Below are 57,047 nucleotides of genomic sequence, written 5' to 3'. Positions count from 1 at the left end.
CCGGCCTTTCGTTCAAGGACTGCACTGGCTCAATCGCAACACCCGCAAGGGCTCGCAGAAAAACATCGCCGCCCATTACGACCTGGGCAATGACCTGTTCGAGCAGTTTCTCGATCCGACCATGATGTATTCCGCTGCGCAATTCCTTAGCCCCGAAGACAGCCTCGAACAGGCGCAGTTGAACAAACTCGAAAGGATCTGCCAGAAACTGGCCTTGCAACCCAACGATCACCTGCTGGAAATCGGCACCGGCTGGGGCAGCATGGCGCTTTACGCCGCGCAGCATTACGGCTGCAAGGTCACCACCACCACGCTCTCGAAAGAGCAGTTCGCGTTTACCGCCCAACGAATCGAAACCCTCGGCCTGCAAGGCCAGGTCACACTGTTGCTCAAGGATTACCGCGACCTCACCGGTCAGTACGACAAACTGGTGTCGATCGAGATGATCGAAGCAGTCGGTCACCGCTTTCTGCCGACTTACTTCAAGCAATGCGCGCACTTGCTCAAAAGCAACGGCTTGATGCTGCTGCAGGCCATCACCATTCGCGAGCAACGCTACGAACAGGCCAAGGGCAACGTCGACTTCATCCAACGCTACATCTTCCCCGGCGGTGCCCTTCCGTGCGTGCAGAAAATGCTCGAGATCGTCAGTCGCGACACCGACATGAACCTGCTGCACATGGAGGATTTCGGTTTGCACTACGCGCGAACCCTGCGCCTGTGGCATGACAATTTTCGACGTGCCCAGGGCCGTTTGAGCGAGTTGGGCTACGACGATTATTTCCTGCGGCTTTGGGAGTTTTACCTGTGCTACTGCGAAGGCGGCTTTTTGGAGCGCACCATCGGCACGGCACAATTGCTGTTGGCCAAACCGTCTGCGATCACCGCGCCGCTGCTGGGCCGTTTCGATGCCTGAACGCGTGGCTAATGCAGTATTGTTTCAGCTTGGCTGGTTTGCCTGCGTGGTCGGCGGCAGCAGCCTGTGGTTGCTGGTGCCACTGGCAGTGCTGGTGATTCATCTGCTGTGGATAAGTCGCTGGACCGATGAAGGTCGATTGATTCTCAGCGTTGTGCTGCTGGGCACCACTGTCGACAGTTCATTGCGCTGGCTGGGCGTATTCGATTTCAACGACGTCGCGCCATTGATTCCGTTGTGGTTGATGCTGTTGTGGGCACTGCTGGCAACGACGTTGCGTCATAGCCTGGCGTGGACCGCCAACCCCTGGTGGCTCGGTAGCATGCTCGGCGCCGTCGGCGGGCCATTGTCGTATTACGCAGGCGGACAATTGGCGGACGTGCAGTTTCCTTATGGACAATGGCCGACCTTGATTGGCATCGGGCTGCTTTGGGCAGCCCTGTTTCCTGCACTTCACTTCATGGCGCAGCGACTCACGTCAGACACCCGCCACTGAGCGTCCGTCTGGCCTTTCACACAGCAGCGGCCCACTGCCTTACACTGCGCACCATGAAAACCATTCCCCACACGCAAATCGCCGAGCCGGCTGTCACGTGCTCGACCTGCGCGGCTTGCTGCTGTCAGCTCGAAGTGATGCTGATCACCGACACGGGCGTGCCTGAACGTTTTATCGATACGGATGATTGGGGCGGGGAAGTCATGCTGCGTCTGGACGACGGCTGGTGTGCGGCGCTGGATCGCAACAGCATGATGTGCACCATCTACGAAAAGCGCCCGCTGATCTGCCGGGAATTCGAGATGGGCGCACCGGAATGCATCGAAGAACGCCAGGGGATCAGCACGGCGTATCGGTAACCTGAAAAGGCGTTGCACCTTCTGACGCCATCGCGGGCAAGCCATGCTTCCACAGGAGATTGCGTCACCTGTGGGAGCGTGGCTTGCTCGCGATGCTTTTGAAGTTACAACGGCATTGTGTAGTGCAGCGAGTAGCTTTCTACGCCGTCGTTGTGACTGGCCATGCCCGCATTGGAATAATGCGTCGCTCGAATCCCGACTTCGTGCCCGCCGGTGAAACGCAGGCCAGCGCCGAAACGGTCTTCGAACTGGAAAGCCTGGCCAATGTTGTTGTCTTCGACTTCAGTGTGGGAGAACACCGCCACACCAATCCCCGCCTCGAGGTAAGGTTTGATCGACTGCCCGGCAAATTCGTAAACGAACACCGGCGAGAACGACAGGCTGTTGTTGCTGGAGCTCTTGTCACCTTCCCAATAGGTATAGGCGCCACTCCAGTAACCGGTCAGGCGACCCACGTCGCTTTGCCACCAGCTCTGATCCCAGTCGAATTGCATGCCCAGTCGATAGGTCATGGTTGATTCGGTGGTCTGACCGACCCCGAACTCCACGCCTGCCGCCTGTGCGGTAAAACTTTGCCCCATCAAAGCGGCCGCAATCGCGGCCAAGCAGAATAGTCGCTTCACTAGAAACATCCTTTTCCGAACGATTTCGTATGGTTTTTTTGTTACTCAACGCTATAGAAGTCGACGCTTAATCAGAAGTTCACCCCAATTACCCGCACTGCCCCAACTTTTTAGTTAACGCTCGAAGCTTCTCACAACGCCGGCCGTATTCCACAGTATCGGCAAGATATTTCTGAAATGAACCGGATCGGCACTCGTCCAGAACTCGGCAGCACGCGCCGGCCCGTCAGCGAGCAGTTCACGCTCGGCCAACAGACGCTGAAGTTGTCGCGCAACAGCCGCCCCCGTGTCGATCAGGCTGATGTCATCGGGGATCATCTGCTTTAGCAAAGGCTTCAGGAAGGGATAATGCGTGCAGCCCAAAATCAAGGTGTCGCACCCGGCGCCGAGCAACGGCTCGACATACCTGGCCAACAACTGGCGCAATGCCTCGCTGTGCAGATCACCGTTTTCAATCAGTTCTACCAGGCCGGGACACGGTTGAGTGATGACGCGCACATCGGTGGCGAAACGGTCGAGCAACGCGGCGAATTTGGCACTCTGCAAGGTGCCGGTGGTGGCGAGCACGCCAACCACGCCACTGCGGGTCGCGGCGGCGGCGGGCTTGACCGCCGGCTCCATGCCGACAATCGGCCACTGCGGATAATCGCGACGCAAGTCAGCGACGCCAGCGACGGTCGCGGTGTTGCACGCCAGCACCAGGGCTTTGGCGCCCTGCTGCTGGAAAAAATCGGCCATGACGCTGCAGCGCTGGCGGATGAATTCCGGGGTTTTCTCGCCGTAGGGAATGTTCCCGCAGTCGGCGACGTACAGCAGTGACTCGTTAGGCAGCAACCGCTGGATCTCGGCCAGCACCGAGAGCCCACCGACGCCGGAGTCGAACACGCCAATCGGCGCTTCACGCATGTGTCGAACCACAGACGCTGCAACCCGGATCACGCTTGACCCGTAATTCACGGAAGCGCGAGCCCAGCGCATCGATCAGCAACAGACGCCCCACCAGCGGCTCCCCGAAACCGACCAACAGTTTCAGGGCTTCCAGTGCCTGAAGGCTTCCGACCAGCCCCACCAACGGACCGACGACGCCGGCTTCACTGCACGTCAGTTCGGCTTCGCTGCCATGCCCGTATAAGCAGTGGTAGCACGGACTTTCCGGACGGCGCGGGTCGAACACCGACAACTGCCCTTCGAGACGAATCGCCGCGCCGCTGACCAGCGGTTTGCAGGCAGCGACGCAGGCAGCATTGACCGCTTCGCGGGTGGAGAAATTGTCGGAGCAGTCCAGCACCAGATCCACCGCGGCTACCGCTGCCGCGAGGGAATCTTCGTCCAGCGCGGTGCGGTGGGCGATCAATTGAATCTCGGGATTGATGGCGGTCAAACGGCGAATCGCCGAGTCAACCTTGCTCAGGCCGACGCTATCGGTGTCGTGAATAATCTGGCGCTGCAGGTTGGTCAGGTCGACCGTGTCGAAGTCGGCGAGGTGCAACTCACCCACACCCGCCGCGGCCAGGTACAGCGCAACCGGTGAGCCGAGACCACCGAGGCCGACAATCAACACGCGGCTTTCTTTCAGTCGCAACTGACCGTCGATGTCGACGTGTTGCAGCAGAATCTGCCGACTGTAGCGCAACAATTCCTGATCATTCAGCACGGCAGGCGTCCCAGGCTGATACGTTCGTGCCCACCCAGATCTATTCGGCTGTGGACGTTTTCAAAGCCGCGGGTCAGCAGCAAGTCGCGCACGGCACTGGCTTGATCGTAGCCGTGTTCGAGCATCAGCCAGCCACCCGCGTCCAGATAATCCGGCGCCTGGGCGACGATCAAGCGCAGATCGTCGAGCCCGTCGACACCGGCCACCAAGGCACTGGCCGGCTCGAAGCGCACATCGCCTTCCACCAGATGCGGATCGGAAGACGGGATGTAAGGCGGGTTGCTGATGATCAGTTGGAAACGCTGGCCAGCCAGGGCGCTGAACCAATGACTGCTCAGCACCGTGGCGTTATTGAGGTGCAGGCGTTGACGGTTGCGCTCGGCCAGGGCCACAGCTTCCAGCACGCGATCCACCGCCGTGACCTTCCAGCCCGGACGTTCGCTGGCCAAGGCCAGGGCGATGGCGCCGCTGCCGGTGCCGAGATCGAGGACCTTGGCCGGGGTCGCCGGCAACAGCTCAAGCGCGGCTTCCACCAGCAATTCCGTGTCAGGACGCGGGATCAGCGTGTGCGGTGCCACTTCCAGGTCCAGCTTCCAGAACCCTTGCTGCCCCAGAATGTAAGCCACCGGCTCACCGCCACGACGACGCTGCAGGTAACTGGCAAACGTCAGCGCCGCTTCACTGGGAACAATGCGCTCCGGCCAGGTGTGGAGAAAACTGCGCGGCTTGCCCAACGCGGCAGCCAGCAACAACTCGGCATCCAGACGCGCAGTCGGCGAGTCGGGCAAGTCGGCGGCGCGCAACAAACTGGCAATGATCGTCATTTACTCACCTATCGCCGCCAATTGATCAGCCTGGTACTCGGCCAGCAACGGCTCGATCACCGCATCGACCCCGCCGGCGAGAATTTCGTCGAGCGAGTACAGCGTCAGGTTGACCCGGTGGTCGGTGACCCGGCCCTGGGCGAAGTTGTAGGTACGAATCCGCTCCGAACGATCACCGGAACCGACCAGTAACTTACGCTCGCTGGCGATGGCATTGGCCGCGGCGCTGGTCTGCTGATCGTTGAGTTTGGCCGACAGCCAGGACATCGCCCGGGCGCGGTTCTTGTGCTGGGAACGTTCTTCCTGGCACTCCACGACAATGCCGGATGGCAAGTGCGTGATGCGGATGGCCGAGTCGGTCTTGTTGACGTGCTGACCACCGGCACCGGAGGAGCGATAGGTATCGACCCGCAGGTCCGCCGGGTTGATTTCGATCGCTTCCTGCTCGTCCGGCTCAGGCAACACCGCCACGGTGCAGGCCGAGGTGTGGATTCGGCCCTGGGACTCGGTGGCCGGCACCCGTTGCACGCGATGCGCGCCGGATTCGAATTTCAGTTTGCCGTAAACGTTGTCGCCTTCGACCCGGGCAATGACTTCTTTATAGCCACCGTGTTCGCCCTCGTTCTCGGAGAGGATTTCCACCCGCCAGCCGCGACGCTCGGCGTAACGCGAATACATGCGGAACAGGTCGCCGGAGAAAATTGCGGCCTCGTCGCCGCCGGTGCCGGCACGAATTTCGAGGAACACGTTGCGCCCGTCGTTCGGGTCTTTGGGCAGCAGCATGCGTTGCAGGCTGGCTTCGAGTTCGATCAGTTGCTCCTTGGCTTCGCGGACTTCTTCCACGGCCATTTCACGCATGTCCGGGTCGCTGTCCTTGAGCAGTGCCTGGGCGCCTTCGAGGTCGCCTTGCACTTTGAGCAACTGCTTATAGGTGCCGACGATGGGCTCGACCTCTGCGTATTCCTTGGAGTAGGTGCGGAATTTGTTCTGATCGGAAATGACTTCGCCATCGCCAAGCAAGGCGGTCAATTCCTCGAAACGGTCCTGGAGGATGTCCAGCTTATTGAGCAGTGACGCTTTCATTGCGGTTTTTTATCCGAAAAGCTATCCGATGAGCCCTCATTCAGGGCAAAGAGCTCTTGAGCCATGGCCAGCGCATCGAGGCGGCCTTCGGCAGAGAGCTTTTTCAATTGCACGCTGGGTGCATGCAACAGTTTGTTGGTCAGGCCGCGCGCCAGTTGCACCAGCACGTCTTCGGCGCTGGTGCCGTTGGCCAGCTGACGCTGGGCCTTCTGTAATTCTTCGTCACGCATGCGCTCGCTTTGCTGACGATAGGCCTTGAGCACATCCACCGCCGCCAGTTCGCGCAGGCGCACCATGAAATCTTCGGCGCCGACCGAGACCATCTCTTCCGCCGCCTGGGCTGCGCCCTGACGACTTTTGAGGTTCTCGGCGACCACTTCGTGCAGATCGTCGACGCTGTACAGGTAAACGTCGTCGAGTTCGCCGACTTCCGGCTCAATATCGCGCGGGACGGCAATGTCCACCATGAAGATCGGCTTGTGCTTGCGCAGCTTCAGCGCACTTTCCACCGCGCCTTTGCCAAGGATCGGCAACTGGCTGGCAGTGGAGCTGATGACGATGTCGCTGCGCACCAGTTCGGCCGGGATGTCCGAGAGCAACACAGCGTGAGCCCCGAACTGCTCGGCCAGAATACTCGCCCGTTCCAGGGTGCGGTTGGCGACGACGATGCGCTTCACACCCAATTCATGCAAATGACGGGCGACCAGGGTGATGGTTTCACCGGCCCCAATCAACAAGGCCTGGCTGCGTTGCAGGTCGCTGAAAATCTGTTTGGCCAGGCTGACCGCGGCAAACGCCACGGACACCGGGTTTTCGCCGATGGCGGTGTCGGTGCGCACCTGCTTGGCCGCGTTGAACGTCGCCTGAAACAAACGCCCGAGCAATGGACCGATGGTGCCGGCCTCACGCGCCACGGCGTAAGCGGATTTCATCTGGCCGAGGATCTGCGGTTCGCCCAACACCAGCGAATCGAGCCCGGAGGCGACCCGCATCATGTGACGAACTGCCGCATCATCTTCGTGCACATAACTGCTCGCACGCAGCTCTTCGAGGCTCAAATGGTGATAATCGGCCAGCCAGCGCAACACGATGTCCGCCGAAAGGTGATCCTGTTCTATATAGAGCTCACTGCGATTGCAGGTGGAGAGGATCGCAGCTTCGCGGCTGTCGGTGAGGCGGCAGAGCTGCTGCAAGGCCTCCACCAGCTGCTCAGGGGTAAAGGCCACGCGCTCGCGGACGTCTACTGACGCAGTCTTGTGGTTGATACCGAGTGCAAGGAAGGCCATTCAAGGTCGCTGATGGTGACGTGAAGCCGGCAATTGTCCTACTTCGCCACAGACAGAACAACTACCGCTGACTATTGTCCCAATGTCCTGCCTCTATAAAGGCCTCGATTGAGACTCGGTTATGTTTGGCCGAAGGCTTGTGTCATGATGATCCGACCGCAGGTTAGTCGTCCTCTTCCTATATGAATAGATCTTCCGCGTTGCTCCTCGCTTTTGTCTTCCTCAGCGGCTGCCAGGCCTTGGCACCCTCGTCGCCGGACGGTACGTCGCCGGTTGAAGACAGCACTCCGGCCCCTGAAAAGCCCAAGGTTTACAGCTCATTCAGCGAAGAAACCATCTTCAGCCTGTTGAGTGCCGAACTGGCTGGCCAACGCAATCGTTTCGACATTGCGCTGGACAACTACGTGACCCAGGCCATCAACACCCAGGATCCGGGCATCTCCGAGCGGGCATTTCGCATTGCCGAGTACCTGGGCGCCGATCAGGCCGCCCTGGACACCGCGCTGATCTGGGCAAAAAACGCCCCGAACGACCTCGAAGCGCAACGCGCAGCGGCCGTGCAACTGGCTCGCGCCGGTCGTTATGACGACTCCATGGTCTACATGGAAAAAGTCCTGCAAGGCAAAGGCGACACGCATTTCGACTTCCTTGCCCTGTCCGCCGCCGATACCGATCAGGACACGCGCAACGGTTTGATGAAAAGTTTCGACCGCTTGTTGCAGCGCCATCCGAAAAACAGCCAGCTGATTTTTGGCAAGGCCCTGTTGATGCAACAGGACGGCGACGCCAAAGGTGCGCTGACCCTGCTGGAAGACAATCCGCCAGACGAAGGCGAAATCGCCCCGATCCTGTTGCGCGCGCGCCTGCTGCAAGTGCTCAACCGTGGCGACGAAGCCTTGCCGCTGCTGCAAAAAAGCATCAAGAAGTACCCGGACGACAAGCGCCTGCGCCTGACTTACGCGCGGATGCTGGTTGAGCAGGACCGCATAACAGACGCCAAAGCCGAGTTTGCCAGCCTGGTTCAGCAATACCCGGAAGACGACGAGCTGCGCTACTCGCTGGCACTGGTCTGCCTGGAAGCCAAGGACTGGGACGAGGCCAAGAGCCTGCTTGAAGACCTGATCGCCCGTGAAAGCCACGTTGACTCGGCTCACCTGAACCTCGGCCGCATCGCCGAAGAGCGCAACGATCCTCAAGGTGCGCTGATCGAGTACGCCAAAGTCGGGCCGGGTAACGACTACCTGCCGGCCCAACTGCGTCAGACCGACATTCTGATCAACAACGGCAAGACCGCCGAAGCCCAACGCCGCTTGGCCGCCGAGCGCGACGAGCAGCCGGATTACGCGATTCAGCTGTACCTGATCGAAGCCGAAACCCTGTCCGCCAACAATCAGGGCGACAAGGCCTGGGCTGTCTTGGACAAAGCCTTGCAGCAGTACCCGGACGATCTGAACCTGCTGTACACCCGCGCCATGCAAGCGGAAAAACGCAACGACCTGGCGCAGATGGAAAAAGACCTGCGCCTGATCATCAAGCGCGACCCGGACAACGCCATGGCACTCAACGCGCTTGGCTACACGCTATCTGACCGCACCACGCGCTATGTCGAAGCCAAGGCTTTGATCGAACAGGCTCACCAGATCAATCCGGAAGACCCGGCGGTACTCGACAGCCTCGGCTGGGTGAACTTCCGCCTGGGTAACCTCGATGAAGCCGAGCGCTATCTGCGCCAGGCACTGGAGCGCTTCCCCGACCAGGAAGTGGCCGCCCACTTGGGTGAAGTGCTGTGGGCCAATGGCAAACAGCGCGAAGCCAAACAAGTCTGGGGCAAATTCCTCAAGGAACAACCTGACAGCCCTACCCTGCGCGGCACCATCAAGCGCCTGACCGGATCAGAGACTCTTTAAGATTATGTTTTTGCGCCACTTCATTGTTTTCAGTTTTATCGCCCTGCTCGCCGGTTGCGCGGGCTTCGGCGCTCGCGAATCCGTCGAAGGCCACGGCAACCCGGCCCAATGGCGTGAACACAAGCAGCAATTGACCGCCCTCGACGGCTGGCAGATCAACGGCAAGATCGGCATCCGCGCGCCCAAGGATTCGGGCAGCGGTACGTTGTTCTGGCTGCAACGTCAGGATTACTACGATATCCGCCTGTCCGGCCCGCTGGGTCGCGGCGCCGCACGCCTGACCGGCCGACCTGGCAAGGTTTCGCTGGAAGTGGCCAATCAGGGACGCTTTGACGCACCGAACCCGGAAATCCTGCTCGAAGAGCAACTGGGCTGGAAATTGCCAGTATCGAATCTGGCCTGGTGGGTCCGCGGGCTCCCGGCGCCAGACAGCAAAAGCAAGCTGAACCTGGATGCCGACAGCCGCCTGGCCAGCCTCGAACAAGACGGCTGGCAGGTCGAATACACCAGTTACACGCAACAAAACGGTTTCTGGCTGCCTGAAAAGATCAAGCTGCACGGCACCGACCTTGATGTCACGCTGGTGATCAAGGAATGGCAACCACGCAAGCTGGGGCAGTGAACATGACCGCTCCCCGCTTGACGCTGCCCTCGCCGGCCAAACTCAATCTGATGCTGCACATCCTCGGTCGCCGTGAAGACGGCTACCACGAGTTGCAGACGATTTTTCAGTTCCTCGATTACGGCGATGAAATCACCTTCGCCGTGCGTGACGACGGCGTGATCCAGTTGCACACCGAATTCGACGGCGTTCCGCACGACAGCAATCTGATCGTCAAGGCTGCGAAGCAACTGCAGGCGCAATCCGGTTGCGCACTCGGCATTGATATCTGGATCGAAAAAATCCTGCCCATGGGCGGCGGCATCGGCGGCGGCAGCTCCAATGCCGCGACCACATTGCTGGGTCTGAATCATCTCTGGCAATTGGGCTGGGACGAGGATCGACTGGCCGCGCTGGGCCTGAAGCTGGGCGCTGACGTTCCGGTTTTCGTGCGTGGCCACGCCGCTTTTGCCGAAGGCGTAGGGGAGAAACTGACCCCCGTAACCCCCGAAGAACCGTGGTATGTCGTGCTGGTACCGCAAGTATCTGTAAGTACAGCAGAAATTTTTTCCGATCCGCTGTTGACACGTAACTCTCCTCCCATTAAAGTGCGCCCCGTTCCCAAGGGAAACAGTCGTAATGACTGCTTGCCAGTAGTAGCAAGGCGTTATCCAGAGGTACGTAACGCATTGAATTTGTTAGGTAAATTTACCGAAGCAAAACTCACTGGCACTGGAAGTTGTGTGTTTGGGGGCTTCCCAAGCAAAGCTGAAGCTGATAAAGTCTCGGCCCTTCTTACAGAGACCCTTACAGGGTTTGTAGCAAAAGGAAGCAACGTTTCGATGTTGCATCGCAAGCTGCAAAGTCTGCTCTAAAGGAACCGATTACTGGGTAATCGTTGCAACAGATACAGGGGCGTCGCCAAGCGGTAAGGCAGCAGGTTTTGATCCTGCCATGCGTTGGTTCGAATCCAGCCGCCCCTGCCATTTTCCTATACTCATCCAGGTTACCCTCAGCCTTCAGGTACTGCGCGTGTCCAAGATGATGGTCTTTACGGGGAACGCCAACCCCGATCTGGCTCGACGTGTCGTACGTCAGCTGCATATCCCTCTCGGTGACATCTCTGTCGGTAAATTTTCCGACGGCGAAATTACAGCCGAGATCAATGAAAACGTCCGCGGTAAAGATGTCTTCATTATTCAGCCGACTTGCGCTCCGACCAACGATAACCTGATGGAACTGGTAGTGATGGCTGATGCCTTCCGCCGCTCCTCAGCTACTCGTATCACTGCTGTTATTCCTTACTTTGGTTATGCCCGTCAGGATCGCCGTCCGCGTTCCGCACGTGTGGCTATCAGCGCGAAAGTCGTTGCTGACATGCTTACCGTAGTCGGCATCGACCGTGTTCTCACGGTTGATCTGCATGCTGACCAAATCCAGGGTTTCTTCGATATTCCGGTAGATAACATCTACGGCTCCCCTGTATTGGTGGATGACATTGAAGATCAGCGCTTCGAAAACCTGATGATCGTGTCCCCGGACATTGGTGGCGTCGTGCGTGCACGTGCTGTCGCCAAATCCCTGGGCGTGGATCTCGGGATCATCGACAAACGCCGTGAGAAAGCCAATCACTCTGAAGTGATGCATATCATCGGTGATGTCGAAGGGCGTACCTGTATTCTGGTCGATGACATGGTCGATACCGCCGGCACTCTGTGCCACGCGGCAAAGGCTTTGAAAGAGCATGGCGCTGCCAAGGTTTTCGCCTACTGCACACACCCTGTGCTGTCCGGTCGGGCGATCGAAAACATCGAAAATTCCATGCTGGATGAACTGGTGGTGACTAACACCATCCCGTTGTCCGCAGCTGCACAAGCCTGCTCGCGTATCCGTCAACTGGATATCGCGCCGGTAGTTGCCGAGGCGGTCCGCCGCATCAGCAATGAAGAATCGATCAGCGCGATGTTCCGCTAAGGGCCCTGCCCTTCTCGAATGTCTCGTTGACGAAAAGCGCCCCGCCCCGGCATTCCTGTCGGGGCGGGGCTTTTTTGCCCATATCGCCTTTAGCGCTGGTCGCAAACGCTGGGGCGAATGTGGTTATTTTGGAGATACAACATGAACGATTTTACTCTGAATGCTGAAGTGCGTTCCGACCTGGGGAAAGGTGCGAGCCGCCGCCTGCGTCGTCTCGCAAGCCTGGTACCAGCTGTAGTTTACGGTGGCGAAAAAGCCCCTGAATCCATCAGCATGCTGGCTAAAGAAGTTGCCAAACTGCTCGAAAACGAAGCGGCTTACAGCCACATCATCGAGCTGAACGTTGGCGGCACCAAGCAAAATGTAATCATCAAAGCACTGCAGCGTCACCCGGCTAAAGGCCACGTGCTGCACGCTGACTTCGTACGCGTAGTCGCTGGCCAGAAACTGACCGCTATCGTGCCTGTACACTTTGTTGGTGAAGAAGCTCCGATCAAGAAAGGCGGCGAAGTTTCGCACGTTGTTTCCGAAATCGAAGTGACCTGCCTGCCAAAAGACCTGCCTGAATTCATCGAAGTTGACCTGGCTAACGCCGAAGTCGGCTCGATCATTCACTTGTCCGACCTCAAAGCCCCTAAAGGCGTTGAGTTTGTTGCTCTGGCACACGGTGATGACAAGGCTGTTGCCAACGTCCACGCCCCACGTGTTGCTCCAGAAGCTACTGAAGAAGGCGCAGCAGAGTAATTCACTCTGTGAAGCCGGAGTGATCTAGTAACATCGCGGACTGGAACGTAGCGAGAGAGCGGGCGAGAACGCGAAGTTTACTGAATGGTAAATGAGCAATTTTCGTCCACTTTCGCCGCACACACTGATTGCGGCGATGTTATCCACCACTCCAAGGAAGGGCCCCTATCGTGACTGCCATTAAACTGATCGTTGGCCTGGGAAATCCAGGCGCTGAATACGAACAGACCCGGCATAACGCAGGGGCCCTTTTTGTTGAGCGTATCGCGAACGCACAAGGGGTCAACCTTGTCGCCGATCGCAAATATTTTGGCCTGACCGGGCGCTTTTCGCATCTGGATCAGGATGTTCGTCTGCTGATTCCCACCACGTACATGAACCGTAGCGGCCAGGCCGTAGCAGCTCTGGCAGGCTTCTTCCGCATCAAGCCTGAAGAAATCCTCGTGGCGCACGACGAACTCGATCTGCCTCCGGGCGTTGCCAAGCTCAAGCAGGGCGGCGGCCATGGCGGCCACAACGGGTTGCGCGACATCATTGCGCAACTGGGCAACCAGAATACCTTTCACCGCTTGCGGCTTGGCATTGGCCACCCGGGCGTTGCCAGTATGGTTTCAAATTTCGTCCTGGGTCGTGCGCCACGCGCCGAACAGGAAAAACTCGATGCCAGCATCGACTTTGCCCTCGGCGTGCTGCCGGATATCCTCGCCGGTGAATGGAACCGCGCGATGAAAAACCTGCACAGCCAGAAGGCCTGACTCACTCCTCGGGGAAAACACCATGGGATTCAATTGCGGCATCGTCGGCCTGCCTAACGTCGGTAAGTCCACCCTATTCAACGCCCTGACCAAATCCGGGATCGCGGCCGAGAACTTCCCCTTCTGCACCATCGAGCCGAACACCGGTATCGTGCCGATGCCGGATCCACGTCTGGAAGCCCTGGCGGCCATCGTCAATCCAAAGCGCATCCTGCCGACCACCATGGAATTCGTCGACATCGCAGGCCTCGTTGCCGGCGCGTCGAAAGGTGAAGGCCTGGGCAACAAGTTCCTCGCCAACATCCGTGAAACCGATGCCATCGCCCACGTGGTCCGCTGCTTCGAAGACGAGAACGTGATTCACGTCTCCAACAGCGTCGACCCGAAACGCGACATCGAGATCATCGACCTGGAACTGATTTTCGCCGACCTCGACAGCTGCGAAAAGCAACTGCAGAAAGTCGCCCGTAACGCCAAGGGTGGCGACAAGGACGCCGTGGTCCAGAAAGGTCTGCTGGAGCAACTGATCGCTCACTTCACCCTCGGCAAGCCTGCGCGCACCCTGATGAAGAACATGGGCGCCGACGACAAGGCAGTGATTCGTGGCTTCCACCTGCTGACCACCAAGCCGGTCATGTACATCGCCAACGTCGCTGAAGACGGTTTCGAGAACAACCCGCTGCTGGACATCGTCAAGGCCATCGCCGACGAAGAAGGCGCCATGGTGGTTCCGGTCTGCAACAAGATCGAAGCCGAAATCGCCGAACTGGAAGACGGCGAAGAGAAAGACATGTTCCTCGAAGCCCTGGGCCTGGAAGAGCCTGGCCTGAACCGCGTGATCCGCGCTGGCTACGAGATGCTGCACCTGCAGACCTACTTCACCGCCGGTGTCGAAGAAGTCCGCGCCTGGACCGTCCGCGTCGGTGCCACCGCACCACAAGCCGCTGGCGTGATCCACACCGACTTCGAAAAAGGCTTCATCCGCGCCGAAGTCATCGCGTACGACGACTTCATCCAGTACAAGGGCGAAGCCGGCACCAAAGAAGCCGGCAAATGGCGTCTGGAAGGCAAGGATTACATCGTTAAAGACGGCGACGTAATGCACTTCCGCTTCAACGTCTAAGTTATTTGACGAGACACCGCCCAAGAAAAAGCCGCGTTTGACACGCGGCTTTTTTGTACCTGAAATAAATCCCTCGCCACACCAACAATCCAGTGCAGGAGTGTGTGGGATCAGGCCTTTTTGGTTCTTGGCAGGAAGATCGCCAACACACCCAACAACGGCAGGAACGAGCACAGGAAGTACACGTATTCAATGCCGTGCACATCCGCCAGATGCCCCAGCAACGCCGCACCAATCCCGCCGAAACCAAACATCAAGCCGAAGAACACCCCGGCAATCATCCCGACATTGCCCGGCACCAATTCCTGCGCGTACACCACAATCGCAGAAAACGCCGAAGCCAGGATGAAGCCGATAATCACGCTCAGGACGCTGGTCCAGAACAGGTCGACATGCGGCAGCAGCAACGTGAACGGAGCCACGCCGAGAATCGAGAACCAGATCACCGCCTTACGCCCGATCTTGTCGCCGATCGGCCCACCGAAGAACGTCCCCGCCGCGACCGCCCCCAGAAACAGGAACAGGTGCAGCTGCGAACTGGCCACCGACAGGTCGAACTTCTCGATCAGGTAGAACGTGAAGTAACTGGTGAGGCTGGACATGTAGAAGTACTTGGAGAACACCAGCATCCCGAGCACCACCAGCGCACTGATCACCCTGCCCTTCGACAAACCGTGAGTCGCCGCCTGGCCTTGCTTGAGTTTGAACAGGTTCAAGTGATTGGCGTACCAGCGGCTGATCCGGTAGAGCACGAACAGCGCGAACACAGCGAAGAGCCCGAACCAGGCCACATTGCCCTGACCGTACGGGATGATGATCGCGGCCGCGAGCAACGGCCCGAACGCCGACCCGGCATTGCCGCCGACCTGAAAGGTCGATTGCGCCAAGCCAAATCGCCCGCCCGAGGCCAGTCGCGCCACTCGAGAGGCCTCCGGGTGAAAGGTCGACGAACCGATACCGATCAGCCCCGCCGCCAACAGAATCAACGGAAAGGTGCCAACCATCGACATCATCACAATGCCGATCAGCGTACACACCGTCCCGGCGGGAAGCAGCCAGGGTTTTGGATGTCTGTCAGTGTAGTAACCGACCCACGGCTGCAACAGCGAAGCGGTCAGTTGAAAGGTCAGCGTGATCAGGCCGACCTGGGTAAAGGTCAGGCCATAGTTGGCCTTGAGCATCGGATAAATCGACGGCAGCACCGATTGGATCAGGTCGTTGATCAGGTGCGCCAGCGCCACCGCGCCGATGATGCGCATGACCAACGGGCTGCTTTGTGGAGTCGCGGGTGCCGACGTCGCGCCGGTCTGAGCGTTGCTGATAGCCATGAGAATTTCCGTACAGCGGATGGGTGCACGCAGGCAGGTGCGTCAATGTGCCATTTTTCGGTGCAAGAGCGCCATCCCCTTAGCCAGCTAACGAACTAATCTTTCATCGCCCGACAGGTGATAGCGCAACGCCATGGTCTGAATCTTGCCTTGTTTAACACCTTCAACGCGGGCCCCTTACAAAGGGGACCGAGAATGGGAAGTTTCGCTACAGAGTCGGCCTACAGAGCTGGCGAGGGTGAACTTTCGAGGCCTTTTAAAAGGGCACAAGTCGCGGTCGCAACGGCCTCGACGCACGCCGATGGTGCGTGGTGTCCAGAGGAGTCATGGGGCATGTCGTTTTTATCACCGGGGATCGGTTTGCTGGGGCGTTTTGGCTTCGCACGCAAATTTCAGCTGTTGTTTCTGCTGTTTATCCTGCCGCTGGCCGGCAGCCTGTTGATGATCGGTCAGGATTATCGCGCCAAACTCAGCCTCATCTCCGGCGAACGTGCCGGGGTCAGGCAGTTGCTCGCTCTGGATGCTCTGGATAACCTGCTCGCCGCCCAGCGTGATCGCGCGGCTCGCTGGCGTGCCACGGAAACCAATCGCCAGCCGACGCCAGCGACCCTCGCCGCGATGGGTGCATTTGATGCGGTGCAGCCTGCCGTCGCGCAAGCCACCTCAGACCTCGGCAATGCGCTGAAAGTCGAAGGCGCCGAGGGCGAAACGCTGACCCGTTATCAAGCCCTGCAAGCCGCCCTCAATGGCCTGGACTCGAAAAGCCTCAGCGGCGTTGGCTGGTGGCCGGACGGTTACGACCGTTTCACCAATGCCTTGAGCGCCTTGCAAGCCCTGCGCGAACAGATCGCCATGGACAATCGACTGACACTGGCGCCCTGGCTGGAAACCTATTTGCTGACGCAGATTTCCACCCAGCACGCGCCAGACCTGATTGAACGCGTCGGTCGCCTGGCCGCCGTCGGCCAAGCGTCCGTGGTATCGGGCCAGTTCACCCTGCAAAGTCGCCTGCAATTGCGTGACTTGCGCAGCCGTATCGGCGATGCCCGGGAGCAACTGGTAAAAACCGCCACGCTCCTGGAAGCGCGCCTGCCCAGTGCGTTGCAAAGTTGGGCCGGGCAATACCATGACAACCTCAAACACCTCGACGCGAGCCTGAAGGTGCTGGATGACGGCGTGTTCGGCGGCAGCATCAGCCTCAAGCCGGAAGAATTCGAACGCAACCTCGACGCCCTGCTCAGCGACCTTGCCGCCCTGCGTCAGCAATCGTTGATGTCGCTGGATCAGCGCCTGGATTACTACCACGACTCGGCGATTCGCCAGTTCATTTTGGTGGCGTCGATCTTTGGCTGCCTGCTGCTGGCCGCACTGTACCTATTCGTCTGTCTGCAAGCCTCGATCCGGCGCAGCGCCAGTGGTATCACGCTGTTGGCCGAAGCCCTGCGTGACGGCAATCTGAGCCTGCAAGCCCCCGTGCAGGGCCGTGACGAACTGGCGGCCATCAGCACCGCCCTGAACGTTGCCGTGGTGCAACTGCGTAACAGCTTGCAAGGGGTCGATCACGAAACCTTGCAAGTGAGCAACGCGGTGCGCACGCTCAACCATCACTCCAGCGGCGCCCTCGGCGAAGTCGAAGCGCAACAATTGCAAATCAGCCAGATCGCCGCGGCGGCCACGCAACTGGCGGCGACCTCTCAAGGGGTCGCCCAGAGTTGCGAACAGGCCTCAGGCAGCGCTCAGCACACCCAGCGCATTGCCGCCGACAGCAGCCGAGACAGTCAGCGCACCACGGCGAGCATTCAGCAGCTCAATCAGCGCTTGAACGACACTGCCGCGGCGCTAGGTCGGGTCAGTGAGCAAGGGCAACAGATTCAGCTGGTGGTCGACACTATTCGCGGAGTCGCCGAGCAAACCAACCTGTTGGCGCTCAACGCAGCTATCGAAGCGGCTCGGGCGGGTGAACAAGGTCGCGGTTTTGCCGTGGTGGCCGATGAAGTCCGCAGCCTGTCGCAACGCACCCAGTCCTCCACCGCGCAAATTGCCGGCACGGTCGACAGCCTGCGCAACACCGTGAACGAAGCGGTCAGCCTGATGGAAGCGGCCTGTAGCCAGGCGCAAAGTGACGCGCAATCGGTCACCGGCCTGGGCGAACGCCTGGGGGAAATTGCCCTCGCGGTGCAAGGCGTGACCGACACCCTGGCGCACATCGCGACCGCCGTGGAAGAACAGGCCAGCACCGCCGATGAAGTCAGCGGCAACATTCAGCAAGTCGATCAGGCGGCGGTCAGGTTGCTGGAAGGCGCACGGGCGGTGAACCTGGCGGCCGACACCTTGAGCCAGGGCAGCAAGGCCCTGAGCGCGAATACCGGGAGATTTCAGCTCAGTTGACGCCCTCCGCCGGCCCGATTTTTCGGGTCAGGAGGATAAGCAGTTGAAAGCGTAGAGAAATATTTTAGATTTACGCTTGACACATCATCGTTCCAAGCCAATAATGCGCGCCACTTGGCTACATAGCTCAGTTGGTTAGAGCATAGCATTCATAATGCTGGGGTCCGGGGTTCAAGTCCCTGTGTAGCCACCAAGTACCGATTTACAGATGTCTCAGGATGTCTATAAATCAAAACAAGAAGCCCGCCTCGTGCGGGCTTTCTTGTTTCTGGCTGTCCCTCCTTGTATCCCCCTATACCTTCCCTCCTTGTATCCCACTGTGTATCCTCGACAAATAATTGAACCGAAGGGATACAGGTCAGATGAAGCGTTCAGAGATCAAGCGCCGCCCCCTCTCCGACACCGCGTTGGCCGGGCTAGAGCCTGACACCAAGGAATATCGCGAGCTCGATGGGAACAGCCTTTATTTCCGCGTGAAAACTGACGGTCAGAAGTCCTGGCAGCTTCGATACAAGAAGCCCGATGGGAAATGGTCATGGCTTGGGCTGGGCGGTTACCCAGAGGTGAGTGGATCGGTGGCCAGGCAGAAAGCTGCCGAACTTCGCGCCGATGCTGCTGATGGCAAGAACCCGATCGTCACGAAGCAGGCACGCAAAAAAGCAGAAAGGGACACTGCCGGCGAGACATTCGAGCCGCTGGCAAGGGAGTGGTACACCTCACGACTCACCAACTGGGACGCAGGCACGTCGAAGCGGATCATGGGCGCCTTCGAGCGCCATGTTTTCCCCGTGTTCGGTAAGCGCCCCTATGCAGACATCACCCCGCTCGAATGGATGGAGTTTCTTCGAGGGATGGAGCAGCAGGGAATCCTCGAGCAGATGAGCCGGGTTCGCTCGTACTGCAGAGATGTCTATGACTTGGCCAGGGTGACCGGCCGCGCAACCCATAACCCGCTTGAAGGCCTTCAGAAATACCTCCAGTCAGGCAAGGCAGAGAATTACGCCCACGTGTCGCCGGATGAACTGCCGGGCCTGATCCGCGCCATAGCAGCTTACCCTCATGCCCACGACGTGCGCCTCGGCCTGCGACTGCTGAGCCTCTTCGCCGTGCGTCCCAGCGAGTTGCGCGAGGCACGGTGGTCAGAGTTCGATTTTGCCAAGAAGATTTGGACGATTCCTGTCGAGCGTAAAGGTCGTAAGAAAGGCCTTGAGCATCTGGTTCCGCTTTCGTCTCAGGCGATCGAGGCGCTGGAGGAGTTGCGCCAATACACCGGCAGCTATCCCCTTCTTTTCCCGGGTCGCAGCGATCACACCAAACCGCGGAGCGACACGGTGTTCCTAATGGCATTGCGTCGGATGGGATACGAAGGGCGGCAAACCGGGCATGGCTTCCGGCATATCGCCTCAACGGTGCTCAACGAAAACGGGTTCGATGAGAACCATGTCGAGGCCCAGCTTTCGCACAAAAAGCCTGGCGTCGCTGGCGTCTACAACAAGGCCCAGTACCTGCAGCAGCGCACGACGATGATGCAATGGTATGCGAACTACCTCGACGGACTAGCAGGCGGCGTGGTCGTCCAAGGTGACTTTGGCAAGAGGGCCTGAAGCGGGCCTTCCATTGCTTTCGTAGACGAATATAGACTGAAAGCGATTACTGGCCGGATGGACAGTATGCTGACGGAGTACGCCAGCACTCCACGCTCTTTCTCGTGTGACAGGGATCGAATATGAACAAGATATTCAAGATGAAAAAGTGGCTGACACTAGAAGAGGCAGCGAGGAGGCTTTCCAGCTCAGCCGAGGAGAGTATTTCTGAGGCGGACGTACTTCGTCTAGCCCTTGATGGTGAGCTCATTTTATCGGTCGATTTCGTCAATCATGCGAGAGGAAAGCCATGGGTGAGGGTGCCGCTGGAAGACGCGGAGACCTTCACATACGACCCTGCTTTCTTCGGTAATGAAGGCGCCCCCAAGGAAGTTATCGCTGGTGTTTCATTGAACGAGAATGAAGTACTGCAACCGCTGGAGACCGATACCCCAGTGATCCTTAGGGGCGTATTTGATCTGACAATGTGGGGAGCCGAGGCCCTCGACGTGGAACAAATGTATCAGGAGCTAACTGATGGCCCACCTGTTGAACTGATGAACATCGAAGGCACATTCGTAAAAGGGCAACACGGTATGTTCTTCCAACTCCTCGAAAGCTTTGAGGACAACGGATACTCACCTGGATCGAATGCGCAGTTGGCACACATTGAGACAAGAATCCTCACAGAAGAAATAGCCCCTGAACAAGCTGAAAAAATGCGCACCTTTCACAAAGAGAGGCGGATAGAATTTTTGGACAAAGCTTCAAAAAATAAGCCATTGGACAACTACTACCCAGCGAGCGGATTACCAGACTCCTGCCGGCTGGTAGTCAGAAATGAATCAATCAGGCTGCTCGAAGACAAGCTACTTGCTGAACCGAATGTTCCCCTTGATCAATCATCACAGCGATTAAAACCATCCCATTTTCTAGCTATTTCAGCCCTCCTGGATTTGCTGAAAGAGCCCGTCAAACATCCAAGGCCAAATGGTTTGAAGCAGGCTGCAATTATCGAGTCGATCCTTGAGCGGTTTGAATCTAGAGGTCTGAGCAAACGGACCTTGGAGGATATTTTCTCCGCGGCAAACAAGACAATGAAGACTCCGGACTGAATGTCGATACGGCCGTAATTGCGGTGTGCGGCACCGCACTTGCGGTGATTCAGAGTCTAGACCTGTACATGCTTATCCCGTCAAACACCTCAAACGGGATATCGTTATGCATTCAGTTCACTCTCAACCGCGACCCTCATCTGCCGTTTCGCAAAACTTCGATCCATCCATCACCCTTATCCGCATGCCGGATCTGGAAGCAATCACCGGCCTCGCTCGCCCCACCGTATACAAGCGCCTCAAAGACGATCCAACCTTCCCCCGCCCGGTACCCCTGAGCAACAGCAAGTCACGCGGTTCGCCAGTAGGCTTTGTGCTGGCCGAGGTACAGGCCTGGGTGCGCCAGCGCATCGCCCTGCGTGGGGAGGTCGCATAAATGACTGATAAAAAAATGGCCGACCAACAGGCCAGCCACGAAAATACTCACGTAGAGAATACCAGCGGAACCGCGCAACGTGCTCGCCTTTTGGAGCGCCTTAAAGCCGGCCCGATTGATACTTTCACCGCCATCCGAGAACTAAACATCGTTCGCCCTGGTGCTCGCATTAACGAGCTGCGCGCCCTAGGCCACAAGATTCTCACTCATCGTCTTGACCTGACCGACGACCAAGGCCGCAAGCATCCACGCATAGCCCTTTACTACCTCAGCACCAACCCGCCCGCCGGAGTATCCGCATGACGACTATCCCAATGTCCTGCGATGAATGGTCTATAACTTCTCTTGCCAGCAATCACGCCCGCCGGTATCGTTTCCTTTGTCACATTGCTGACAACGACCTTGGCGGGTCGAATAGTAAACGGCGCAACAGCGCCCCCATTACGATTGCAGGCGCTTTTTTTGTGCCCGCATTCTCGTGTTATGGCGGGTTGCGCAGGAGCACCTTCGGGTGCGCCGGGCTCCGTTTACCCCGGTCCGCCAATCCTGTGCAACTCGCCACCCTTCTCTGCTTGGCGGCAGATTGGAGCGGCTCCAATGAAGTAAACGGAGCTACACCCATGAAACACGCCCTCATTCCATCAAAAATCCGCGCCTTTGCTCACCGCCGCATGGCCCTGAGCGCTCTCCGCGCAAACTCTTCCCTTTCCACTCGCCTCGCCCGCTACAACGCCAACATGGTCATCGCCCGAGCTCTTGAAGCTGATGGGGGTGTCGTATGAACGCCCCTATCCTCATGCCCACTGCTCCCCAAGCTGACGACCTGAGCGACGTGCAGGACATCCTCGTATTGCTGAGTCTCGCACTTGCCCTCATCGCCTCGCCCACCACCCCCATCATCGTCGCGCGTGTCACTGCCGTCATGGCGCAGCACACGGCTATGGCCTGGGCAGAGCTCCTCGACGACTTGATCGCTGCGCAAGGGGGTGCCCAATGAACCGCCTGCTTTCGACGTCGATCCATGCTGAACGAGAACACGCATTTCTGTGGTGGGGCGTCCTCAATCAGCTCCGTATCTCCAACGAGCTACCGGAGTGGGTTCGCACCAAGGTAGTAGGTAGTGATGCCGACTATGAAGAATCGATGCTCGAAAGAGGCGCCGTCAATCAGGCGCTGTTTGGCATCGACGAAATTCGACCGGGAGATGACCTCCAGCCATGCGCCTTTGAGTATCAGAGTCTCATTGACCTGATGGAGTTGGAGCGCACCCGTTATCTGACCTGGTGGACCATGCTCAATGAAATGCGGGCGCGTAAACAACTGCCGGAATGGGTTGTGACTAACCGCATAGGTCACGGCCCGGACCATGAGCGGTGGTCCGACAAAGCGGCCAAGGTCAACAAGATGCTGTTTGGCCAACCACATGTTCGCCACTTGGCGACGCAGCTTCGGGTGCATGAGGGGCCACGACCAGATTCTCGCCAGCGCACAGCGTCGCTGACTCCCGTGAATTGCTGATTCGATAAAGGTTTAAGCACATGAAAATTCAAAATGGCGCTGCAGCGTCAACGGGATCGGCTTGCCCGAAAAAAGCCACAGAACTGTTTTATGTGACCCATCCGAAAGCGCTGAAGGCGTTGCTTGGCCCGTTCCTGACGGAGGCTGACGCTGAGTGCGGGCGCGTAGTTATGCGTAGCGTCGACGCCCAAGTGACGGCCTGTCTCGTTAAATCCATCGACGACATCACGCACTGGCACGCAGTGAACAATGGCCGGGTTTGCCGGGCATTCGCTGGGAGCAACGTATGAGGAGCTCCCCCAAGCTAACCGTCGTCCCCGATGACCCCCTTCATTGCCTTGTGCTTCCTAGGCTAGACGGAGTGAAGAAGTCCGGGGCCGATAACTACATGGCTAAATGTCCTGCGCATCAGGACAAGTCGCCGTCATTAAGCGTCGCGTCCGGCACTGACGGTCGAGTGTTAATTCATTGTTTCGGTGGCTGCCATACCTCTGACGTTCTCGCAGCTGTAGGACTTGAACTGAAAGACTTGTTCGCTGGAAATTTGAGCGACACAGCACGACTCGACTACCGACGTAGATCACTTGAGAGCGCTCGCAACCAAGCGCGACTTATCCAGAACATCGCTGCCGCGCAGTTGGACCGCGGCGAAGCTCTCAGCGCGATTGATATGGAGCAGTTGCAGACAGCTGTAGCGAGAGAGCGCGAGATATGTGAGCAGCTTGCGGGGATCGATGTCGATCGGACGGCGCGAATAGCCCCTGATCGTCCCTGCTGGGCCGTGTACGAGCATTGGGTCACCAACGAGAAAGGCCGCAAGCTGCGCCCGGGCGTTTACTGGCATAGCTTCAAGCGCGCCCCAGCTGACCAGGATGACGCCGAGAGCGACACCGGCGACCGGCCGATCACTGATGAGTGGATCTCAAGTCCTGTCACGGTCGTGGCCCGTACCACCAATAGCGACGACGGCAGCGAGGGACGGCTGCTCCGCCTAGTAACCGAGGGCGGAATAAAGGAATGGATCATCGCCATGGAGGTCTTCGGCGGCAGCGGCGAGGATGCCAGGCGAGCTTTGTTCGGCATGGGCGTCATCATCGCGCTGAAAAAACGCGGCACGTTCATGGAGTACCTGCTCGACCAGCACCCTGCAGAAGTATTCGCCACCACCTGCCGACCGGGTTGGCATGAGTCGGGGGCGTTCGTGTTGCCCGGGCGAACGATCGGTAACGCCAATGTGCGGTACCAGGCCAGCAACAAGGCGCAGGTGCTGTTCAGCCAGCGCGGCGAGTTGGCGTTGTGGCAGTCGCAGGTGGCAGCCAAGTGCGCGGGCAATCCGGTACTGACACTGGCGATTGGCTGCTCGTTGGCCGGGCCGCTACTGAGTTTGGTCGGCGTGCTGGGTGGCGGTGTTCACCTGGTGGGCGACAGCTCAAGCGGCAAGTCGCTGGCGCAACTGATCGGTTCGTCGGTGTGGGGTGACCCGGGGGTGTTCGCCGCCAGTTGGGACATGACCAAGGGCGGGTTGGAGATCGAGGCGTCGAGCCGTAACGACACCATCCTGCCGCTGGACGAGATCAAGCGCGCCGACCCTAAGCGGGTGCAGGAAATGGCCTACTCCCTCGCCAATGGGCAGGGTAAAGGCACCATGACTCGCGAGCGTGAAGCTCGGGGCAAACTGAGCTGGCGCCTACTGACGCTCTCCAGTGGCGAGAGGTCCCTCTCTGAGCACGCCGCCATTTCCGGGAATGCCGCCCATGCAGGCGCCGAGTTGCGCATGGTGGACGTGAACGCTGGCACCCGCACGCACCGGGCCTTTGATGAATTGCATGGGCTTGAGGGGGCGGACTTCCATCGACAGCTCACTGTGGCCGTTGGCACTCACCATGGACACCTTGGACCGGCGTTTGTTGAGTGCCTGGTCGCCGCAGATGACAAGCCCGGACTGCTCCGCGACTTTGACGGCATACGCGCCCAGTTCGTCGAGGACAACGCCCAGGCCGGCCGCGTAGCCGATCGGTTCGCTGTAATCGCGCTGGCGGGAGAGATGGCCATCGCTTACGGCTTGCTGCCTTGGGAGCCTGGTACCGCCCTCGCCGACTGCCGCTTGCTCTATGGAGAATGGCTTTCACGTGTAGGTGGCGGTAACGCAGAGGACCGCCAGATCCTAGCGGGCATCATCGACTTCATCGACAAGCACGGCAGCAGCCGATTCTCTGATGTCGATGCGCCAGAGGTGGACGCCAAGGTCTTCAACCGTGCCGGCTATTGGGAGCTGGTGGCTGGCAAACGACTCTACCTATTCAACAAATCTGCGCTCATCGAGGCGGCTCACGGGTTTGGCCTGACCCGCGTGATTAAGGCGCTGGAAGTGGGTGGAGCCCTGGCCAAGCGCGACAGCGACCGGGATAGCCGCAAAACTAAAAAGTATCGCATCCCCGCCGGCGGTTCGGCGCGCCTGTACGTGGTTGACCCCGAGGCCTTGGACGGCGAAGGAGGCGGCGCATGAGCACCATAGCCATCAAGTGCGAATGCCCGAGTTCACAGGAACCTGCATTTGCGGGGAACAGGGGGAACGGGGGAACAGCCAGTAAAACCGTGGCCTGCAGCCGTTCCCCCTTATTGAATGTATGGGGAACAGGGGGAACACAAACATGTTTTTGAATATGAGCGTGCTCGCCTCCCCTGAAGTTCAGTTATCACTGTTCCCCACAAAAAAACGTGGGGTACAGAATCCCCCCCTGAAAGCCCCGGAAACATTGGCTGTTCCCACTGTTCCCCCGTTCCCCCGTTTTTTTTCTACAGACACATTTGGGCAATGGAGCAATCAGGGCGAGGTGCCGGCATGAGTCTCCTTTCCAGCTTGCTCGATCACATGCCGCCAGTCGTTATCGGTACTGAGTCGCCAGAAGTGGATAGTCGACCTCGCCGGCGCCTGGTGCCGGCCACTCGGGTCGAACGCCCTGCTCGGTTTATCACCGGCCCACACGCAAACGCCGCCACCGCTACGCCTGAGTGGCGCCACGCCCGTGACCTATACCTTAACCACATCATGGTGTGTAGAGCCTGCTACGCGCCCACAGGCCGCCATTGCACGGCTGGTTCTGATCTGCGAATGGACTACGAAAACACACCGATGGAAGCGCACTTCTAGGTGCGCGCGACAACGAGCAATGCCACCGGGGCATTCCGCCCCTATTCAGCCAAAGCCAGCCGCAAGCAGGCGCCCTGTAGGAAACACATATGACTATCCCATCAACGACCAATCACCTTTCGATTCCACTCGGCATCACCGACCCACTGCTACTGCGCGTGTTGCGTGAGCACACCAATCAGATTAATCAGCTCGCAGAAGGGCGCATAACAGCCTTTTACTCTGCGCTCACTGCTGCGCCATCCAGCGGCCCTTGGATGCAGGGCGACTCAGTGAAGAACTCGGCGCCGTCAGAGCTTGGCACCGCCGGCTCGAAATATGTCATCGAGGGTTGGGTGTGTGTCGTATCGGGCACGCCAGGCACCTGGGTGCAGAAACGATTTCTGACGGGTAACTGATGATGTCTCATGACGCGGAAAAGGCGAGCAAAGTACTTCCTCTGCTGGCCCTTCAGTTGGTCAGCGACCGGTGAGACCAAGCCAGAAGCCATAAATGATGGCTCCGATGACCAGCGCAACGCCTTTCCAGATCATGAAGTCGATCATCGTGAAATTCGAGAAATTCGAGAAATCCACCAAGACCTCCAAGCCCGCAGATGCGGGCTTACTGGGATCGTTCCGCGGCGCCACTGCCGAGCTTACTACCGCTCCCGAGTGCACACGCTCTGCTCGGATGACGGAACAGTAGCCTAATTCTCGTGCGTTTTCCGATGTCGCTAGAAGATCAACAACGCTGACCAAAGTAGCACGCCGACGAGGATCAAAGCGCCGCTGATCACCATCAACCGACACCAATTCACGCAGGGCTTTTCTAAGAAACACTAATGTTTCCGAAATTACTCATCGAGGCTTCTGAGTCACTTTCCAATGTTAAGTTTTGTTAGGTCGCTGATGCTGACTAGGTCCTCTGGCATCTGCGGTTTGAGGCTTATCCGGCGCGGATACCTAGGGTGGTGACCATGAGCGATGACCACCACTGGTGACCACTTTTCCCACCCACGGAAAGGTGGAATGCCTTTGAGCTTGAGTGACAGTAACCAGCACGGATTGGTTACCTTTAGTGGTTACCAGTGGTGAACACGAAAATTAATGAGTTCGCGCTTGTAACCAGCCGGGGTCATTGCCAGCCATTCAACCCTTTGACGTGGCCGGTATCCATGCGGGTATCCACGGATAACCGAGTTTTTGGGGGCCATAAAAAGAAACCGCCGCCCATACCGACGACACGTAACAGGCCAGGCTGTAACAGCGTGTGTAACAGGTAAACACACTGTTTCGCGCAGCACTTCGCGCACCTTCTTCACGCGCTCCAAAATGGGCGGTAACCATCAAAGTACGCAGGCCGGTACGCGGCCTCGGTACGCGTTCGCCCGTGCGTACCGGACACAAGTTCGCGCCGTGGTTTCCATTTTGGTTTCCACGGTAAAGCCACCGCCGACCACTCTGCATAGCGATCTCTGATACCGACAGTCGTCACGATGAGCCAAAACGGCGTCGTTTCAGTGAAGTTAATCTATTCTTGGGCAAGGTGGATTTAGCCGATCAGGTTGCACCAAAGGAGCCAGGCATGACAAATCCCACATCACAGCCTAATGCCAGCCGAAAGTGGCTCCTAAGTCTGTTGATGTTCTTTTTGGCATGGTTGGTTTCGAGCCTCCTTACTTACTGCTTGGTTTCCACCGAGCATGGATATTGGCTCGAACTCTTTAACGGGGCGACTTGGCCGTCTCAGTTTGTCTCCAGTGATGTAAGCAAGGACGTGCACCCAATTCGATCATGGTGGTTTTACGTCGTGATTGGATTCCGCACTGCGGTGAACCTGGGTGTAGTGCTTTCCGCAGCTTTCTGGCTTTTCACTGTGTACCTCGCATCAAGCGGTCAATTGGAGAGGTGGTTCATGAGCAAATTAGAATCTGTACTGACTACGCGAGACATAGCGCTTGCTGCCTTTGTCGCCGCGCAAATGAAAAATCAAAACCTCGAACTTTCACCAGAGCAGCAAGCGAGCTTATATGCGGCCGCAGGTGCTTTTCGGAACACTGAGGCCGGAAAAGCGTTCACGGTTTCATCAGGAAAAGCTGTGCCGGGGGCCGTATGACATCCGAAGAGCAGGGTGTATGGCACGTGATTACAACCGGTCTTGGCACTAACGACCCTAACCCGCCTGCAGAAGTCCTCGGGTGGGCATTATCGCTTGGTCGAGACATCGGAGTTCCTGAACATCGGGTTAAAGAGATTTTCAAGGCAATCCGTGATGGCATCCTGCCTGGCACACCACCACTTTGATTAGCGATTAACGTGTTGAGACCAAATGCGTCAATGCACTATCAGTAGACTCGGGGTTTCTATCTCTCCCTGGCGGTCAGCTTCTACACATCTCCACGAACGCTTCCGATTGAGTAACGCTGCTACGCTTTCATTTTCTCGAATGGAGTCGAAGCGATGCCCTCCCCTGAATACTCTCTCCCAGATGTCCTAGAGCGCATGTATCACAATCAGCTCGCCTTGGAGGCTGCGCTGATGGAACTGACCTTGCTAGTCGAAAGCCAGGGTCATGCTGAGGTCGGGGACAATATTCGGAGTGCGCTGAACGCGATCGGTGAAAATGCCGGACATATCAATCAGGGGTTGGCCAGACTGAAAGCGCAGGGCTCGACGTAAGCCAGCACCCAATTCAAGGGGCGATGATGGACGATGACAGCGAAGTAGTATTTGTTGCCGGCCTGGGAAAGATGCTCGGACGCACCGAGGCGGCGGTCAGACAGGGGATGACTCGGGGCGTCGACTGGTTGCCAAAAAGCTTCAGAATGGGCACCAGACACTGCTGGCTGAAGGCGGATGTTCGGGAGTTTCTGCGCGCCTGCCGGGACGGCGAGAACAAGGCGCCGAAGGTTGGTAGACCGCGGCAGACACCGCCAACACTGAGAGATATCAGGAAATGACAGAAAACATTGATCGTTTTCTACGCCTCGATGAGGTGCTTCATATTACCGGCCTCAGTTCCGCACGGTTTATCGCCGGATCAAGGACGGAACATTTCCACAGCAAATCCGAATAGGCCCCAACTCCGAGGCCTAGCGCCAGTCAGTAATCGATAAATGGATGTTCGATTTGAGCCCAGTCGATTGAGTGCTTGAAAGCGAGAATTCTCTGGTCGGAACCGGATTACTCGCGAGGTGCTTGGCAACAACCGCATAGGCCCAATGCAACGCCGTACCGGGGAACAGAATGAACGGAACTCTCTATTGCACAAAGTGCGGAACAGCGAACGCCACTGACGCCAACTACTGCTTCAACTGCGGCCAACCGATCACCAACATGCAAGCCAACATCGGCAGAGCCGAAAAACTCATTCAAACTGAAGAGCCCCCTCCTCCCAAGGAGAGAGCCCCTAGGGGAGAATACGCCCCTCCGGCGGCCGGGCCGCCGGCAGCCAAGCCATCTAGATCTTACAATTTCATCGCCACGCACTGGCGCGGGGAATACTCGCTCGGAGTCTCTTACTGGCTGTTCGGCTTTTTGGTCGCAATCTTCATAGCTCTCTCAGACGTAGCTTTGGGCCATTTCAGTGACGCTATGAATCTGAACACTCAGAAACAAGGCTTACTGATATTGGCGTATTACGCCGTCACCATCGCGGTGGCAGTTTGGCAGATTGTCGGGGTGATACGATCTGCCTCCGCCCACGTTTCGCGCGGCGGTAAGCATTTCTGGGCAGTGACGGCCAATGTGATGGTCTGCATTGGTGCACTCCAACTGCTCTTCAGCTTTATCGTCGACGGCGTCCCCCTTATTCGCGAAGGGATAGATATGATACGGGGCACCGACAACATACCCCCGTACTCACTCCGTCTGATGCGCAACGACACCGAGATGGAATTAGCCGGGGGCATTCCCATCGGAACAACTGATGCAGTCCGGAACATGCTCGACTCTTCCCCTGCAGTCCGAGTCATTCACCTGAATAGCACAGGCGGTCGAATTACGGAGGCAAACAAGCTCGCGAACCTGATCTTCCAGCGCCAGCTCATCACTTACACCCGCACCAATTGCTCCAGTGCCTGCGCCATAGCCTTCCTCGCCGGCCGCGAGCGTTACATAGGCGAACAGGGTCGGATTGGCTTTCATAGCGCCTCGGTGAATGGAGCTAGGGGCAGCGACGAGCTCGATCTCAACGCCAGTTTTAGAGAGGTACTTTCTCGGGTAGGTGCAACGCCACAGTTCGTTGCGAAGGCGATGTCCACCAGCCCACAGAATATATGGTTCCCCACCTCAGAAGAGCTGAAGCAGCAGAGTATCATCACCTCAGTTGTCGACTCTCGCTACTTCGGCCTATCAGGCATCTCAGATTGGCGGGACGCGAATATGATTGAGCAGTCGTTGCTGAAAACGCCTGTGTTCGCAGCTCTGTCGATCTACGACACAGACAACTTTGCCAAGCTAAGAAAGACGATGGTTGAAGGTGTGCAAGGCGGACGCTCACTGGCTGAGATCCAACTGGATGTCCAGACGCTGATCACCGAATCGATTGTGCCAAGTTACTTGATTCGAGCACCCGATCTGGCCCTCATCCGCTACTGGCGTTCCCAGATTGCCGAAGTGAAATTCCTCGGCAGAACAAACCCAGCCCATTGCGTGACTTTCCTGGGGATGGACAATAAAACGCCCACTGCGGACCTGATGAGTAAGGTCCCGAAGGAACTGACCAACGAAGACCTCGCAGCTCTGACGGAACTAATCAAGCAAACGGCTACGAATCCGACTAAAGCACAGCCGTTCTCGAGCTACGATAAAGAGTTTAAAAAAGTACTGCTTGCAATGATGGCGAAGGATCAGCACTCAGTGGAAATTATTACGAATCCAGAAAAGTTCTCTAATGACCCGGCCACCACATGCAACAGTTTGATCCTGCTGTACGACACAATCCTGTCACTGAGTGATTCGAAGAAAGCGGCGGGAATGTTGCGAAGCATGGTTCAGGAATCAAAGCAGTAAACCGATAGTGGGTATGCACGACCACCGCTGAGTAGCGCTGCTTCTGTTTGAGATGAATGCGCCATGCGTTATGTGACGATCAGAAAGTTTTCCAGCGAGTCGGGATACACCGAGGCCGCGATTCGATCAAAGATCGCTGACGGCACCTGGGAGAAAGATTACGTTTGGCGAAAGGCGCCTGATGGGCGGGTGCTTATCGATGTAGAGGGTTACGAAGCTTGGGTGGAAATGGGTAAACCATCAACGGCTATTCGAGAAGGTAGGTTCCCGTCAGGACATAGCCCCGCGCCGCTGATGAGCAAAGGGCCAAGACTCGGAAGTCCAAAGCCGCTTGTGTGATGCCATTCGTCGGAGCGACCCTCCTCATCTAATGGTCACTTTGAGCGCCTTCCCTAGCGAAGAGAAAACGGCAAAAATCCACCTAGCAGCGAGCGCCATGTATCCCCACATGTATCCCTCGCGCACAAGTAAAGACAAATACTCAATAAACACAGATAGTTAGGCTCTCAGTTCAAATGTCTGTGTACCACCAAGTACTAAAAACGGCTTACCGAAAGGTAGGCCGTTTTTTTATGCCTCGAGAAAAGTACCCTGAACTCCATGGGTCCAGGGTGATCCGCGTCAGGTACGAATCGTCGGCAATGCCGACAGCGCCCGCTCCCAAATCTGCCACGTCCGCAACCACACCATCGCCTGCCAGTCGTTGTCGGCCGGATAGAACTGCTCCAGTAGATTCAGTTTGATCCCGCGCGCCAGCACACCCGTCAGATCGCCATGCAGATGCAGCCAGTGGTCATCGCGCAAATGACGATGCACGTCTGCCCCCGGATACGTCCCGCACTCAATCACAAACGGCATCAACCGAACCCGCGGCAACGCGTCGATCAACGCCTGCGAGGTGTAGCCAGTCGCCGTTGCCGCCACACCGGTTTCACTCAAGGTGTCGGCCCCGGTCAGCAGCGTGTACAGCCACGGCCCGTAAATGGCCTGCGCATCGGGCAGCGCCGGATACGCCGCCTCGGTGATGGTCAAAAGCATCGGATGACCGTACTCGCCGGCCCCCGTGTGCAAGTCGAAACACATGGCCACGTCGGCATGGGCAATGTGATTTTGCAGGATGGCGTGCAGTGTGCGGTTCGACCAACTTGGCGCCAGCCCACCGAAAAACAGACCGTCGGGATGACTGTGCTGGCCGCCCTCGACAATCGACATCACCGCCGGCCAGCCATGTTGGCGGATTTGCGCGTCGAGCAAGGCATCGGCGCGCTCACGCTCAGGACCTTGCAGCTCGGTGCACGCGTAGATGTCATGCAGCGTCGCGTAAGCCTGATTGTCCGGCAACGGCCGTTCGAAATTCAGGTGATTGCGGTTCAGGTCGATGTTGTCTTCGTTAACCCGCCGCAGCCAGGCGGTGCCCCACGGATTGATCAGGTGAATGAACACTACGGCCACATCCGCCGGCAGTGAGCGCTTGCCCAAGTCCTGCATCCATTTGATCTGGCAACTCGACCCGTAGAAGCCTTCGACGCCATGGGTGCCACTCAGCGCAATCAGCAATCGCTTGGCGCCGGGATCGCCCAGCACCGCCACGTCGGTACTCAAGGGCTCGCCGAAAGGCCCTTTGAGCGGGTGCGGGTATTCGGTCAACGTCGCACCGGCCTCGGTGGCGGCCGCGAGGAACAGCTCTCGCTGATTACGGTAACTTGGCTGAGTGGGAAACTCGGTCTGCATGTCTGCCTCTTGTTGATCTTCTGGCCCGTCTATTGCTCTCGACCCTACAGAAAATCCGTCGACTCATGAAGGACCAAAGCAGCTTTACTGTAGGCCCTGGTTTGCGTCATGCCGAGTCGGCCGATAAAGTCCCGGTAACTTTCCCCACGGACGGAGTGCCTCAACGTGTTCTCAGCCTTCCATTTGAGCCGCTATCGCCGCTCGGCCCTGTCGCTGATCGTCGCGACGCTGACCCTCACCGCCTGCAACGCCCCACCGACATCGACGTTGCCTGTGGCACCCGAAAGCGCCTCGGGCTATCGCACCGACCTGCAAACCCGACACGCCTCCAGACACATGGCGGCAGCGGCCAATCCGCTGGCGGCCGAAGCCGGCCGGGCGATGCTACGTCAGGGCGGTTCGGCGATCGATGCCGCGATTGCGATGCAAGCGGTACTGACGCTGGTCGAGCCGCAATCCTCCGGCATTGGCGGTGGTGCATTGATCGTGCTCTGGGATGGCAAGGCGGTGCGCACCTTCGACGGTCGCGAAACCGCACCGGCCGGCGCCACCGAGAAGCTTTTCCTGAAGTCCGACGGCACACCGATGGCGTTCACCCCGGCGCAGATTGGCGGGCGCTCGGTGGGCACGCCGGGTGTGTTGCGAGCGCTTGAGTTGGCGCACCGCAAACACGGTCGTCTGCCGTGGGCGAAGCTCTTCGAACCGGCCATCAAACTCGCGGAACAAGGCTTCGCCATCTCGCCGCGCCTTCATCTGTTGATCGCCTCGGACTCGTCCATGCGCAGCTCGCCGGACATGGTGGCCTACTTCCTGAATGCGGACGGCAGCCCGAAAGCCGCCGGTACGTTGTTGAAAAATCCGGCATTGGCCGCCGTGCTGAAACGCATTGCCAACGAAGGGCCTGACGCGCTGTACAAAGGCGCCATCGCGCAAGAGATCGTCACCAAGGTTCAGGGCCACACCAACCCCGGCAGCTTGTCGCTGAACGATCTGCAAGGCTATCAAGCCAAGGAGCGCGCGCCGCTGTGCACTGACTACAAACGGTGGCAGGTGTGCGGCATGCCGCCGCCATCATCGGGCGGGATCGCCGTGGCGCAGATCCTCGGCACCTTGCAGGCCCTGGAAACCCGCGACCCGCGCTTCGCCCTCGCGCCGCTGAAACCGCTCAAGACCGAAAAACCCGCCGGCACCGAGCCCGATCCGCAAGCCGTGCACCTGATCGCCGAAGCCGAGCGCCTGGCCTACGCCGATCGCGCGCAATACGTGGCCGACGCTGACTTCGTGTCCGTGCCGGTCAAAGGGCTGGTTGACCCGGCCTATCTGGCCCGCCGCGCCGCCCTGATCGGAGATCGCAGCATGGGCGTGGCCAAACCCGGTACCCCGCCGGGTATTCAGGTCGCCTACGCGCCAGACCGCTCGCCGCTGCGCATCTCCACCTCACAAGTGGTGGCGGTCGATGATCAGGGCGGCGCCGTGTCCATGACCACCACCATCGAGTCCGCCTTCGGCTCGCACGTGATGGTCCAGGGCTTCTTGCTCAATAACGAGATGACCGACTTCTCGTTCATCCCCGAAGAAAACGGGCAAAAAGTCGCCAACCGCGTTGAGCCCGGCAAACGCCCACGCTCCTCCATGGCGCCGACCCTGATCTTCGACCGCCAAAGCGGTGAATTCCTCGCCACCATCGGTTCCCCTGGCGGCTCGCAAATCATCGAATACGTGGCCAAATCCACCATTGGCCTGCTCGACTGGAACCTCGACCCACAAGCCGCCATCAACCTGCCCAACTTTGGTAGCCGCAACGGCCCGACGGAGCTTGAGCAGGGACAGTTCAGCGCGGAGCTGATCCAGGTGTTGAAGGACAAGGGACACAGCATCAGCGAGATTGACATGACCAGCGGTACCCAGGCGATTGTTCGGGTCAGGGACGCGCAAGGAAATGCGTCATTGGCTGGAGGGGCTGACCCTCGGCGTGAAGGACAAGCGCTGGGGGATTGATTCCTGCGCGGGAATAAAAAAGGGCTTACCGGGAGGTAGGCCCTTTTCAATCCCGGATGTCACCACTCGCAAACATTCAGCTTAGCGCGAGATCTTCAACGCCTGTCGCGCCTTGTGCTTGTCCAGGGCCAGATCGATCAAGCGGCTGACCAGATCGCTGTAGGTCATGCCGGTGGCCTGCCAGAGCTTGGGGTACATGCTGATCCGGGTGAAACCGGGCAGCGAGTTGATCTCATTGATCAGCACTTCGCCGCTGTCGGTGAGAAACACATCGACCCGCGCCAGCCCGGAGCAGCCCAGCACCTGGAATGCCTCGACGGCCAGAGCCCGAATACGTTCGCTGGACTCGACACTGATCTCAGCCGGTACCACGACCTGTGCCGCCTGGGCGTCGATGTATTTGCTGTCGTAGGAATAGAAACCGCTGCTCACCACGATTTCACCACACCCGCTGGCGATGGCGTCTTCGTTGCCGAGCACGGCGCATTCGATCTCACGGCCACTCACGGCGGATTCGATCAGCACTTTTTCGTCGAACCCCAAGGCCAGTTCCACGGCCGCCTTATATTCGGCTTCGTCACTGACCTTGCTCACGCCTACGGACGAGCCTTGGTTCGCCGGTTTGACGAACAGCGGCAGGCCGAGTTTGCCCTGCACCTCAGCGAACCCGGTACGCGCTGCCGTGGCGCGGTTCAGGGTCACGAACGGCGTCACCGCCAACCCGGCGTCGCGCAGCAGGCGTTTGCTGATGTCCTTGTCCATGCACACCGCCGAGCCGAGCACGTCGGAGCCGACAAAGGGCAAGTCAGCCATGCGCAACAGGCCTTGCAGGCAACCGTCTTCACCCAGGGTGCCGTGGACAATCGGGAAGATCACATCGACGTGCCCGAGCAGTTCCTGACCGGAAGTTTCCACCAATTGCTGACTGACCTTGCCCGGCACCACCGCCAGTTCACGGTTGGACTGATTGAGCGCGATCAGGGCCGGATTTTCCTGATTGAGCAGGAAGTTCGAAGGGTCGTTGAGGTGCCAGTGACCTTGTTTGTCGATGCCGATCAACACCGGCTCGAAGCGCGAGCGGTCCAGTGCATCGACAATGTTCTTCGCCGATTGCAGCGACACTTCATGCTCCGCCGAACGACCACCAAAAATAATCCCTACCCGCAATTTGCTCATTCAAAACACCTCAACGATTGGCCACCCGCCGAACAGCAGAGAGAACCTTGCAACATTCGCCCACGGTTTTCCACCCGCCCAAAGGGTTTAATCGCAGAGCAGACAGCCAGTCGATCACTGGGGTAACGTGTTCTTCACCGCGTTCGAGACACCCCCACCATGGCCAAGCAAACGCCTCCCATCGACTGGTTCCACCGCGCGCCCGACGTGGGCGGCCTGCAACGTTTCGAAGCGTTTTTTGCAGGGCACGGCTACGACCTTCATCGCCACGACACCTACGCCATCGGCCAAACACTGGCCGGTGTGCAGAGTTTTCAGTACCGCGGCGGATGGCGCCACAGCCTGCCGGGCGGGACCCTGGTGTTGCATCCGGACGAAGCCCACGATGGCGAGGCCGGCACCGAAGCCGGTTTCAAATACCGAATGATGTACATCGAACCGGCGCTGATCCAGCAGATGCTCGGCGGGCAACCGCTGCCGTTCATCAAGACCGGATTGTCGACCGACCCTCGCCTGTTCGCCGCCACCGACGCGCTGTTGCGCAGCCTGGATTGCCCCCTCGACCCTTTGGAGGAGCAGGACGCGCTGTACGATCTGGCGCAGGCTCTGAGCAGCGTTTCGGGAACAACTTCCGCCCGCCACCAGAGCTTCGACTACGTGGCTGCGGAGCGTGCGCGGGAATTCATTCACAGTGCGCTGGATCGCACCGTGACGCTGGAGGAGCTGGCGCACCATAGCGGTCGTGATCGCTGGAGCCTGTCACGGGACTTTCGCCTGTTGTTCGGCACCAGCCCTTACCGATACTTGACCATGCGGCGCCTGGACCTGGTGCGTTCTCTACTGATCCAGGGCCAGTCGCTGGTCAGCGCCGCGTTGATTGCCGGCTTCACCGATCAGAGCCACATGACCCGGCAATTCAGCAAAACCTACGGCCTGTCGCCGGCCCGCTGGATGAAAATGCACCGTCGCTGAGCCACGCACAATCGTACAAGAAGCAGACCTGAGCGCTGGTTATCGTGGGTTCACGATCAACCACGGGAGACACTTCATGTCCGCTTACAAAAGCCTGAACTTCGCTGAAAAAATCGCCCGGATCGATGCGCACTGGGCGCCCCGGGTCATCGCCGAAATGAACGACTACCAGTTCAAGGTGGTGAAGTTGCTGGGGGATTTCATCTGGCATGACCATCTGGAAACCGACGAAACCTTCATCGTGCTCGAAGGCCAGTTACGCCTCGAGTTTCGTGATGGCTTCGTGTTGGTCAACGCCGGCGAAATGTATGTGGTGCCCAAAGGGGTGGAGCACAAACCCTCTGCCGAGCAGGAAGTGAAGCTGCTGCTGATCGAACCCAAAGGCGTACTGAACACCGGCAGCGAAGGCGGTGAGCGAACGGCGGTCAATGACGTGTGGGTGTGAGGCGTTACGCCAATGTCTTGCCGTCCACCGGGTCGCCGATCATCAGGAAATGCCCGCCCGCCACATGGTGCAAGGTGCGCAAGGCGTCATGCCCTTCGAAGTGCCAGCGGCCGTCGCTGAAGACCCGTTCATCTGCCTGGGCGGCAATCACCTCGGCCAGGAACAGGTCGTATTGCTGATGATTGGTGGGCTCTGGCAGCAGTCGACATTCCAGCCAGGCCACGCAGCCCTCGAGCATAGGAGCATCGATCAGTTCACCACTGAAGGTCTGCAAACCATAGGCCTGGAACTTGTCCTGACCTTGGCCCTGGGTCAATTCCAGGCCTGACGTCGAGCCAACAGTCTGGGTGATATCGGCCTGAGCGACGCAGGGCACGTTCAGCACGAAGGTGCCCGAGGCTTCCAGCAGTTGTCGGGTCCAGGTGGACTTGTCCAGCACCACGGCAATTTTCGGCGGTTCGAAATCCAGCGGCATGGCCCAGGCCGCGGCCATGATATTGCGCTGGCCGTCATGGGCGGCGCTCACCAGGACGGTCGGCCCGTGATTGAGCAGGCGATAGGCCTTGGACAAAGGAACCGGGCGGCGATGGGAAACGCTCATGGTGTCTGCTCCTGGGAAAAGAGCCGATTGTAGCGATTTCCACCGCGATGGCAGGTATCAAGTCGCCAGTTGATTGGCAAACTGCCCGACCGCGTTCACCACTTTCTGCGCACCGTCCTGAATCTCGACGATCACCGTGCCCGCTTCCGCCGCCAGCGCCAGGCCTTGTTCTGCCTGAAGCTTGCCGTCGGTCATCAGGGCCACGGCATTACGCGCCATCTCCTGGTTCTGCCGCACGACACCGACAATCTCATCAGTGGCCTGGCTGGTGCGGGACGCCAACTGCCGGACCTCGTCCGCCACCACGGCAAACCCCCTGCCCTGTTCACCTGCCCGAGCCGCCTCGATGGCCGCGTTGAGCGCCAGCAAGTTGGTCTGTTCGGCGATGCCGCTGATGGTTTTGACGATAGTGCCGATCACCAGCGATTGCTCGTTCAAGGCCTCGATGCCATCGCCAGCGGTCTGCATATGCCTGGCCAGGTCGCGCATCACGTCCACTGCCTGAGTCACCACGGCCGTACCGCGCTGGGCACTCTGATCGGTTTGCTGAGAGGTGCTATACGCAATGTTGGCCGCTTCGGCCACGGCGTTTTCCTGATTGACCTGATCGGTAATCACGGTGGCGAACTTCACCACTTTGTAGAGCGTGTTGTTAGCGTCAACCACCGGGTTGTAGGACGCTTCCAGCCAGACCAGACGACCATGGCTGTCGACGCGCTTGAAACGGCCGGCAACAAACTCACCGGCATTCAGGCGTCGCCAGAAGTTCTGGTACTCGGCGCTGCTGGCCTCCTGCGACTCACAGAACGTGCGGTGATGTTTGCCCTTGATCTGCGCGAGGCTGTAACCCATGCCACTGAGGAAGCGGTCGTTGGCCGTCAGCACGTTGCCATCGAGGTCGAACTCAATCACCGCGGTCGAACGCACCAGCGCACCGATCAGGTTCTCATGCTCACGGGACGCTTCGATGGTGCGGGTCAGGTCGCTGGAGTAAATCGAGAAATGTTTGATTCGGCCGTCCGCCGAGCGCACCGGCTGCACAATCGAACGCAACCACGCCTCCTTGCCGTTGCCCCGCAGTAAACGCACGGCCCCGGCGAAATGCTCGCCACGGGTCAGCGCGTTCTGGAAGCGGCGGTGGAATTCGTCGGATTTGACATGGACCGGGACGATCTCGTCGATGTTCCTGCCGATCAGGTCGCCGCTCTTGTAGAACATTTCACCCAGGAAGTTCTGGTTGGCCGATTGAATCCGGCCATCGGGATTAAGGGTCAGGACCAGCATCTCGCTTTCCAGACTGTCCTTCACTTGATGAAGGCTGGAGAGTTCTTCGCGAAGAGCCGACAGCTCCTGCTTCAAGCGTTTGTTGAACATGGGAAAGCACCGATGGACTGGGAGAGAAAGCGGCATGCAGCCTAGCCATCGGCGGTACGGTTCTTTTCTGAAGAGCGTTTCAAGGTTGTCCTACAAAAATAGTTACGGTCACACGCTGCGATTACATCGCGCCAGCGGCCGCGCAATGGCCGGCTCTGGGCAGGCGTGCGCCAAAATACGCCGCGCTGCCCACACCCACTGCGCCCATGACCGCACAGAAGATCACGCAGAGCCACGGGCTCCACGGCATCAGACCAATCAATAACAGTGGTGTGATACTCGCCCACGCGGCGTAGGCAATGTTGTAGGTGAAGGAAATGCCCGAGACGCGAACCCGCGCCGGGAACAGGCTGACCATCACCGACGGCACCGCGCCGACCACTCCGCAACTCAGACCGGCAACCGCGTAGGACAGAGCAATCCAGTGACCACCCGTAATCAGGCTGGTATAGAGCACACCAATCCCCAGCGGCAGCAGCAGGCTATAGAGCATGACCGTGCGCCAGCCGCCGATGCGGTCGACCAGCAGCCCGGCGAGTACACAGCCGATGTTCAGGAACACGATGCCCAACGCACTCAGGGCGAAGGTATGGCTGGCGGTCATGCCAAAGGTTTTCTGCATCATGGTCGGAGTGATAACGACAAACACCACCACCGCCGAGGTCAGCACGCAGGTGAGGATCATCGCCGGCAACATTGCCAGACGATGTTCACGCAAGACCGTGCGCAGCGGCAGTTCGACGGCGGCATCACGCTGGGCCTGCATTGCCATGAACACCGGGGTTTCACTGAGCCAGCGGCGCAACCAGACACCGATCACCCCGAACACACCGCCCAGGAGGAACGGGTAACGCCAGGCGAAATCGAGAATTTCCGCCGGTGTGAACGCCTGTGCGAGGAAGGTCGCCGTCAGCGCGCCAATCAGGTAGCCAAAAGTCAGCCCGGCTTGCAGGAAACCGAGGGCATACCCGCGATGCCCGGCCGGCGCGTGCTCGGCGACGAACACCCAGGCGCTCGGCACTTCACCGCCCACCGCCGCCCCTTGCAGGACACGTAGCACCAACAGCAGCAGCGGCGCCCAATAGCCGATCTGCGCGTAGGTCGGCATGATCCCGATCAGCAGGCACGGCAGCGCCATCATCAGGATGCTCAGGCTGAAGACTTTCTTGCGCCCCAACCGGTCGGCGAAATGCGCCATCAGAATTCCGCCCAACGGGCGCGCCAGATAACCGGTGACGAAGATCCCGAAGCTTTGCAGCAGGCGCAGCCATTCGGGCATTTCCGGCGGGAAGAACAGTTGGCTGAGGGTCAGGGCGAAGAACACGAAAATGATGAAATCGTAGATTTCCAGCGCGCCGCCAAGGGCCGCAAGACCGAGAGTCTTGTAATCCGAGCGGGTAAAAGGCGTCGGGCGCGAAGGGATGTTGGCAGTCATGAAAAAGAACTCTGCAGCCGGTAAAAAACCAAGGCGCCCATGGTCTACGCAAACGCGCCCATGGACAAGCCGTTAGACCATAGTCCTGTTTTGGTAAAGTTTCGTCACAAGTCAGCAGCGGTTGATTTACTGTTGGCGTCTGTCCAGACGGGCCTTTGCAGCCCGAAAGACCACAATAAACATAAAAATTCGAGGTACCCCCGTGGCCGCTGATATCGAAGATACCCGCTCCGCCCGCTTTGCCCTGCGCTGCTCAAGTTTTGCCGAACGCTGGTTCCCCGACTCCTGGGTATTTGCCGCGCTGGCGGTAATCATCGTCGCCGTCGCCACTCTGTTCATGGGCGCCAAACCGACTGACGCCGCCATGGCGTTCGGTGATGGATTCTGGAGCCTGATCCCCTTCACCATGCAGATGGCGTTCGTGGTCATCGGTGGCTATGTCGTCGCTGCCTCGCCACCCGCCGTGAAACTCATCGACCGCCTGGCACGTATCCCGAAAAACGGGCGCTCGGCCGTGGCGTGGGTCGCCTTGATCTCCATGGTTGCCTCGCTGCTGAACTGGGGCTTGTCGCTGGTGTTTGGCGGTTTGCTGGTGCGCGCCCTCGCCCGCCGCGTCGATCTGAAAATGGACTACCGTGCCGCCGGCGCCGCTGCCTATCTGGGTCTTGGCGCAGTCTGGGCCCTGGGTCTGTCGTCGTCCGCCGCCCAACTGCAGGCCAACCCGGCCAGCCTGCCGCCGTCGATCCTGTCGATCACCGGGGTGATTCCGTTCACCCAAACGATCTTCCTGTGGCAGTCCGGCGTAATGCTGCTGGCGCTGATCGTGGTCTCGCTGATCATCGCCTACGCCACCGCGCCAGGCCCTAACACCGCCCGTGACGCCAAGGCCTGCGGCATCGACCCGAGCTTCAATCTGCCGCCATTGGCCCCGCGCACCCGCCCGGGCGAATGGCTGGAACACAGCCCGCTGTTGACCCTTTTGCTGGTGGCACTCGCGGCTGGCTGGCTGTTCCACGAGTTTTCGACCAAACCCGCGATCAGTGCCATCTCCGGGCTGAACACCTACAACTTCCTGTTCCTGATGCTCGGCGCGCTGCTGCACTGGCGTCCGCGCAGCTTCCTCGATGCCGTGGCCCGCGCTGTCCCGACCACCACCGGCGTGCTGATCCAGTTCCCGCTGTACGGCTCGATCGCCGCGTTGATGACCACGGTCAAAGGCACTGACGCCCAGACCCTGGCGCACCACATCTCGACCTTCTTCGTCAGCATCGCGTCCCACGACACCTACGCGTTCCTGATGGGCGTGTACTCGGCGATTCTCGGTTTCTTCATTCCGTCCGGCGGCGGCAAGTGGATCATCGAAGCGCCGTACGTCATGCAAGTCGCCACGGACCTGAACTACCACCTGGGCTGGGCCGTACAGATCTACAACGCAGCCGAAGCGCTGCCGAACCTGATCAACCCGTTCTACATGCTGCCGCTGCTGGGCGTGCTCGGGCTGAAGGCGCGGGACTTGATCGGGTTTTCGTTTGTGCAATTGCTGGTGCACACGCCGCTGGTGTTGTTTCTGCTGTGGGCGCTGGGGACGACGCTGACGTATACGGCGCCGGTAATGCCTTAACCCGATCCAACAATCACCATAAAACAACTGTAGGAGCGAGCCTGCTCGTGATAGCGGTAGTCCATCCAACATTGATGTGACTGCCAAACCGCTATCGCGAGCAGGCTCACGCCTACATTAAGAACTTTGCTGCACTCAAGACTGTAACCCTTCTGTCACATCCCGCTGCTAGCGTCCGCCGAAACATATTGCAACAAACTCAGCTAAACGGGACTTGGCATGACTGACGATAAAGACAACATCGACGTTCCTTCTCCCGACGCAGATGCGCCCACCGATACTAGCCGCCGGCGCTTTCTCGGTGGCGTTGCGGTGCTGGGTGTCGGCGCAACGCTGAGCGCTTGCGGCAATCAGGGGGATGAGCCGGGCAAACCTGTCGAACACCCACTGTCCCCGGCGGAATTGGACAAAGCCCTGCACGACCAGGTGAAAACCGTGGTGGTGATCTATGCCGAGAACCGCAGTTTCAACAATCTGTTCGGCGATTTCCCCGGTGTCGAAAAACCGCTGTCATCCCTCCAGCCTGGCGAGTATCAACAGCGTGATCGCGATGGCAGTCTGTTGCAGACGCTGCCACCGGTATGGGGCGGCGTTTTGCAGATCGGTCCGCAAACCCTGGATGGCGTGACGTACCCCAGTGAAACCCAGTTTCAGCAGCAACTGCCCAACGCGCCGTTTGCCCTCAAAGGCCCGAACGCTGAAGACCTGCCGTTTGGCTTGGTGACCCGCGATTTGTGGCACGTGTTCTATCAAAACCAGATGCAGATCAACGGTGGCAAGAATGACGGTTTTGTCGCCTGGGCAGACTCCGGCGGCCTGACCATGGGCCATTACGCGCAGAGTCGTTATTCCCTGCGCTTGTGGGACGTCGCCCAGGAATTTGTGCTCTGCGATAACTTTTTCCAGGGCGCTTTCGGCGGTTCGTTTCTCAACCACCAATACCTGATCAGCGCCACCGCGCCGTTTTATCCCGATGCGGCCAATTCGGTGGCCAAGGCGCAAATCGCGGTGCTGCAAAGCGACGATCCGGCGGACCCACGGCTCAAGCCTTTGGATAAATCCCCAGCCAGCGCCATGACCGGCCCACCGCAATTCGGTCCCAGCGCTTTGACCCCGGACGGCTACGGCGTCAACACGCTCGCGCCGCCGTACTGGCCGACGTGGATTCGCGACCCTGACCGCCCGGCCTACGCCAAACCAGACTTGCCGAACGTGCTGGTCCCACAAACCCACGAGCACATCGGCGACAAGCTCTCAAAGAAAAATGTCGACTGGGCCTGGTACGCCGGCGCCTGGCAGGCGACGCTGGATCAGTTCAAGGACTCCGGTGGCATCCCGAAGATCCCCAACTTCCAGTACCACCATCAGCCGTTCAACTACTTCAAACAGCTGGGCCCGGAGAACCCGGCCGAACGCAACAAACGTCTGCGCGACGCCGGCCTGGGCGATGAATCGAGCACCAACAAGTTCTTCGCCGATGCCGAGGCTGGCAAACTGCCTGCGGTGAGCTTCTACAAACCCCAGGGCAACCTGAACATGCACGCCGGTTACGCCGATGTGGCGTCCGGTGATCGGCACATCGTGCGCGCCCTGAAAGTGCTGCGCGAAAGCCCGCAATGGAAAAACATGGTGGTCGTGGTTACGGTCGATGAAAACGGGGGTTGGTGGGATCACGTTGCACCGCCCAAAGGCGATCGCTGGGGGCCGGGATCGCGGGTGCCGGCGCTGGTGGTGTCGCCCTTCGCGCGCAAAGGCACGGTGGACCACACGGTCTATGACACAGCGTCGATCCTGCGTTTGATCACTCGGGTGTTCGGGCTGGAGAAGCTCGACGGGCTCAAGCAGCGGGATGAGGCGATGATTGCTCGGGGCCAGAAACCCATGGGCGACTTGACCCATGCGCTCAGGTTCAGCTGAGCAATTATCGGCCGATCTGCTTTAGTACGGTGGCCTGCGATCCACGCGGGCCCACGCTGAAAAGGATCTGAGCATGCTGAAACTCACAGGACTCACCTTTGCCGCCCTCGCCCTGAGTGCCGCCGCCCACGCCGATGTCGATCTGAAACTGGGCAGCACCGAACGTGTTACCCGGCTTTTCGCCTACCCCAACAACTGCAATGTGATCTGCTTTCGCAACTGGACGCTTGAACAAACCGTCGAGCATTACCTGACCCAAAGCGTGCAACGCGATGGCTACAGCACTGCAAAAGTGCGAGTAAAGACCGATAACCATCAGCTCTACGCCGACATCAGCGGCGTACCAAAGGGTTACGAAAAACCGCTGGCCGCGTTACTCGATGCCGGCGATCTGGCCTACACCGGTGCCAAAAAACTCAATGCCGACAGCAAATGGGCCTACAACTGGTACTTGTTCCTGCCGTTGGGCATGGCCCTGGAAAACCGTAAGAGTGTCGAATTGCTGCACTTCCCGCCGGATTACTCCCTGACCCAGGCCCAGGATTACCTGCGCTCCGCGACCACGGATCGCTGGGCCACGTTGCTGACGGATAACGGCATCCCCGCTGACCAGACGCCGGGCTATCAGACCATCATCGACATCGCGCCCATTGCCGCGCCGGCCAGCGCCGGCAAGGACCTGGAGGGTGTCTACGGCTACTTCACGGATTACCAGACCACCATGGTCAAGGACGTCAGCCAGAACGCCAAAGGTGCGGCGCTGCCGATGGTCGCCTTTGGCGCGCCAGTGCGTAACTGGATCAAGCAGCAATATGGTGTGACCGTCGACGTGCTGGGTCTGGCGATGATCAGCCCGAAGAAAGGCCTGAACGTGCCGGTATTGGGCTCGAACCATCCGAGTTACATCTGGTACGCCGCCAACCCGGACAGCTATACCGGCGACGATGCTCAGGCGAAAGCCGATGCTGCGGGCCTGGCCGTCATGGGCCAGGATTTGAGCGCCGCGTGCTGGCAAGCCGGCATGGGCAGCACACCGGGCAGCGACCCTGCTGCCCAGCTGAAAAGCTGCACACAAACCTGGCAAGTGACCCAGAAAGAAAAAACCTGCGAGTTGTTCTACACCTCGATCCGCAACCTGACCCCGGAACAAGCCGAGGCCAAGTGCGCGACAACGCCAATCAAGGCCCAACTCCAACAGCTGCAAGCTCCGGCGCCCGCAACAGCGATTCCGGCACCGGCGCTGTAATCACCTTGCGCGTCAGCAAAGGCTGACGCGCACTCCCCGACCGGCTTAAAGCTTCTCGACCGGACGCAGACGGTATTGCGGCGGCAGTTGCTCAAATCCGCTGATGGTCGTGTTCAGGCTTTTCCAGCGACCGTCCTTGATGCCGTAAATGCAGCCATGGATCGACAGCGGCTGCCCACGGTGCCAGGCGTTTTGCACGATGCTGGTGTGGCCGACGTTCGCCACTTGCTGGATCACGTTGAGCTCACAGAGACGATCGACCTGTTCTTCTTCAGTCGCCAGCTCGGCCAGTTCTTCGCGCTTTTCGTAATAAAGGTCCCGGATCGAGCGCAGCCAGCCGTCGATCAGGCCCAGCTGACGATCCTGCATCGAGGCGCGTACGCCACCACAGCCATAGTGGCCGGTGACCAGGATGTGTTTGACCTTGAGCACGTCCACCGCGTACTGAATCACCGACAGGCAGTTAAGGTCGGTGTGCAGCACCACGTTGGCCACATTACGGTGTACGAACAGGTCGCCCGGCAGCATGCCGACGATCTCGTTGGCCGGCACGCGGGCGTCGGAACAACCAATCCACAAGTATTCCGGCGTCTGTTGGCGGGCCAGCTTGGAGAAGAAGTCCGGATCTTCCTGTTTGATCGCTTCAGCCCAGCGTTCGTTGTTATCAATCAGATCTTGTAATTCGTTCATGCTGTAAAGCCTCAAGAATGATGCGCAGGTTTGACAAACAACCGCCCGTCGAGGTCACGCGCTTGATGCAAGTATGACCGGTGGAATTCTCAGGAGCCCAGTGGGTCAACCCTAGTAAGGCCCACAGTATGAGGAATTGCCATGACTGAATCACGACGTCCGTACGATGCGGTGCAACCTGAGCCGATCGACGACAACGAAGACCGCATGGGCTCGATGCAAGAGCTGGATTTCGATGAGGAAGAACCCAGCGCCAAAATCGGTGACGAGTTGCCCGAAACCGAACGCGAACGGCTGATGCCTCGCGAGCGCGTGCGTGAAGCCGGTATGACGGGGGCTTCGACCGATGATCACGAGTCTACCGATGATGACATGAGCCCGGAAACGTTGATCCATGAAGATGGCGCGCGGGATGCCCATGAAGCGGGTGACGGTGATCAGGCGGATTGGGATTTGAGCATTGTCGATGAAGATGACATTGGCGGGGGGAATGGCCTGGATGAGGCGGAGATGGCGCGGCGGGATCCGATGGATAAGGATCGGTGATCTCTATCGCCTGATTTGACGCCATCGCGAGCAGGCTCACTTCTACAGTTGATCTATGTCTGTCACAGAATTTGTTGACTACACAGATCAACTGTAGGAGTGAGCCTGCTCGCGAGGCTCTAAAGAAGGTCAGTCGACCAGGGTGCAGGCCATGACCACGGCGTCTTCCCGACCACCAACAGCCGGGTAGTAATCCCGACGCCGGCCAATCTCGTTAAACCCGTACCGCTCATATAAGCGAAACGCCGTGCGGTTGCTGTCGCGAACTTCCAGAAAACACTCCCGCGCCTCAGCCTTGTAGGCAATCGACATCAAATGCTCCAGCAGCGTCAAACCCAGGCCACGGCCCTGATTTTCCGGCTTGACGGTGATATTGAGCAGATGCGCCTCATCCAGAATGATTTGCACCACGCCGTGGCCGACCTGCTGCTGCCCTTCGAACATCAGCCAGATCTGATACTTGCCCAGCCCGTCGAGAAAAATCCCGCGAGTCCAGGGATGGCTGTATGCCGCGTATTCGATTTTCAGTACAGCGTCCAGGTCCGCCTCGGTCATCGGGCGGAACGATACAGCGTCACTCATTTGATTCTTTCCAGCGCGCCATCAGCCGACGCATGGCTTGCCAGACATCAGCCTTACGCTGTGGCTCTTCCATTAATAATTCCAGACCCGGCAGGGCCCAGACCGAGCCCAGGCCTTCGACCTGGAGTTCGCGGTTGAACGATTCGGCGTTGGCTTCACCGGCAAAACGCACCGCCGGCAGGCCGATCAGCCACACGCACACGCATGGCGCGTCTTCGATACGCGCCGAGAGAAAGCCTTGGACGAAGTCGCGCGCCGCTTCCGGGCCTTGGTCCATGGTGCCGCGAGCCAGCAGCGGCCAGCGTACCGGTTCGCCGACGATCTGTGGGCTGTCCGGCAGACCGGCGGCGCGCAGCATGTCCTTGAGCAATAAATAGGCGGGATCGCGAGTCTGGAACGTTTCGCCTGTGGGTAACTCCACCAGCAGCAGGCAGCGACCGGCGCGCAACAATTGCAGGGCGAAGCGCGGTGGCGGCACCTGCACAACCTTGGCGACGACCGGAGCCGCCTCTTCTTCGACCTTGGCGTTGGTGCGCGTACTGGCCAATGAAGGACGCGGCACCTCGATCTTCACCCGTTCGGCCGGTTTGACCAGCGGTTCCACGGGCACATCAGCCACAGGCGCAGGCGCAACCGGAGCCATTGGCGCGACGACCAACGGCTCAGGCATCTCCAGCAGCTCGGGGCGCGAAGGCGCGGCAAAGGGCAATTCGGTGCGCGGCAGCCAGTTGACCACCTGCATGGCGGTCAAATAAGCGCGGCGACGGGACTCGATAAGCAAAGGTCGGCCACTTGTGGATAACTAATAGTGCGCTGATTCTACCGCCCTTCGCTCAAGATCGCCCGCCCTCGATCGATAGAAAACCTACTGTCTGTCCCGAGAGTGAATCGACACGCCTGCGATGCAGTACAATCGCGGCTTTTAATCGTCAACCAGCCGGCCATTCCGATGATCGAACCCAAGCGCGTCTTGCGCGCCCTCGCTGAACACTGGGCACTTCTGGAGCCACTGTGCGAGCACTTCGACCAAGGCACCTTGAGCCTCAACGAACTGCGTTCACAGTTGGCCGCCCAGCAACTCGACAGTACGCCGCAGGACATCACCAGCCTGCTGGACGTGTGGATCCGCCTCGACATTCTGGTGCCCGTGGCGAAAAGCCCGAACCGGTTCGAGCTCAATGCGCAGATTCACGACTTCCTCGCTTACCTGCGCCGTGAGCACCGTCTAGGCCTGTGCCTGGAAATCGAAGCCTACCTGCGTCACCTCGAGCGCCTGGCCGGTTACATTCAGGACGCCTTTGACATTCGCGATGGCCATGATCTGGCGCGCCAATTGCGCTTGCTCGATATGCGCGTACGCGACGTACTGAAAAAACTCGATAACGATGAACAAGCATTGGTGGCCGTCGCCGAACGGGCGAAAACCAGCGATCGGCAGATCCCGTTGCGTCAGCGTTACGCTGAAGTGCTGGCGACCTGGGACGAATACGTCGAACCGATGATCGAACTGGTGAACGCCGACGGCGCCTTCGAACAAGGCGTACGCAAGGTCGAAACCGTGCTGCTGAAGATGCTCAGCGAGCAGCAGCGTCTTGGCCATCTGGTCGATGACGACATGCTGCTGCGTACCCACGCCCGTATCCTCGAAATGCAGACCAGCGCCCAATTGACCCTGCGTCATGCCCGCGAACTGCTGCTGCCGCTGCGTGAAGAAGCCCGTCGCCACAATGCCGTGACCCGTGGCGCCGCGTTGGCCTTGTCGGCCATTCGTCGCAAAGGCATCGATGCCGTCCCGCAAGCCGCGATGCCGATGTTCACCCGCCCGCAAAGCACGTTCCTCGGCAGTGCGAGTCAGGTCGAAGCCTACGTGTATGCGCTGGCCCGTTTCGAACCGAAACCGGCGCGTTTCCCCAAAGCGCACAAGACCCAGAAAGGCGAAGCCCCGCGCGCGCCTCGTACCGTTCGCGAAATGCTCGAACGCTGTGAAGACGCCCTGCCGATGCCGGACCTGATGACCTGGCTGCTGGAGCAGGAACCGGACGGCGCGACCGACGAATTGCTGTACTGGTTCTCGCGCCTGTCGCGGGAGAAACGCTTCAAACGTGAGCGTCTGGAACGCCGCGAATACCACACTCATGAGCATCAGGTCAGCCTGCGCTCCTTCGCCCTGCTCTCGGCCGGCGACGCCGCCGAGGATTCTGCGAGCATCCCACATGCATCTTGATCTAAACGAACTGTCCCAGCTGGCGCCGATCTTTCGCGAGCTGTTCAAGGGCTACCACGTCAGCCGCCGCGACCCGGAGCTGTACGCGCAACTGTCGAACTTCCAGGACCAGTACCGCACGCTGTTCAAGGCCTTGGGGTTTGAGCTGGTGTGTGACACCCGTGGTTTCTACTACTTCGTGCCGGACCTTGCTGCTGCCGCGGTGAACAAAACCGCGCAACGACTGGCGCTGTTCACCTTCATCCTCGTCGAGCATCTGGCAGATCAGGGCCGCGACCCGGTCGCCGTACTCGACGGCGGCAGCCTCGGCCGCGATGAATTGCCGTCCTTGCTCGAAAAGTACCGCGACCTGTTTATCCAGGCCGAAGTACAGACCGTCGAAGAACTCGAAGAAAAAATCATGCGCCGCATGACCCAGCTCGGTTTCGCCGGCGAGGAAAACGGCATCTACCGTTTCCTGCCGCCGATGCACCGCTTCCTCGATGTCTGCCTGTCGGTCCAGCAGGACCGTGATCTGGCGGCCAGCCTGCACAGCGTGTTGCCATTGCCGGTCCCCGTGCTGATCGATGACGACAGCGATGAAAAATTGCTGGAAACCGACGATCCGCTGGACCTCAGTGACTTCGAAGAAGAAAGCGAAGAAGACGCCATGGCCCGCGCCATTGCCGAAGAACAGGAGACCGACGCATGAGCAAGGAACGCTACGGCATTCGCCGTTTTGCCCTTTTGAACACCGCCGGTTACAGCCTCGGTCTGTTTCCGCTGGAAGAGCCGCTGTCGGTCTATGGCGCGAACAACCTCGGTAAATCCGCCTCGATCAACGCCTTGCAGTTCCCGATCCTGGCGCGCATGTCGGACATGAGTTTCGGCAAGTACAGCCTGGAACAATCCCGACGCTTCTACTTCGCCTCGGACACCAGTTACATCCTGGTTGAAGTGTCGCTGCCCCACGGCCCGCACGTGATCGGCGTGGTCGGTCGCGGCCCGGGCGGTGGTTTCGGTCACCAGTTCTTTGCCTATGCCGGCAAGCTGGATCTGGCGCATTACCAGAAGAACGACACCTGCCTGCGCCAGAAAGAACTGTTCACCAACCTTGAACGCGAAGGCCTCAAAGCCTACGAGTTGAAGCCTGATGAGCTGCGTCGTTTGCTGGTCGGCGGTCACACCTCGATCCCGCTGGACCTGACGCTGATCCCGCTGCGTTCCACCAGCGAGCAGAGCCTGAAGACCTTCCGCGCACTGTTCATCAACCTGCTGCACATGCGCGAAATCACCGCGGCCAAGCTCAAGCAACTGTTCCTCGATGCGTTTGAGCACAGCCTGCGTTCCGGCAGCGTCGACTACATCGCCGCGTGCGAAGAAGCGTTCCGCGATGTACGGCGCATGGAGCAGGATTACAACTCGCTGGTCACTGCCGGCCCGCTGGTTGAAGCACTGGCCGCCGGCGTGGCCCAGCGCAATATCCTGCGCGGCAAATTGCACCGCATCTCGCCGCTGCTCGATTCCCTGCTTGGCACCTGGTCGGACTACGCCAGTGCGCGCAAGGAAGAACTGACGATTCAGGCCGAGCATTACCGCAACGAGCAGGACGCGCTGCAAAACGATCAGCGTGGCGGCACACAAGAACTGATGCGCCTGGAGCGGGAAATCACCGGCATCCAGCGCTGGCTCGGCGAGTTGTCGGTGCTCAAGCATCGCTTCGCGTTGGTCGATGACGTCAAAGTGCTGGAGCAACAACTGCTGGCGGCCAAGGACGCGCACGATGAACTGGCGGGTGCGCTGGCACAGTCGCGGCAGTTCTCTGCCGAAGATCTGGAAGAGCGTCTGCGTGACCTGGAAAAACGCCTGAAGTCGGTCAAGCAGCAACTCGATCACGCCGACAACAACAGCTACGCCCGCCTGCGCGAAGAGTTCTCGCAACAGGACGTCGAGCGCCTGATGCGTCTGTTCAACAGCGCCTTGTTCAGCCTGCCGCTGGGCGAACACGGCATCACGCTGGACGAGGACGGTCAGTGGGTCAAATCCATGGAATTGATCCTCGACGGTTTCAAAGGCGAGCGCTTCGAAGTGCCGGGCCTGTCCATCGACATCTCGCACATCGAGCCGCCCGCGCTGCAAGCATTGGCTGACCGCGCCGCGTTGCGCGATCAGAAAGAGCGCCTGGACAAAGAACTCAAGCAACTCAAGACCCAACAAGCCGTGGCCGCCGACCGCGCCGCGAGCAAGACTCAGACCGAAGCGCTGTACCAGCAAGTGCTGGATGCGCAGAAAGCCCTGGAAGATTTCCGTCGCGCGCAAACCCTGAGCGCTGAGGAAGGCGACAAGCTTGAGCAACTGGCACAGATGGAAGCGGCGCAGGACGAATTGAAGCGTTCCAGCGATGCCTTCACCGAACGCGTCCAGCAACTGTCGGCCAAGCTACAACTGGTCGGCCGTCAGATCGGCGACATGGAAGCCAAGCAACGCACCCTCGACGACGCCCTGCGCCGCCGTCAGCTGTTGCCGGCAGACCTGCCGTTCGGTACACCGTTCATGGACCCGATCGACGATTCCATGGACAACCTGCTGCCGCTGCTCAATGACTACCAAGACAGCTGGCAGGGTTTGCTGCGCAGCGACGGTCAGATCGAGGCGCTGTACGCGCAGGTCCGCCTCAAGGGTGTGGCCAAGTTCGACAGCGAAGACGATATGGAGCGTCGCCTGCAGCTGCTGATCAACGCGTACGCGCACCGCACCGACGAAGCCCTGACGCTGGGCAAGGCACGTCGGGCGGCGGTCACGGACATCGCCCGGACCCTGCGCAACATTCGTAGCGACTACGACAGTCTCGAGCATCAATTGGCGTTGTTCAACCGCGAGATCAACAAGCGTCAGGTGTCCAACCTGAAAAGCTTCCGCATCGTGCTCGCGCCGAACAAGGAAGCGCTCAAGCACATCGACCAGATCATCCACAGCGCCGGCCAATACGAAGAAGGCGAAACCCTCTCCGTGTTCGACCTGAGCCAAAGTGCCGATCAGGACAACAAGAACGAAGAAGCCAAGGAATACCTGGCGCGGCTGGTGGCCGCCAACCACAACCAGCTGGGCCTCAAGGACTTGTTCGAACTGGCGTTCGAGATCACCAAGGTCAACGGTCAGCCAGTCATCCACACCGACATCGACGGCGCTGCGTCCAACGGCACCACAATGACCATCAAGGCGCTGACCAACATGTACCTGTTGCTGCACTTGATGGACCGCGACCAGGCCGGTCGCGTGCGCCTGCCGTACTACCTCGACGAGGCGGCGGACATCGATGAGAAGAACCAGGCAGCGTTGCTGGAAACCAGCCTGCAACTGGGCTTCGTGCCGATCCTGGCGAGTGTGAAGCCGCAGGTTTGCGCCAGTGTCGCGATTGACCTGGAAGGTGGCAGCGGGCCGAACGGGATCTACATCGATGAGGCCGACTGGAAGTACATTCGCCGTCATGACGAGGTGAAGGCGAGCGTTGTGGCGCAGGCGGATGAACCGGAGCTGGATGCGGTTTGAGTTAATCCGTTAGATATGAAAAGGCCGCGATCCAATGGATCGCGGCCTTTTTTGTGGGCCTCATCGCGAGCAGGCTCACTCCTACATTAGATCTGTGTAAACACAATTCAATGTGGGCGAGCTTGCTCGCGATGGCGGCATCACAGGCACCAATAAACTATTTGCCGATTGCGATTTTCGGCGCCCAGGTCAGCCATTCATCTTCAAACTTTTCGAACAGCGGGAAGGTTTGCTCAGCTCGCGCCGGGCTGCCCATGCGATCGCCGTCCGGGGTGGCGAAGGCGATACCGCCCTGAATCAGGGTCTCCAGCGATTCAGTGCGCACCGTTGCGCCTTTGAACAAGCCGTAGTCAAAACCAAAACCACTGCTGTTCCAGAAACGCGTGCCGCTGCGCACCAGCGGTGCGTATTTCGGTTCGATCAGAATGTGCACCAGCACACGATCCGCTGTCTGGCCAAGTTCATATCCAGTGACCTTGCCCACGGTGATTTCGCGATACGTCACCGGCACACCGGTTTTCAGCGAACCACGGCGCGCGGCGCTCAGGACCAGACTCAAACCGGCTTCCTGCTTGGCCGTCTCTGGCGGATTGGCCAACGCGACGAAGTTCTTCTGTGGGCCGAGGTTCTTCGGAGCAGGTTGCACTTCGATGTATTGACCGGTCACCAGCGTTTCCAGATTGCGGGTCTTGATCAGCCCCAACTCAGGCTTGACCACCCAGAACTGAGTGCCCACCCGGGCAATGCGCTCCGGCACTTCGGTGATTCGTGCGGTGAGCATCACCGATTGCAGATCATCGGTGAGGTCAACGTCTTCGATCTTGCCGACGTCCAGCCCTTTGAATCTCACCGGTGTGCCGTTACGCAGGCCATCGGCGCGTTCGACCTTGATAGTGACCACGGTGCCTTTCTGATTGGCTTCGTCATGGTTGGCGAACAGACGGAAACGCGGGATCTTCTTTTGCAGCGGGGCTTTGGCTTCCGGGGTCTCAAAGGCGATACCACCGGCCATCAGGCTTTGCAGCGATTCACTTTTGACCTGGATTCCGCCGGTCAGTCCACCCGTGAGTGTGATACCGCTGGCATTCCAGAAGCGCGTCGAGGCGTTGACCAGACCTTCGTATTCCTTCTCGATGTGAACGCCGATCACCAGTTGTTTCTTGGTCTTGGAGAACTGATAGCTCTGCACCGAACCGACTTTGACCTGCTTATAGAGGATCGGGCTGCCAACTTCCAGGGACCCGAGGTTTTCGGTGAACAACACCAGGTGCAGGCCCGGCGAACGCAGGTCCAGCGGTGGCGCCTTGGGCCGTGCCACGAACTCGCGTTGGGGTGGGGAGCCTTTATCGCCAGGGCGCACGGCGATGTAGTTACCTTTGACCAGCGCTTCCAGGCCGGTGATGCCCGCGAGGGAAATCGACGGTTTGACCACCCAGAATTGAGTACCGCTGACCAGGTAATCTTCGGCCAATGGATCGAGGGTCAATTCGGCGGTGGCACCGGACAGGTCCGGATCGATCTTCAGCGCTTTCAGGTTGCCGACCTGGATGCCTTTGTACATGACCGGCGTGCGGCCAGCCTGCAATCCTTCGAAATCGGTGAGTTTGACCTTGACCCGAATACCGGCGGCAGCAGCGTCGAAGTCTTCGTAGAGACGGAACGGCAGGCTCGGATCGGTGGGTGGGCTGTCCTTGCGATTCTCCGGCGTGGCGAACGCGATCCCCCCGGCGACGATGCTGGCAAGCGACTCACTGCGAATTTTCACACCCGACAGGTTGGCGTCGATGCTGATGCCGCTGGCGTTCCAGAAACGCGTGTGTTTGCGCACCAGATTGGCGTAGGTGGGCTCGATGAACACTTTGAGCTCGACCGTACTCTGGTCTTCCGAGAGCACATAACTTTTGATCTGGCCGACTTTGATCTGCTTGTAGAACACAGGACTGCCACGGTTCAGTGAGCCGAGGCGATCAGCCTTGATGGTCAGGTGCAATCCCGGTTTGGCGTCGGACAGGGGCGGCTCTTCAGCCAGCGCCTTGAATTTGCGAGTGGGCTCGCCTTCACCGGGACTGATCGCCACGTAATTGCCCGACACCAAGGTTTCCAGACCGGTGATACCGGCCAGCGTCACGCTCGGTTTGACCAGCCAGAAGCGCGTGCTGGTCCTGAGGTATTGCTCGACATCTTTGTTCATCTCGATGGTCGCGATCACGCCTTTGGAAGCGCCTTCGTCATCGAGTTTCAGGGCTTTAACCTTACCGACGGACATGCCTTTATAGACGACTTCCGTCTTGTTGGCCTGGATGCCCTCGCCGCTTTCGAAGCGCACCTGAACCTCGATACCGGTCTCGTTATAGGCACGCCAGCCGAGCCAGCCGCCGATGATCAAAGCGATCAGAGGCAGAATCCAGATGGCTGACCAGTTCGAGGCCGGTCGGGTTTTCGCTGTAGGCAAATCAGTCATGGTCGTCGTCCGACTCCGTGTTATCCCAAATCAGTCGGGGATCGAAAGAAACTGCAGCAAGCATCGTCAAAATCACCACACTGGCGAAGGCGATAGCGCCAAGATTGGCTTCGATGCTGGCAAGCCGTCCGAAATTCACGACCGCCACCAGGATGGCGATCACAAAGATGTCCAGCATTGACCAGCGGCCGATGAACTCGATAAAGCGGTACATCCAGATTCGTTGGCGAGCCGAGAGAGGCTGGCGGCGCTGTATGGAAAACAACAGCAACCCGATGCCTACCAGTTTGAACGTCGGCACCAGAATACTGGCAATGAACACAACTGCCGCGATGGGAAACATGCCGTAATGAACCAGGTCAATCACGCCGGACATGATGGTGCTGGGGGCGCCCTTGCCGAGTGAGTTGATGGTCATGATCGGCAGCACGTTGGCCGGAATGTAGAGAATGGCCGCAGTTACCAGCAGCGCCCAGGTACGCACCAGGCTGTTTGGGCGACGGGCATGAACCAGCGCACCACAACGAGTGCAGACTTGCTCGTCGGTGTCAGCTTCCTGCTTGTTCAACTCATGGCATTCCGCACAAATCAGAATGCCTGCATCAATCGCCCGCATGGGCATCCTCTCCTGATAAAGCCTGCCAGATCTGATGAGGCGACATCACAACCTCCAACCCGACCTGAACCAACAGCAAACTGATAAAGCACACCAGACCAAGGCCTACGCTAATGGCTGCCATATCTGCCAGTTTTACGAACGCAACCAGCACGCCCATGAGGTAAACCTCGAGCATTCCCCAATCCCGTAGATGGTGATAAATGCGATAGAGCAACAGGCCGTAGCTGCGTCCGATATCAAAGCGAATGCTCAACAAGACGGCCAATTGGCAGAGCAGCTTAAGCAACGGGATGCCCATGCTGCACAGGAACACAATCACCGAGACGCTTTGCATGCCGGTGTCGAACAAGGCCACAACGCCGCTCCAGACAGTGTCGTTTGACGATTGCCCGAGTAGATTGAGCTGCATGATGGGTAAAAAGTTCGCCGGCACGTACAACAATAAAGCGGCGATCACCAAAGCGAGACTGCGCTGTACGACGTTGTGCCGATGGGCGTAGAGCTCATAACCGCAGCGCGGACACAGCGCTTTCTCTCCATGGGCGAGTTCGGGTTTGCGCATCAGCAAGTCGCACTCATGACACGCAACCAAATCGTCCAGCGGTAATTCTGACAGCCTTGCGGCGTCAACCGGATCTGACATAAAGGCTCTGTTCCGAAAAAGTTGGCCCTATTCTAGAGGCATGGGTCAAAAATAACTGCGCCAATTTGTGCGTTAAGGGCGAGTACTTTCTCGCAGGCAAAACAAAACCCCTACCTGCATACGCAGATAGGGGTTTCGGAATTTAATCTTGACGATGACCTACTCTCACATGGGGAAACCCCACACTACCATCGGCGATGCATCGTTTCACTGCTGAGTTCGGGATGGGATCAGGTGGTTCCAATGCTCTATGGTCGTCAAGAAATTCGGTAGCCAGGTCGTTTACCTTTCGGTTCACGCTCCAGCGAATGGGTATGCAATAGATTTGTGTGTTTCGTTTCGAATTTTCGACTTTGTATCGTCTTCACACACCGCAATCTGGCCTTTCGACGCAAATTGCTTGGGTGTTATATGGTCAAGCCTCACGGGCAATTAGTATT

At 58.9% G+C, this 57,047-nt stretch carries 54 protein-coding genes, 2 tRNA genes, 1 rRNA gene and 2 pseudogenes (1 of these 59 running past the window's edge); 38 read left to right on the top strand and 21 right to left on the bottom strand.

What is annotated here, in order from left to right; translation table 11 throughout:
* The 3 genes in view from D882_RS0126055 to D882_RS0126045 are tightly spaced (at most 53 nt apart) and all read left to right on the top strand, a layout consistent with a single transcriptional unit that may run on beyond the window.
* Window positions 1-916: the 3' portion of a cyclopropane-fatty-acyl-phospholipid synthase family protein gene (locus D882_RS0126055; RefSeq protein ID WP_027925959.1), read on the top strand. 356 nt of this gene lie to the left of the window's left edge; 916 of the gene's 1,272 nt are visible here — the last part of the coding sequence; its start codon lies beyond the left edge, outside the window; it ends in the stop codon at window positions 914-916.
* The gene (locus D882_RS0126050) at window positions 909-1,412 is read left to right on the top strand and encodes a DUF2878 domain-containing protein (protein WP_027925958.1); all 504 of its coding nucleotides are present in this window, start codon (window positions 909-911) and stop codon (window positions 1,410-1,412) included. Before D882_RS0126055 ends, D882_RS0126050 begins: the two co-directional genes overlap by 8 nt.
* Before the next feature lie 53 nt (window positions 1,413-1,465).
* Complete coding sequence (locus D882_RS0126045) at window positions 1,466-1,771, top strand: YkgJ family cysteine cluster protein (protein WP_007942663.1); 306 nt, start codon at window positions 1,466-1,468, stop codon at window positions 1,769-1,771.
* A 104-nt stretch (window positions 1,772-1,875) separates the two neighbouring features.
* Here D882_RS0126045 and D882_RS0126040 read toward each other — a convergent pair whose 3' ends face one another.
* The 6 genes from D882_RS0126040 to hemA all read right to left on the bottom strand — a co-directional run bounded on the left by D882_RS0126040 (window position 1,876) and on the right by hemA (window position 7,241).
* Entirely contained in the window at window positions 1,876-2,394 is a 519-nt protein-coding gene (locus D882_RS0126040) for an acyloxyacyl hydrolase (protein WP_027925957.1), read from the bottom strand.
* Between the two features lie 114 nt (window positions 2,395-2,508).
* Window positions 2,509-3,300 carry a glutamate racemase gene (gene murI / locus D882_RS0126035; RefSeq protein WP_027925956.1) on the bottom strand — a complete coding sequence of 264 codons (792 nt, stop codon included), beginning with the start codon at window positions 3,298-3,300 and terminating at the stop codon, window positions 2,509-2,511.
* On the bottom strand, window positions 3,293-4,048 hold the full coding sequence (locus D882_RS0126030; RefSeq protein ID WP_027925955.1) for a molybdopterin-synthase adenylyltransferase MoeB: 756 nt from the start codon (window positions 4,046-4,048) through the stop codon (window positions 3,293-3,295). The genes murI and D882_RS0126030 overlap by 8 nt, the downstream gene beginning before the upstream one ends.
* A complete protein-coding gene (prmC, locus tag D882_RS0126025) occupies window positions 4,042-4,872 on the bottom strand; it encodes a peptide chain release factor N(5)-glutamine methyltransferase (RefSeq protein ID WP_027925954.1) in 831 nt (276 codons plus the stop codon). Before prmC ends, D882_RS0126030 begins: the two co-directional genes overlap by 7 nt.
* Complete coding sequence (gene prfA / locus D882_RS0126020; protein WP_027925953.1) at window positions 4,873-5,955, bottom strand: peptide chain release factor 1; 1,083 nt, start codon at window positions 5,953-5,955, stop codon at window positions 4,873-4,875. It abuts the gene before it with no gap.
* Window positions 5,952-7,241: a glutamyl-tRNA reductase gene (gene hemA / locus D882_RS0126015; protein ID WP_027925952.1), complete on the bottom strand. Its 1,290-nt coding sequence runs from the start codon at window positions 7,239-7,241 to the stop codon at window positions 5,952-5,954. Before hemA ends, prfA begins: the two co-directional genes overlap by 4 nt.
* A gap of 182 nt (window positions 7,242-7,423) precedes the next feature.
* Between hemA and D882_RS0126010 the strand changes: the two genes are divergently transcribed.
* The 8 genes from D882_RS0126010 (at window position 7,424) to ychF (ending at window position 14,345) form a co-directional block, all read left to right on the top strand.
* Window positions 7,424-9,148 (top strand): tetratricopeptide repeat protein, encoded by a 1,725-nt coding sequence (locus tag D882_RS0126010; RefSeq protein WP_027925951.1) that lies wholly within the window; start codon window positions 7,424-7,426, stop codon window positions 9,146-9,148.
* 4 nt (window positions 9,149-9,152) lie between these two features.
* Window positions 9,153-9,770, top strand: coding sequence for a lipoprotein insertase outer membrane protein LolB (lolB, locus tag D882_RS0126005; RefSeq protein ID WP_027925950.1), 618 nt, complete (start codon window positions 9,153-9,155; stop codon window positions 9,768-9,770).
* Window positions 9,771-9,772: 2 nt separating this feature from the next.
* Entirely contained in the window at window positions 9,773-10,624 is an 852-nt protein-coding gene (gene ispE / locus D882_RS0126000) for a 4-(cytidine 5'-diphospho)-2-C-methyl-D-erythritol kinase (RefSeq protein ID WP_027925949.1), read from the top strand.
* A 36-nt stretch (window positions 10,625-10,660) separates the two neighbouring features.
* Window positions 10,661-10,735: transfer RNA gene (locus D882_RS0125995), tRNA-Gln, on the top strand.
* A 46-nt stretch (window positions 10,736-10,781) separates the two neighbouring features.
* Complete coding sequence (locus tag D882_RS0125990; RefSeq protein WP_003208392.1) at window positions 10,782-11,723, top strand: ribose-phosphate pyrophosphokinase; 942 nt, start codon at window positions 10,782-10,784, stop codon at window positions 11,721-11,723.
* 141 nt (window positions 11,724-11,864) lie between these two features.
* Window positions 11,865-12,467, top strand: a complete 603-nt coding sequence (locus tag D882_RS0125985) for a 50S ribosomal protein L25/general stress protein Ctc (protein WP_027925948.1) — start codon at window positions 11,865-11,867, stop codon at window positions 12,465-12,467.
* A 170-nt stretch (window positions 12,468-12,637) separates the two neighbouring features.
* Complete coding sequence (gene pth, locus D882_RS0125980; RefSeq protein ID WP_027925947.1) at window positions 12,638-13,222, top strand: aminoacyl-tRNA hydrolase; 585 nt, start codon at window positions 12,638-12,640, stop codon at window positions 13,220-13,222.
* Between the two features lie 22 nt (window positions 13,223-13,244).
* The gene (ychF, locus tag D882_RS0125975; protein WP_027925946.1) at window positions 13,245-14,345 is read left to right on the top strand and encodes a redox-regulated ATPase YchF; all 1,101 of its coding nucleotides are present in this window, start codon (window positions 13,245-13,247) and stop codon (window positions 14,343-14,345) included.
* Between the two features lie 110 nt (window positions 14,346-14,455).
* Here the strand turns inward: ychF and D882_RS0125970 are convergent, their stop codons facing one another.
* Window positions 14,456-15,673, bottom strand: a complete 1,218-nt coding sequence (locus D882_RS0125970; RefSeq protein ID WP_027925945.1) for an MFS transporter — start codon at window positions 15,671-15,673, stop codon at window positions 14,456-14,458.
* A 333-nt stretch (window positions 15,674-16,006) separates the two neighbouring features.
* Between D882_RS0125970 and D882_RS0125965 the strand changes: the two genes are divergently transcribed.
* From D882_RS0125965 to D882_RS1000000132765, 12 genes are all read left to right on the top strand, one after another.
* A complete protein-coding gene (locus D882_RS0125965; RefSeq protein WP_027925944.1) occupies window positions 16,007-18,061 on the top strand; it encodes a methyl-accepting chemotaxis protein in 2,055 nt (684 codons plus the stop codon).
* Window positions 18,062-18,177: 116 nt separating this feature from the next.
* Window positions 18,178-18,254, top strand: a tRNA-Met gene (locus D882_RS0125960).
* Window positions 18,255-18,423: 169 nt separating this feature from the next.
* The gene (locus D882_RS0125955) at window positions 18,424-19,665 is read left to right on the top strand and encodes a tyrosine-type recombinase/integrase (RefSeq protein ID WP_027925943.1); all 1,242 of its coding nucleotides are present in this window, start codon (window positions 18,424-18,426) and stop codon (window positions 19,663-19,665) included.
* Window positions 19,666-19,787: 122 nt separating this feature from the next.
* Window positions 19,788-20,759: a hypothetical protein gene (locus tag D882_RS0125950; RefSeq protein WP_027925942.1), complete on the top strand. Its 972-nt coding sequence runs from the start codon at window positions 19,788-19,790 to the stop codon at window positions 20,757-20,759.
* A 106-nt stretch (window positions 20,760-20,865) separates the two neighbouring features.
* Complete coding sequence (locus D882_RS01000000131435; protein ID WP_027925941.1) at window positions 20,866-21,135, top strand: AlpA family transcriptional regulator; 270 nt, start codon at window positions 20,866-20,868, stop codon at window positions 21,133-21,135.
* Entirely contained in the window at window positions 21,136-21,438 is a 303-nt protein-coding gene (locus tag D882_RS0125940; protein ID WP_027925940.1) for a helix-turn-helix domain-containing protein, read from the top strand. It begins immediately after the preceding gene.
* 317 nt (window positions 21,439-21,755) lie between these two features.
* Window positions 21,756-21,917, top strand: coding sequence for a hypothetical protein (locus tag D882_RS1000000132930; RefSeq protein WP_177327627.1), 162 nt, complete (start codon window positions 21,756-21,758; stop codon window positions 21,915-21,917).
* Window positions 21,914-22,132, top strand: a complete 219-nt coding sequence (locus D882_RS0125930) for a hypothetical protein (RefSeq protein ID WP_050590241.1) — start codon at window positions 21,914-21,916, stop codon at window positions 22,130-22,132. The genes D882_RS1000000132930 and D882_RS0125930 overlap by 4 nt, the downstream gene beginning before the upstream one ends.
* Window positions 22,129-22,653: a hypothetical protein gene (locus D882_RS1000000131690; protein WP_050590240.1), complete on the top strand. Its 525-nt coding sequence runs from the start codon at window positions 22,129-22,131 to the stop codon at window positions 22,651-22,653. Before D882_RS0125930 ends, D882_RS1000000131690 begins: the two co-directional genes overlap by 4 nt.
* Window positions 22,654-22,673: 20 nt before the next feature.
* Window positions 22,674-22,943: a hypothetical protein gene (locus tag D882_RS0125920; RefSeq protein ID WP_027925938.1), complete on the top strand. Its 270-nt coding sequence runs from the start codon at window positions 22,674-22,676 to the stop codon at window positions 22,941-22,943.
* Window positions 22,940-25,159: a DUF927 domain-containing protein gene (locus D882_RS01000000131425; RefSeq protein ID WP_027925937.1), complete on the top strand. Its 2,220-nt coding sequence runs from the start codon at window positions 22,940-22,942 to the stop codon at window positions 25,157-25,159. The genes D882_RS0125920 and D882_RS01000000131425 overlap by 4 nt, the downstream gene beginning before the upstream one ends.
* Before the next feature lie 734 nt (window positions 25,160-25,893).
* Entirely contained in the window at window positions 25,894-26,202 is a 309-nt protein-coding gene (locus D882_RS1000000132765) for a hypothetical protein (RefSeq protein WP_155953751.1), read from the top strand.
* 60 nt (window positions 26,203-26,262) lie between these two features.
* Here the strand turns inward: D882_RS1000000132765 and D882_RS1000000132760 are convergent, their stop codons facing one another.
* Window positions 26,263-26,625, bottom strand: a complete 363-nt coding sequence (locus tag D882_RS1000000132760) for a hypothetical protein (protein WP_155953750.1) — start codon at window positions 26,623-26,625, stop codon at window positions 26,263-26,265.
* Between the two features lie 745 nt (window positions 26,626-27,370).
* Here D882_RS1000000132760 and D882_RS0125900 point away from each other — a divergent pair.
* The 5 genes from D882_RS0125900 (at window position 27,371) to D882_RS0125885 (ending at window position 30,798) form a co-directional block, all read left to right on the top strand.
* Entirely contained in the window at window positions 27,371-27,901 is a 531-nt protein-coding gene (locus D882_RS0125900) for a hypothetical protein (RefSeq protein ID WP_027925934.1), read from the top strand.
* Window positions 27,902-28,245: 344 nt separating this feature from the next.
* Entirely contained in the window at window positions 28,246-28,464 is a 219-nt protein-coding gene (locus D882_RS0125895; protein WP_027925933.1) for a hypothetical protein, read from the top strand.
* 26 nt (window positions 28,465-28,490) lie between these two features.
* Window positions 28,491-28,745, top strand: coding sequence for a hypothetical protein (locus D882_RS0125890; RefSeq protein WP_027925932.1), 255 nt, complete (start codon window positions 28,491-28,493; stop codon window positions 28,743-28,745).
* A 79-nt stretch (window positions 28,746-28,824) separates the two neighbouring features.
* Entirely contained in the window at window positions 28,825-28,881 is a 57-nt protein-coding gene (locus D882_RS1000000133640; RefSeq protein ID WP_371258963.1) for a hypothetical protein, read from the top strand.
* A gap of 150 nt (window positions 28,882-29,031) precedes the next feature.
* Window positions 29,032-30,798 carry a zinc-ribbon domain-containing protein gene (locus tag D882_RS0125885; protein ID WP_032833674.1) on the top strand — a complete coding sequence of 589 codons (1,767 nt, stop codon included), beginning with the start codon at window positions 29,032-29,034 and terminating at the stop codon, window positions 30,796-30,798.
* A gap of 621 nt (window positions 30,799-31,419) precedes the next feature.
* On the opposite strand, the gene D882_RS0125880 is transcribed toward D882_RS0125885, so the two are convergent.
* Complete coding sequence (locus D882_RS0125880; RefSeq protein ID WP_027925930.1) at window positions 31,420-32,529, bottom strand: DUF2817 domain-containing protein; 1,110 nt, start codon at window positions 32,527-32,529, stop codon at window positions 31,420-31,422.
* 165 nt (window positions 32,530-32,694) lie between these two features.
* Here D882_RS0125880 and ggt point away from each other — a divergent pair, with 165 nt between their 5' ends.
* Window positions 32,695-34,527, top strand: coding sequence for a gamma-glutamyltransferase (gene ggt, locus D882_RS0125875; protein ID WP_027925929.1), 1,833 nt, complete (start codon window positions 32,695-32,697; stop codon window positions 34,525-34,527).
* Window positions 34,528-34,608: 81 nt separating this feature from the next.
* Here ggt and ddlA read toward each other — a convergent pair whose 3' ends face one another.
* Entirely contained in the window at window positions 34,609-35,703 is a 1,095-nt protein-coding gene (ddlA, locus tag D882_RS0125870) for a D-alanine--D-alanine ligase (RefSeq protein WP_027925928.1), read from the bottom strand.
* A 159-nt stretch (window positions 35,704-35,862) separates the two neighbouring features.
* Here ddlA and D882_RS0125865 point away from each other — a divergent pair, with 159 nt between their 5' ends.
* A complete protein-coding gene (locus D882_RS0125865) occupies window positions 35,863-36,675 on the top strand; it encodes an AraC family transcriptional regulator (RefSeq protein ID WP_027925927.1) in 813 nt (270 codons plus the stop codon).
* 76 nt (window positions 36,676-36,751) lie between these two features.
* Entirely contained in the window at window positions 36,752-37,120 is a 369-nt protein-coding gene (locus D882_RS0125860) for a cupin domain-containing protein (protein WP_027925926.1), read from the top strand.
* 4 nt (window positions 37,121-37,124) lie between these two features.
* On the opposite strand, the gene D882_RS0125855 is transcribed toward D882_RS0125860, so the two are convergent.
* The 4 genes and pseudogenes from D882_RS0125855 to D882_RS0125845 all read right to left on the bottom strand — a co-directional run bounded on the left by D882_RS0125855 (window position 37,125) and on the right by D882_RS0125845 (window position 40,530).
* On the bottom strand, window positions 37,125-37,721 hold the full coding sequence (locus D882_RS0125855) for a flavin reductase family protein (protein WP_027925925.1): 597 nt from the start codon (window positions 37,719-37,721) through the stop codon (window positions 37,125-37,127).
* A 57-nt stretch (window positions 37,722-37,778) separates the two neighbouring features.
* Window positions 37,779-38,216 (bottom strand): annotated as a pseudogene (locus D882_RS1000000133635) (methyl-accepting chemotaxis protein); the annotation flags it as partial.
* Window positions 38,217-38,366: 150 nt separating this feature from the next.
* Window positions 38,367-39,005 (bottom strand): annotated as a pseudogene (locus D882_RS1000000133630) (PAS domain-containing protein); the annotation flags it as partial.
* Between the two features lie 211 nt (window positions 39,006-39,216).
* The gene (locus D882_RS0125845) at window positions 39,217-40,530 is read right to left on the bottom strand and encodes an MFS transporter (protein WP_027925923.1); all 1,314 of its coding nucleotides are present in this window, start codon (window positions 40,528-40,530) and stop codon (window positions 39,217-39,219) included.
* 202 nt (window positions 40,531-40,732) lie between these two features.
* Between D882_RS0125845 and D882_RS0125840 the strand changes: the two genes are divergently transcribed.
* The 3 genes from D882_RS0125840 to D882_RS0125830 all read left to right on the top strand — a co-directional run bounded on the left by D882_RS0125840 (window position 40,733) and on the right by D882_RS0125830 (window position 45,314).
* Window positions 40,733-42,151 carry a short-chain fatty acid transporter gene (locus D882_RS0125840; protein WP_027925922.1) on the top strand — a complete coding sequence of 473 codons (1,419 nt, stop codon included), beginning with the start codon at window positions 40,733-40,735 and terminating at the stop codon, window positions 42,149-42,151.
* Window positions 42,152-42,370: 219 nt separating this feature from the next.
* Window positions 42,371-44,068 carry an acid phosphatase gene (locus D882_RS0125835; protein ID WP_027925921.1) on the top strand — a complete coding sequence of 566 codons (1,698 nt, stop codon included), beginning with the start codon at window positions 42,371-42,373 and terminating at the stop codon, window positions 44,066-44,068.
* Window positions 44,069-44,141: 73 nt separating this feature from the next.
* Window positions 44,142-45,314, top strand: a complete 1,173-nt coding sequence (locus tag D882_RS0125830; RefSeq protein WP_027925920.1) for a hypothetical protein — start codon at window positions 44,142-44,144, stop codon at window positions 45,312-45,314.
* 45 nt (window positions 45,315-45,359) lie between these two features.
* Here the strand turns inward: D882_RS0125830 and can are convergent, their stop codons facing one another.
* On the bottom strand, window positions 45,360-46,004 hold the full coding sequence (can, locus tag D882_RS0125825; RefSeq protein ID WP_027925919.1) for a carbonate dehydratase: 645 nt from the start codon (window positions 46,002-46,004) through the stop codon (window positions 45,360-45,362).
* 141 nt (window positions 46,005-46,145) lie between these two features.
* Here can and D882_RS0125820 point away from each other — a divergent pair, with 141 nt between their 5' ends.
* Window positions 46,146-46,550: a hypothetical protein gene (locus D882_RS0125820; RefSeq protein ID WP_027925918.1), complete on the top strand. Its 405-nt coding sequence runs from the start codon at window positions 46,146-46,148 to the stop codon at window positions 46,548-46,550.
* A 129-nt stretch (window positions 46,551-46,679) separates the two neighbouring features.
* Here D882_RS0125820 and rimI read toward each other — a convergent pair whose 3' ends face one another.
* Both rimI and D882_RS0125810 read right to left on the bottom strand, forming a co-directional pair.
* Window positions 46,680-47,132: a ribosomal protein S18-alanine N-acetyltransferase gene (rimI, locus tag D882_RS0125815; protein WP_027925917.1), complete on the bottom strand. Its 453-nt coding sequence runs from the start codon at window positions 47,130-47,132 to the stop codon at window positions 46,680-46,682.
* On the bottom strand, window positions 47,125-47,874 hold the full coding sequence (locus D882_RS0125810; RefSeq protein ID WP_027925916.1) for a hypothetical protein: 750 nt from the start codon (window positions 47,872-47,874) through the stop codon (window positions 47,125-47,127). Before D882_RS0125810 ends, rimI begins: the two co-directional genes overlap by 8 nt.
* Window positions 47,875-48,081: 207 nt before the next feature.
* Here D882_RS0125810 and mksB point away from each other — a divergent pair, with 207 nt between their 5' ends.
* Genes mksB through mksF form a run of 3 tightly spaced genes read left to right on the top strand, consistent with a single transcriptional unit; the run spans window position 48,082 to window position 52,884 of the window.
* Complete coding sequence (gene mksB, locus D882_RS0125805) at window positions 48,082-49,356, top strand: Mks condensin complex protein MksB (protein WP_032833673.1); 1,275 nt, start codon at window positions 48,082-48,084, stop codon at window positions 49,354-49,356.
* Entirely contained in the window at window positions 49,346-50,047 is a 702-nt protein-coding gene (gene mksE / locus D882_RS0125800; protein ID WP_027925914.1) for an Mks condensin complex protein MksE, read from the top strand. Before mksB ends, mksE begins: the two co-directional genes overlap by 11 nt.
* Window positions 50,044-52,884: an Mks condensin complex protein MksF gene (mksF, locus tag D882_RS0125795; RefSeq protein ID WP_027925913.1), complete on the top strand. Its 2,841-nt coding sequence runs from the start codon at window positions 50,044-50,046 to the stop codon at window positions 52,882-52,884. Before mksE ends, mksF begins: the two co-directional genes overlap by 4 nt.
* A 157-nt stretch (window positions 52,885-53,041) precedes the next feature.
* Here mksF and D882_RS0125790 read toward each other — a convergent pair whose 3' ends face one another.
* From D882_RS0125790 to rrf, 4 genes are all read right to left on the bottom strand, one after another.
* Window positions 53,042-55,345 carry an intermembrane transport protein PqiB gene (locus D882_RS0125790; protein WP_027925912.1) on the bottom strand — a complete coding sequence of 768 codons (2,304 nt, stop codon included), beginning with the start codon at window positions 55,343-55,345 and terminating at the stop codon, window positions 53,042-53,044.
* Window positions 55,338-55,961, bottom strand: a complete 624-nt coding sequence (locus D882_RS0125785) for a paraquat-inducible protein A (RefSeq protein ID WP_027925911.1) — start codon at window positions 55,959-55,961, stop codon at window positions 55,338-55,340. Before D882_RS0125785 ends, D882_RS0125790 begins: the two co-directional genes overlap by 8 nt.
* Window positions 55,948-56,607 (bottom strand): paraquat-inducible protein A, encoded by a 660-nt coding sequence (locus tag D882_RS0125780; protein ID WP_027925910.1) that lies wholly within the window; start codon window positions 56,605-56,607, stop codon window positions 55,948-55,950. Before D882_RS0125780 ends, D882_RS0125785 begins: the two co-directional genes overlap by 14 nt.
* A 146-nt stretch (window positions 56,608-56,753) precedes the next feature.
* Window positions 56,754-56,869, bottom strand: a 5S ribosomal RNA gene (rrf, locus tag D882_RS0125775).
* Window positions 56,870-57,047: the final 178 nt, after the last annotated feature.

The organism is Pseudomonas sp. URMO17WK12:I12, assembly GCF_000514395.1.
Taxonomy (GTDB): domain Bacteria; phylum Pseudomonadota; class Gammaproteobacteria; order Pseudomonadales; family Pseudomonadaceae; genus Aquipseudomonas; species Aquipseudomonas mucoides.
This window is presented reverse-complemented; position numbering and strand designations above follow the sequence as displayed.

Excerpts from the sequence above, each read along its gene's own strand:
- D882_RS0126050 (WP_027925958.1), top strand. The coding sequence starts at position 909 with ATGCCTGAACGCGTGGCTAATGCAGTATTGTTTCAGCTTGGCTGGTTT.
- D882_RS0126045 (WP_007942663.1), top strand. The coding sequence starts at position 1,466 with ATGAAAACCATTCCCCACACGCAAATCGCCGAGCCGGCTGTCACGTGC.
- murI (WP_027925956.1), bottom strand. The coding sequence starts at position 3,300 with ATGCGTGAAGCGCCGATTGGCGTGTTCGACTCCGGCGTCGGTGGGCTC.
- prmC (WP_027925954.1), bottom strand. The coding sequence starts at position 4,872 with ATGACGATCATTGCCAGTTTGTTGCGCGCCGCCGACTTGCCCGACTCG.
- prfA (WP_027925953.1), bottom strand. The coding sequence starts at position 5,955 with ATGAAAGCGTCACTGCTCAATAAGCTGGACATCCTCCAGGACCGTTTC.
- hemA (WP_027925952.1), bottom strand. The coding sequence starts at position 7,241 with ATGGCCTTCCTTGCACTCGGTATCAACCACAAGACTGCGTCAGTAGAC.
- D882_RS0126010 (WP_027925951.1), top strand. The coding sequence starts at position 7,424 with ATGAATAGATCTTCCGCGTTGCTCCTCGCTTTTGTCTTCCTCAGCGGC.
- lolB (WP_027925950.1), top strand. The coding sequence starts at position 9,153 with ATGTTTTTGCGCCACTTCATTGTTTTCAGTTTTATCGCCCTGCTCGCC.
- ispE (WP_027925949.1), top strand. The coding sequence starts at position 9,773 with ATGACCGCTCCCCGCTTGACGCTGCCCTCGCCGGCCAAACTCAATCTG.
- D882_RS0125985 (WP_027925948.1), top strand. The coding sequence starts at position 11,865 with ATGAACGATTTTACTCTGAATGCTGAAGTGCGTTCCGACCTGGGGAAA.
- ychF (WP_027925946.1), top strand. The coding sequence starts at position 13,245 with ATGGGATTCAATTGCGGCATCGTCGGCCTGCCTAACGTCGGTAAGTCC.
- D882_RS0125970 (WP_027925945.1), bottom strand. The coding sequence starts at position 15,673 with ATGGCTATCAGCAACGCTCAGACCGGCGCGACGTCGGCACCCGCGACT.
- D882_RS0125965 (WP_027925944.1), top strand. The coding sequence starts at position 16,007 with ATGTCGTTTTTATCACCGGGGATCGGTTTGCTGGGGCGTTTTGGCTTC.
- D882_RS0125955 (WP_027925943.1), top strand. The coding sequence starts at position 18,424 with ATGAAGCGTTCAGAGATCAAGCGCCGCCCCCTCTCCGACACCGCGTTG.
- D882_RS0125950 (WP_027925942.1), top strand. The coding sequence starts at position 19,788 with ATGAACAAGATATTCAAGATGAAAAAGTGGCTGACACTAGAAGAGGCA.
- D882_RS01000000131435 (WP_027925941.1), top strand. The coding sequence starts at position 20,866 with ATGCATTCAGTTCACTCTCAACCGCGACCCTCATCTGCCGTTTCGCAA.
- D882_RS0125940 (WP_027925940.1), top strand. The coding sequence starts at position 21,136 with ATGACTGATAAAAAAATGGCCGACCAACAGGCCAGCCACGAAAATACT.
- D882_RS1000000132930 (WP_177327627.1), top strand. The coding sequence starts at position 21,756 with ATGAAACACGCCCTCATTCCATCAAAAATCCGCGCCTTTGCTCACCGC.
- D882_RS0125930 (WP_050590241.1), top strand. The coding sequence starts at position 21,914 with ATGAACGCCCCTATCCTCATGCCCACTGCTCCCCAAGCTGACGACCTG.
- D882_RS1000000131690 (WP_050590240.1), top strand. The coding sequence starts at position 22,129 with ATGAACCGCCTGCTTTCGACGTCGATCCATGCTGAACGAGAACACGCA.
- D882_RS0125920 (WP_027925938.1), top strand. The coding sequence starts at position 22,674 with ATGAAAATTCAAAATGGCGCTGCAGCGTCAACGGGATCGGCTTGCCCG.
- D882_RS01000000131425 (WP_027925937.1), top strand. The coding sequence starts at position 22,940 with ATGAGGAGCTCCCCCAAGCTAACCGTCGTCCCCGATGACCCCCTTCAT.
- D882_RS1000000132765 (WP_155953751.1), top strand. The coding sequence starts at position 25,894 with ATGACTATCCCATCAACGACCAATCACCTTTCGATTCCACTCGGCATC.
- D882_RS0125900 (WP_027925934.1), top strand. The coding sequence starts at position 27,371 with ATGACAAATCCCACATCACAGCCTAATGCCAGCCGAAAGTGGCTCCTA.
- D882_RS0125895 (WP_027925933.1), top strand. The coding sequence starts at position 28,246 with ATGCCCTCCCCTGAATACTCTCTCCCAGATGTCCTAGAGCGCATGTAT.
- D882_RS0125890 (WP_027925932.1), top strand. The coding sequence starts at position 28,491 with ATGGACGATGACAGCGAAGTAGTATTTGTTGCCGGCCTGGGAAAGATG.
- D882_RS0125885 (WP_032833674.1), top strand. The coding sequence starts at position 29,032 with ATGAACGGAACTCTCTATTGCACAAAGTGCGGAACAGCGAACGCCACT.
- D882_RS0125880 (WP_027925930.1), bottom strand. The coding sequence starts at position 32,529 with ATGCAGACCGAGTTTCCCACTCAGCCAAGTTACCGTAATCAGCGAGAG.
- ddlA (WP_027925928.1), bottom strand. The coding sequence starts at position 35,703 with ATGAGCAAATTGCGGGTAGGGATTATTTTTGGTGGTCGTTCGGCGGAG.
- D882_RS0125865 (WP_027925927.1), top strand. The coding sequence starts at position 35,863 with ATGGCCAAGCAAACGCCTCCCATCGACTGGTTCCACCGCGCGCCCGAC.
- D882_RS0125860 (WP_027925926.1), top strand. The coding sequence starts at position 36,752 with ATGTCCGCTTACAAAAGCCTGAACTTCGCTGAAAAAATCGCCCGGATC.
- D882_RS0125855 (WP_027925925.1), bottom strand. The coding sequence starts at position 37,721 with ATGAGCGTTTCCCATCGCCGCCCGGTTCCTTTGTCCAAGGCCTATCGC.
- D882_RS0125845 (WP_027925923.1), bottom strand. The coding sequence starts at position 40,530 with ATGACTGCCAACATCCCTTCGCGCCCGACGCCTTTTACCCGCTCGGAT.
- D882_RS0125835 (WP_027925921.1), top strand. The coding sequence starts at position 42,371 with ATGACTGACGATAAAGACAACATCGACGTTCCTTCTCCCGACGCAGAT.
- D882_RS0125830 (WP_027925920.1), top strand. The coding sequence starts at position 44,142 with ATGCTGAAACTCACAGGACTCACCTTTGCCGCCCTCGCCCTGAGTGCC.
- can (WP_027925919.1), bottom strand. The coding sequence starts at position 46,004 with ATGAACGAATTACAAGATCTGATTGATAACAACGAACGCTGGGCTGAA.
- D882_RS0125820 (WP_027925918.1), top strand. The coding sequence starts at position 46,146 with ATGACTGAATCACGACGTCCGTACGATGCGGTGCAACCTGAGCCGATC.
- rimI (WP_027925917.1), bottom strand. The coding sequence starts at position 47,132 with ATGAGTGACGCTGTATCGTTCCGCCCGATGACCGAGGCGGACCTGGAC.
- D882_RS0125810 (WP_027925916.1), bottom strand. The coding sequence starts at position 47,874 with ATGCAGGTGGTCAACTGGCTGCCGCGCACCGAATTGCCCTTTGCCGCG.
- mksB (WP_032833673.1), top strand. The coding sequence starts at position 48,082 with ATGATCGAACCCAAGCGCGTCTTGCGCGCCCTCGCTGAACACTGGGCA.
- mksE (WP_027925914.1), top strand. The coding sequence starts at position 49,346 with ATGCATCTTGATCTAAACGAACTGTCCCAGCTGGCGCCGATCTTTCGC.
- mksF (WP_027925913.1), top strand. The coding sequence starts at position 50,044 with ATGAGCAAGGAACGCTACGGCATTCGCCGTTTTGCCCTTTTGAACACC.
- D882_RS0125790 (WP_027925912.1), bottom strand. The coding sequence starts at position 55,345 with ATGACTGATTTGCCTACAGCGAAAACCCGACCGGCCTCGAACTGGTCA.
- D882_RS0125785 (WP_027925911.1), bottom strand. The coding sequence starts at position 55,961 with ATGCGGGCGATTGATGCAGGCATTCTGATTTGTGCGGAATGCCATGAG.
- D882_RS0125780 (WP_027925910.1), bottom strand. The coding sequence starts at position 56,607 with ATGTCAGATCCGGTTGACGCCGCAAGGCTGTCAGAATTACCGCTGGAC.